This window comes from Kiritimatiellales bacterium, assembly GCA_041656295.1.
GTDB lineage: Bacteria > Verrucomicrobiota > Kiritimatiellia > Kiritimatiellales > Tichowtungiaceae > Tichowtungia.
The window spans coordinates 1-52,500 of record JBBADV010000004.1 but is presented as its reverse complement, the minus strand read 5'-3'; the positions used below and the strand labels follow the sequence as shown (position 1 = coordinate 52,500).

At 50.2% G+C, this 52,500-nt stretch carries 40 protein-coding genes, 2 rRNA genes and 1 pseudogene (1 of these 43 only partly in view); 32 read left to right on the top strand and 11 right to left on the bottom strand.

Translation table 11 applies throughout. The annotated features are described in order from the left end of the window. The 5 genes and pseudogenes from WC959_03560 to rpmB form a co-directional block, all read left to right on the top strand. Nucleotides 1-1,625: ribosomal RNA gene (locus tag WC959_03560) — 23S ribosomal RNA — on the top strand; it begins 1,313 nt to the left of the window's first position. 142 nt (nt 1,626-1,767) lie between these two features. Then, a 5S ribosomal RNA gene (rrf, locus tag WC959_03555) occupies nt 1,768-1,882 on the top strand. 96 nt (nt 1,883-1,978) lie between these two features. Beyond that, nucleotides 1,979-2,137 (top strand): annotated as a pseudogene (locus WC959_03550) (transposase). A 127-nt stretch (nt 2,138-2,264) separates the two neighbouring features. Continuing rightward, on the top strand, nt 2,265-2,960 hold the full coding sequence (gene lipB / locus WC959_03545) for a lipoyl(octanoyl) transferase LipB (GenBank protein MFA5688212.1): 696 nt from the start codon (nt 2,265-2,267) through the stop codon (nt 2,958-2,960). 100 nt (nt 2,961-3,060) lie between these two features. Beyond that, the gene (gene rpmB / locus WC959_03540; protein ID MFA5688211.1) at nt 3,061-3,288 is read left to right on the top strand and encodes a 50S ribosomal protein L28; all 228 of its coding nucleotides are present in this window, start codon (nt 3,061-3,063) and stop codon (nt 3,286-3,288) included. 51 nt (nt 3,289-3,339) lie between these two features. On the opposite strand, the gene bamA is transcribed toward rpmB, so the two are convergent. Continuing rightward, nucleotides 3,340-5,736: an outer membrane protein assembly factor BamA gene (bamA, locus tag WC959_03535; GenBank protein MFA5688210.1), complete on the bottom strand. Its 2,397-nt coding sequence runs from the start codon at nt 5,734-5,736 to the stop codon at nt 3,340-3,342. A 125-nt stretch (nt 5,737-5,861) separates the two neighbouring features. Here bamA and WC959_03530 point away from each other — a divergent pair, with 125 nt between their 5' ends. Together WC959_03530 and WC959_03525 are read left to right on the top strand one after the other, a co-directional pair. Then, nucleotides 5,862-7,220 carry a phosphatidylserine/phosphatidylglycerophosphate/cardiolipin synthase family protein gene (locus tag WC959_03530; GenBank protein MFA5688209.1) on the top strand — a complete coding sequence of 453 codons (1,359 nt, stop codon included), beginning with the start codon at nt 5,862-5,864 and terminating at the stop codon, nt 7,218-7,220. 72 nt (nt 7,221-7,292) lie between these two features. After that, the gene (locus tag WC959_03525; protein MFA5688208.1) at nt 7,293-8,363 is read left to right on the top strand and encodes a LacI family DNA-binding transcriptional regulator; all 1,071 of its coding nucleotides are present in this window, start codon (nt 7,293-7,295) and stop codon (nt 8,361-8,363) included. Between the two features lie 13 nt (nt 8,364-8,376). On the opposite strand, the gene WC959_03520 is transcribed toward WC959_03525, so the two are convergent. Continuing rightward, complete coding sequence (locus WC959_03520) at nt 8,377-9,156, bottom strand: AraC family transcriptional regulator (GenBank protein ID MFA5688207.1); 780 nt, start codon at nt 9,154-9,156, stop codon at nt 8,377-8,379. Nucleotides 9,157-9,248: 92 nt separating this feature from the next. Between WC959_03520 and WC959_03515 the strand changes: the two genes are divergently transcribed. The 18 genes from WC959_03515 (at nt 9,249) to WC959_03430 (ending at nt 31,019) form a co-directional block, all read left to right on the top strand. Beyond that, nucleotides 9,249-10,565: a Gfo/Idh/MocA family oxidoreductase gene (locus WC959_03515; GenBank protein ID MFA5688206.1), complete on the top strand. Its 1,317-nt coding sequence runs from the start codon at nt 9,249-9,251 to the stop codon at nt 10,563-10,565. Nucleotides 10,566-10,836: 271 nt separating this feature from the next. After that, on the top strand, nt 10,837-11,904 hold the full coding sequence (locus WC959_03510) for a metallophosphoesterase (protein ID MFA5688205.1): 1,068 nt from the start codon (nt 10,837-10,839) through the stop codon (nt 11,902-11,904). Then, entirely contained in the window at nt 11,901-12,683 is a 783-nt protein-coding gene (locus WC959_03505) for a hypothetical protein (GenBank protein MFA5688204.1), read from the top strand. Before WC959_03510 ends, WC959_03505 begins: the two co-directional genes overlap by 4 nt. A 141-nt stretch (nt 12,684-12,824) precedes the next feature. Next, a complete protein-coding gene (locus WC959_03500; protein ID MFA5688203.1) occupies nt 12,825-13,574 on the top strand; it encodes a PEP-CTERM sorting domain-containing protein in 750 nt (249 codons plus the stop codon). Between the two features lie 83 nt (nt 13,575-13,657). Beyond that, nucleotides 13,658-14,995 (top strand): FN3 domain-containing metallophosphoesterase family protein, encoded by a 1,338-nt coding sequence (locus tag WC959_03495; protein ID MFA5688202.1) that lies wholly within the window; start codon nt 13,658-13,660, stop codon nt 14,993-14,995. 128 nt (nt 14,996-15,123) lie between these two features. Then, the gene (locus WC959_03490) at nt 15,124-15,879 is read left to right on the top strand and encodes a hypothetical protein (protein MFA5688201.1); all 756 of its coding nucleotides are present in this window, start codon (nt 15,124-15,126) and stop codon (nt 15,877-15,879) included. Between the two features lie 139 nt (nt 15,880-16,018). Further along, the gene (locus WC959_03485) at nt 16,019-16,207 is read left to right on the top strand and encodes a hypothetical protein (protein MFA5688200.1); all 189 of its coding nucleotides are present in this window, start codon (nt 16,019-16,021) and stop codon (nt 16,205-16,207) included. Continuing rightward, nucleotides 16,197-16,577 (top strand): metallophosphoesterase, encoded by a 381-nt coding sequence (locus tag WC959_03480; protein MFA5688199.1) that lies wholly within the window; start codon nt 16,197-16,199, stop codon nt 16,575-16,577. The genes WC959_03485 and WC959_03480 overlap by 11 nt, the downstream gene beginning before the upstream one ends. A 130-nt stretch (nt 16,578-16,707) precedes the next feature. Continuing rightward, complete coding sequence (locus WC959_03475) at nt 16,708-17,511, top strand: PEP-CTERM sorting domain-containing protein (GenBank protein MFA5688198.1); 804 nt, start codon at nt 16,708-16,710, stop codon at nt 17,509-17,511. A 250-nt stretch (nt 17,512-17,761) separates the two neighbouring features. Next, complete coding sequence (locus WC959_03470) at nt 17,762-18,784, top strand: metallophosphoesterase (GenBank protein ID MFA5688197.1); 1,023 nt, start codon at nt 17,762-17,764, stop codon at nt 18,782-18,784. A gap of 18 nt (nt 18,785-18,802) precedes the next feature. Continuing rightward, a complete protein-coding gene (locus tag WC959_03465) occupies nt 18,803-19,513 on the top strand; it encodes a hypothetical protein (GenBank protein MFA5688196.1) in 711 nt (236 codons plus the stop codon). A gap of 27 nt (nt 19,514-19,540) precedes the next feature. After that, nucleotides 19,541-20,248 (top strand): hypothetical protein, encoded by a 708-nt coding sequence (locus tag WC959_03460; GenBank protein ID MFA5688195.1) that lies wholly within the window; start codon nt 19,541-19,543, stop codon nt 20,246-20,248. Between the two features lie 9 nt (nt 20,249-20,257). Further along, nucleotides 20,258-21,970, top strand: a complete 1,713-nt coding sequence (locus tag WC959_03455) for a right-handed parallel beta-helix repeat-containing protein (protein ID MFA5688194.1) — start codon at nt 20,258-20,260, stop codon at nt 21,968-21,970. Then, nucleotides 21,967-23,397: an MFS transporter gene (locus WC959_03450; protein ID MFA5688193.1), complete on the top strand. Its 1,431-nt coding sequence runs from the start codon at nt 21,967-21,969 to the stop codon at nt 23,395-23,397. Before WC959_03455 ends, WC959_03450 begins: the two co-directional genes overlap by 4 nt. Further along, nucleotides 23,390-24,979, top strand: coding sequence for a right-handed parallel beta-helix repeat-containing protein (locus WC959_03445; protein MFA5688192.1), 1,590 nt, complete (start codon nt 23,390-23,392; stop codon nt 24,977-24,979). The genes WC959_03450 and WC959_03445 overlap by 8 nt, the downstream gene beginning before the upstream one ends. Before the next feature lie 72 nt (nt 24,980-25,051). Continuing rightward, a complete protein-coding gene (locus tag WC959_03440) occupies nt 25,052-27,277 on the top strand; it encodes a hypothetical protein (GenBank protein ID MFA5688191.1) in 2,226 nt (741 codons plus the stop codon). 16 nt (nt 27,278-27,293) lie between these two features. Next, nucleotides 27,294-28,478, top strand: coding sequence for a hypothetical protein (locus tag WC959_03435; protein ID MFA5688190.1), 1,185 nt, complete (start codon nt 27,294-27,296; stop codon nt 28,476-28,478). A 6-nt stretch (nt 28,479-28,484) separates the two neighbouring features. After that, nucleotides 28,485-31,019 carry a PQQ-binding-like beta-propeller repeat protein gene (locus WC959_03430; GenBank protein MFA5688189.1) on the top strand — a complete coding sequence of 845 codons (2,535 nt, stop codon included), beginning with the start codon at nt 28,485-28,487 and terminating at the stop codon, nt 31,017-31,019. Nucleotides 31,020-31,050: 31 nt separating this feature from the next. Here WC959_03430 and tgt read toward each other — a convergent pair whose 3' ends face one another. Together tgt and queA are read right to left on the bottom strand one after the other, a co-directional pair. Next, nucleotides 31,051-32,175 carry a tRNA guanosine(34) transglycosylase Tgt gene (gene tgt, locus WC959_03425; protein ID MFA5688188.1) on the bottom strand — a complete coding sequence of 375 codons (1,125 nt, stop codon included), beginning with the start codon at nt 32,173-32,175 and terminating at the stop codon, nt 31,051-31,053. 51 nt (nt 32,176-32,226) lie between these two features. Continuing rightward, entirely contained in the window at nt 32,227-33,267 is a 1,041-nt protein-coding gene (gene queA / locus WC959_03420) for a tRNA preQ1(34) S-adenosylmethionine ribosyltransferase-isomerase QueA (GenBank protein ID MFA5688187.1), read from the bottom strand. A gap of 106 nt (nt 33,268-33,373) precedes the next feature. Here queA and WC959_03415 point away from each other — a divergent pair, with 106 nt between their 5' ends. The 5 genes from WC959_03415 to WC959_03395 all read left to right on the top strand — a co-directional run bounded on the left by WC959_03415 (nt 33,374) and on the right by WC959_03395 (nt 38,630). Then, nucleotides 33,374-34,129: an NAD(P)H-dependent oxidoreductase gene (locus tag WC959_03415; protein ID MFA5688186.1), complete on the top strand. Its 756-nt coding sequence runs from the start codon at nt 33,374-33,376 to the stop codon at nt 34,127-34,129. Nucleotides 34,130-34,211: 82 nt separating this feature from the next. Further along, a complete protein-coding gene (locus tag WC959_03410) occupies nt 34,212-34,844 on the top strand; it encodes a phosphoribosylanthranilate isomerase (GenBank protein ID MFA5688185.1) in 633 nt (210 codons plus the stop codon). Continuing rightward, nucleotides 34,841-36,037, top strand: a complete 1,197-nt coding sequence (gene trpB / locus WC959_03405) for a tryptophan synthase subunit beta (GenBank protein ID MFA5688184.1) — start codon at nt 34,841-34,843, stop codon at nt 36,035-36,037. The genes WC959_03410 and trpB overlap by 4 nt, the downstream gene beginning before the upstream one ends. A 308-nt stretch (nt 36,038-36,345) precedes the next feature. Further along, nucleotides 36,346-36,627 carry a metal-sensitive transcriptional regulator gene (locus WC959_03400; protein MFA5688183.1) on the top strand — a complete coding sequence of 94 codons (282 nt, stop codon included), beginning with the start codon at nt 36,346-36,348 and terminating at the stop codon, nt 36,625-36,627. An 8-nt stretch (nt 36,628-36,635) separates the two neighbouring features. Beyond that, nucleotides 36,636-38,630, top strand: coding sequence for a cation-translocating P-type ATPase (locus WC959_03395; GenBank protein MFA5688182.1), 1,995 nt, complete (start codon nt 36,636-36,638; stop codon nt 38,628-38,630). Between the two features lie 48 nt (nt 38,631-38,678). Here the strand turns inward: WC959_03395 and WC959_03390 are convergent, their stop codons facing one another. From WC959_03390 to WC959_03360, 7 genes are all read right to left on the bottom strand, one after another. Beyond that, nucleotides 38,679-40,211, bottom strand: coding sequence for a YifB family Mg chelatase-like AAA ATPase (locus WC959_03390; GenBank protein ID MFA5688181.1), 1,533 nt, complete (start codon nt 40,209-40,211; stop codon nt 38,679-38,681). A gap of 115 nt (nt 40,212-40,326) precedes the next feature. Then, on the bottom strand, nt 40,327-41,433 hold the full coding sequence (locus tag WC959_03385; GenBank protein MFA5688180.1) for a serpin family protein: 1,107 nt from the start codon (nt 41,431-41,433) through the stop codon (nt 40,327-40,329). Next, nucleotides 41,430-42,605: a M20/M25/M40 family metallo-hydrolase gene (locus WC959_03380; GenBank protein ID MFA5688179.1), complete on the bottom strand. Its 1,176-nt coding sequence runs from the start codon at nt 42,603-42,605 to the stop codon at nt 41,430-41,432. Before WC959_03380 ends, WC959_03385 begins: the two co-directional genes overlap by 4 nt. Nucleotides 42,606-42,844: 239 nt before the next feature. Then, on the bottom strand, nt 42,845-43,879 hold the full coding sequence (locus WC959_03375; protein MFA5688178.1) for a LacI family DNA-binding transcriptional regulator: 1,035 nt from the start codon (nt 43,877-43,879) through the stop codon (nt 42,845-42,847). 292 nt (nt 43,880-44,171) lie between these two features. Further along, nucleotides 44,172-45,455, bottom strand: coding sequence for a Gfo/Idh/MocA family oxidoreductase (locus tag WC959_03370; protein MFA5688177.1), 1,284 nt, complete (start codon nt 45,453-45,455; stop codon nt 44,172-44,174). A 47-nt stretch (nt 45,456-45,502) separates the two neighbouring features. Continuing rightward, nucleotides 45,503-46,498, bottom strand: a complete 996-nt coding sequence (locus tag WC959_03365) for a Gfo/Idh/MocA family oxidoreductase (GenBank protein ID MFA5688176.1) — start codon at nt 46,496-46,498, stop codon at nt 45,503-45,505. Nucleotides 46,499-46,510: 12 nt separating this feature from the next. Further along, nucleotides 46,511-48,973, bottom strand: coding sequence for an alkaline phosphatase (locus WC959_03360; GenBank protein MFA5688175.1), 2,463 nt, complete (start codon nt 48,971-48,973; stop codon nt 46,511-46,513). 335 nt (nt 48,974-49,308) lie between these two features. Between WC959_03360 and WC959_03355 the strand changes: the two genes are divergently transcribed. Both WC959_03355 and WC959_03350 read left to right on the top strand, forming a co-directional pair. Beyond that, complete coding sequence (locus WC959_03355; GenBank protein ID MFA5688174.1) at nt 49,309-50,496, top strand: MFS transporter; 1,188 nt, start codon at nt 49,309-49,311, stop codon at nt 50,494-50,496. Nucleotides 50,497-50,877: 381 nt separating this feature from the next. Next, complete coding sequence (locus WC959_03350; GenBank protein MFA5688173.1) at nt 50,878-52,377, top strand: DUF4080 domain-containing protein; 1,500 nt, start codon at nt 50,878-50,880, stop codon at nt 52,375-52,377. The last annotated feature ends 123 nt before the right edge of the window (nt 52,378-52,500 follow it).

Genomic DNA, 52,500 nt, shown 5'->3' with positions numbered 1-52,500 from the left:
ACAGGTGAGAGTCCTGTCCGCCGAAATCCTAAGGTTTCCTGGGGAAGGTTCGTCCGCCCAGGGTTAGTCGGCCCCTAAGTCCAGGCTGAAAAGCGTAGACGATGGGAAACGGGTTTAATATTCCCGTACTGCCGGTTGAACATTTGAGTGATGGAGGGACGCAGGAAGCTAAGCTGGCTGCCGATTGGAAATGGCAGTCCAAACTTGTAGGAGGTTCCGATAGGCAAATCCGTTGGGACAACTCTGAGAAGTGACGGGACGCTGCGGCTACGGCCAAAGTGGATCAGCCGATGCTCTGCTGCCAAGAAAAGCTCCTAGCGAGTTCAACAGGTGACCGTACCAAAACCGACACAGGTAGGATGGAAGAATATTCCAAGGCGCGCGAGAGAAAGATTGTTAAGGAACTCGGCAAATTAACCCCGTATCTTCGGAAGAAGGGGTCCTCTTTTGAGTGAATGATTTACTCTGTAAGCTCGAGAGAGGTGCAATGAAAGGGTGGCTGCGACTGTTTATCAAAAACATAGCACTATGCTAACTCGTAAGAGGATGTATATGGTGTGACACGTGACCAATGCCGAAAGGTTAAGGCAAGGGGTGCAAGCTCCGACCCGAAGCCCCGGTGAATGTCGGCCGTAACTATAACGGTCCTAAGGTAGCGAAATTCCTTGTCGGGTAAGTTCCGACCTGCACGAATCGTGTAACGATGGCCACACTGTCTCGACAATCATCTCGGTGAAGTTGTAGTTCCGGTGAAAATGCCGGATACCCGCGGTAGGACGGAAAGACCCCGTGAACCTTTACTGTAATCTGATATTGGGTTTTGGCTGCTTATGTGTAGGATAGCTGGGAGGCTTTGAAGCTGAGTCGTAAGGCACAGTGGAGCCATTGGTGAAATACCAGTCTTGAGTAGACGGAATTCTAACCTTGACCCGTGAAACCGGGCAGGGAACAGTGTCAGAGGGTCAGTTTGACTGGGGCGGTTTCCTCCTAAAGAGTAACGGAGGAGCGCGAAGGTTCCCTCAGCATGGTCAGCAATCATGCGTAGAGCGTATAGGTAGAAGGGAGCTTAACTGCGAGACCCACAAGTCGAGCAGGTGCGAAAGCAGGTCTAAGTGATCCGGCGGTTGCTAGTGGTAGCGCCGTCGCTCAACGGATAAAAGGTACTCCGGGGATAACAGGCTGATGACTGCCAAGAGTCCATATCGACGCAGTCGTTTGGCACCTCGATGTCGGCTCACCGCATCCTGGGGCTGAAGAAGGTCCCAAGGGTTTGGCTGTTCGCCAATTAAAGCGGTACGCGAGCTGGGTTCAGAACGTCGTGAGACAGTTTGGTCTTTATCCACCGTGGGCGCAGGAAGTTTGAAGAGATTAATCCTTAGTACGAGAGGACCAGGATTAACGTACCTCTGGTGTTCCAGTTGTTCCGCCAGGAGCATCGCTGGGTAGCTATGTACGGAAAGGATAAGCGCTGAAAGCATCTAAGCGCCAAGCCCCCTCTGAGATAATACTTCCCTGACCGTAAGGTCCTGAAGACTCGTTCTAGACCAGGACGTTGATAGGCTGGGTGTGTAAGCGCGGTGACGCGTTGAGCTGACCAGTACTAATTAGTCGTGCGGCTTAACCTTTACTTTTTTAACGGCACACATGCTGTGCAGTTCCCTAATCTATGCAATTCATTTTTAATGATGTTCAGAGTTTTGTGTTCCGGGTTCAGAGTTATACAGCTTGGAACTGTAAACCGAAAACTGTGAACTGAAAACCGCTTTTTTCGGTGGCTATAGCGAGAGGGATCCACCCGTTCCCATTCCGAACACGGAAGTTAAGCCTCTCTGCGGCGATGGTACTGTAGAATCGACTACGGGAGAGTAGCACGCTGCCGAATCTTTTTAAACCGTTCTGATTACTCAGAACGGTTTTTTTATAATCATATCCTTTACATCGGCGAGCATGATATTTTAGATAAAAACTCGGGGGCTGCTTGGATCCTCTGCTTCCCGGCAAAGCCGGTAGCCGGGGCGATTAAGGTCATGTCAATGCTGTTTTCTGGATCTTGTGCACCGATACGCCGTGGCGGGATCTGCTGCTCCGGGGACTGGAAGAACACGCATCGCAGATTCAGTGTTGGCGTGATAAAGGGCCATGAGAAAAACTGCCGGAGATGCTGGTGTTGAGCTGAATGAATCACATATCTTATGTTTAGCGTCTCTGATTGATTTTCCCGTCCAATCATCCATCATTCCCGTATTCTATTATTCCCTGAAAAGATGAAGTCTTTTGCGATACAATTTGAAAAACCGGTGCCGTATCAATACGGACTTAATTTACAGCACTGTCTGCTGACTGCGCGTCAGAACGGCGAAATTCCCGATACTATTCTGATTCTGCAGCACACGCCGACGATAACGCTCGGCACGCGCGGCCGTGATAATTTTCTGCTGCTGCCGCGCGAGGAGTATAAAAAACGCGGCATCGAACTTTTTCACGCCGAACGCGGGGGCGATGTCACCTATCATGCTCCGGGGCAGTGGGTGCTGTATCCGATTCTGTATCTCGGCGGACGCGGAGCGGATTCGCACGGCTATCTCGGGAATCTCGAGGAAGTTGCGCTTCGTACACTCGCTGATTTCGGCATCGACGGATTCCGTGTTGAGGGTAAAAACGGTGCCTGGACAGAGCAGGGTAAAGTTGCCGCCATCGGATTCCGTTTAAAACGGTGGGTTTCATTTCACGGTATGAGCTTTAATGTAAATCTTGATCTCACCGGATTCCAAACCATCGTGCCGTGCGGACTTATCGGCCAGCCGGTAGCGTCTATGCAGACTGTACTCGGTGAAAAGTGTCCGGCGCTGAATGAGGTGCGTGACCGTCTGCTGCAAAATTTTTCTACTGTCTGCGAACGGGAACTTAAAATTTTTCCGGCGCTCGAGAATTCGCCGCTGGCAAATTTTGCCGGATCGTAATCCGTCTGAGTTTTTTGTGATATTGCGCTTGCTATCGAGGCAGAGTGCCCGTAAGTTAAGCGCTCTTTTGAAATAATTTTGAGATTGTGAGGAAATTGTCATGGCTAAGTGTGCAGTAACAGGAAAAGGAACCCTTTCAGGCCGCCGGATCGTCCGTAAGGGGTTGAGAAAAAGCAAGGGCGGGATCGGTTTGCACATCACCAGCGCCACAAAACGCACGTTTAAAGCGAATCTGCAGCGTATTCGCGTGCGCGATGAAAACGGAACTGTTAAACGTGTTTGGGTCTCTGCCAAAGCAATCCGTTCAGGGCAGGTCACCAAGGCATAAATCTGCTTTTCGGACAAATTGCATAACCCGCTCTTTTGAGCGGGTTTTTTGTTAGAATGTATGGCCGATCAGGAAGTTAAAGCGGCCGCTGCTGCTGTTGTTATCATCGTCCCGCAAATGCGGAATAGCGTAATCCAGCCGGATCGGGAACATCGGCAGATCGAGACGGATGCCGATACCGTAACCGGAATTAATATCGCCCCGGTTGCCAAAATCAAACGTATCGTCTGTTACAGTACCGATATCATAGAACACGGCGCCGCGAATTTTATTCCATAGCGGCATGGTATATTCCGCGGTCATATACCAGCTGCTGTAACCGCCAATCGGTTCGTCAGCATCCGGCCCTCGAGAACGCGGGCTGACGCGACGGTATTTGAAAGCGCGGACGGTGCGCGGACCGCCAAGGTAGAGACGGTCGAAGACGGAAACGTCACTGCTGTTATAACCGTCTACCGTAGAGATTGCACCCTTTAGATTAAAGACGTGATCGCCGATGCTCCAGAACTGCGACGAGCGAAGTTCGAGCAGATAAATATCGGTATCTGCGCCGAGCGGTCCGCCGGAAATTTCGGCTTTGGCGGCAGAATAGTTGCCGCGTGTCGGAATATAAAACTGGTCGCGTGTATCGCGGGACAAGGTGAACCCGACTGTGGATTTCAACCGTGCGCCGTCTGCTTCTTCTCTCACAACTTCAACCGGCGCGTCACGGTGCAGGTCGTCAATTTCAAACCGTTCGAATGCATAACTGAGTGTGCCGCGTGTGAAAGTGCCCAGCGGCTTGGTTAATGAAAGGCGCGCGCCGGTGGTGATCAAATCATATTTATCGCTATAATAACCAGCTTCGCGGTGATAGAGATCGATGCCGAATGCAAGCTGGCGATCCAGAAACCACGGTTCAATAAATGAAATTTCAACGTCGTTCCGTTTCGTTCCCGCCTGCACACGCAGTTTCATTTTTTGTCCGCCGCCGACCGGCGGCCAGTTGAAAATATCAAAATTACCCTGCGAGAGTTCGGCGAAACCAACGAGATTATCTACACTTGAAAAACCGGCACCGATCAGAAAACTGCCGGTCGGTTTTTCTTTTACCTTGAATGTCAGGTCATAAGCATTTGTCACACTGCCGTCTGTTTCATCATACGAGCTGCTGACGATTTCAAAAAACCCGAGATTCCGCAGCCGGTTCTCACTGGTCTCAACGCGCTGCTGATGAAACTGCTCGCCGGGATATACTGCCAGCTCGCGCCGCAGAACTTCATCTTTTGTTTTTTCGTTGCCGCGAATGAGGATTTCATTAATTGTTGCCAGCTCGCCTTCGTGAACATTGAAACGGATATCGGCTGTTTTTGTTTCAGGATCGGTGGTGATCTGCGGCGTCACATAATTCTTAATATAACCGCGGTTACCGTAATAATGATTCACCGCATCGGCGGCGGAATGAATGGCGGCGCGCGAAGCAATATCGCCGGTACGCAAACGAATCTGGCGCTCAACCTCAACCTCGTCAAACAGTGTTATGCCATCGAGCTCAATTGTGCCGATCCGGTACTGGATGCCTTCGGCAACGGTATAGCTCAGTTTCAGTGCACCGCGGCCCAGGCTTGTTAAATCCGGCTGTTCCACCTCTACATCCAGATAGCCGCGATTCAAATAAAACTGACGGATTGCTGCCACGTCTGCTTCGGTGTATTCTGGGTGATATGCTCCAAACCACGGCGTAATCCACCACGTCTTTTTTTGTTTCAGCTCCCGGCGTAATTCACTGCGAACCACATCCGCCGCCGGATCTTTGCTGGTTTTGCCGCGCGGAACAAGCTGAGCAAAGAAGCGTCCGGTTTTAGCTGTACGGCTGTCACTCGCGAAATGATCGCCGGAAAAATCAATTTTCTTTACGCGCATGCGCGCGCCTTCGTGCACCGTAATGATGACATCCACCGTGCCGAGTATTTCATCCGGCGTCAGCTCCCATTTTACTTCAGCTCCCGGATATTTATTTTTCCGGCAGTACGCTTCTGCCTTGCGGGCCTTTTCGCCAACGACAGCTTCATCGATATAATCGCCGGGCTTCAGTTCGAGCTGCTGCCGGACTTTCCGGCTGCTTATACGCCCGTCAGTCATCACATTCAACGTTCTCAGCCGCGACCGGCCCGCCACGCTGTATACTAAATTATACGTGCCGTCCTCGCGTTCTACGAATGCACGTACATATGAAAACCGGCCGGAGCGGCGCAGATTATCCACATCGCGCGCCACCGCTGCATTCAGTTCTTCTTCATTTTCAACTTCCTGACCGGCGCGCAGTGAGGTGTAGGCCCGCACAAATGTCGCATCCAGCGGCGTTTTTTCAATATTCTCAATGCGCACGTCATTCAGCGTCAGTGCAAAAACCGGCATAGCAATTCCGGCAGCAGCTGTAAGACCCAAAAACCGAATAAAACTTTTCATACAGAACAGGGAGAATAAACGGAATTTCCAATGAGTGGAAGAATGAATAATTTAATAATTAAATTTCGCCGGCTAAATTAACAGTTCAGTTTGTGGTGTATCCCGTGCTAGGTTCCTGCTGACTCATGAAATTTTTTTTACATGATATTCTTGTCCTCATCCTGCTTTCTGCCACCGGATGCAGCACGCTTGGGCGGCAGATTGCCTATGATAATACGGTGGAAATTGCCAAGTATCCGATGAGTGATACCGCGGAAATCGGCTGGCGGATAAAAACATTCTGGACAGAGGTGCTTTTGTCGTCGTGGCGGCGTTACGTATCTTTCCCGGTTTTGAAAATTCGCAATGTTCCGGCAATCTGTTCCACCGGCGAAGAAATGAAACCCGAAATTATGACAAGATGGCTGCACCGGAGAAGCGGCGATCCAGTGGCCGGTGAAATTAAAATGCTGTTAAACGGCGATGCTTTTTTTCCTGAATTCAAAAATTCCATTCTCAGTGCAACCCGCCGGATCGATCTGAAAACCTATATTTTCGATAATGATGACGTTGCTAAAAAAATCGCCGATCTGCTGATTGAAAAGGCGCAGGAAATTCCGGTGCGGGTTCTTTACGACTCTGCCGGTACGCGCATGGCGTGGAATGTGCATGCGCCGTCGCTGCCGAAAAACTATATATATGAAGTCCGCGACATGGTCCATTATCTTGCCGCCGGTGGAATCGCTCTGCAACGCGCGTGCCACACTCTGATGACCTCAGAACATTCTAAATATTTTCTGATCGATGACCTTGCTTATTTCGGCGGCATGAATATCGGGCGTGAATACCGCTATGACTGGCGCGATGCCATGTTTGAAATCACCGGTCCGGCAGTAAATTTATTAAAAAACTATTTCAATGAATCCTGGGAATACGCCGGCGGTACCCGTCAAAAACCGGAACAGACCATTGAAAATCCTGCGCATCTGCCGGAACACATTTTTTTTGCTGTCACCACACCATTCCGCGCTCACATTTATAAAGGTCAGCTGCGCGCAATTAAAAATGCGAAACAGCGTATCTATATTGAAAATCCATATCTGTGGAATATGCCCATTGTATATCAGCTTTGTGCCGCGCGCAAACGCGGTGTGGATGTACGTGTTACTGTTCCGCGTGACGTTAATCACGGGATTGGAATCAGCGCGAATAAAAAAACGGTCAAACTGCTGCTCGACCACGGTGTGCGTGTTTTCATCTATCCCGGCATGACTCACGTCAAAGCCGCCGTTTACGATCAATGGGCGTGCTTCGGATCAGCCAATTTCGATGATTTAAGCCTGCACAAAAATTATGAACTCAATATTTTCACGTCCGACAAAGATACTGTCGAAATGATTGCCGCCGGTTTACTTAAACAAGGGCAGGGGCTTTCTACAGAAACATTCGAAATCGACATCACTCTTAAAGAGCTGTTTTTTGCCCGTTTTGCGCAGTATCTTTAAATTTTAGAGATATAAAAATGACGCAACATTGAGATTTATGTACGGCACGGTTCTGTTTATAGTCAATACGAGATGAAGAAGAACGCCGTTTGTTTAAGAGATATTGCGGAAAAAGCGGGTGTGTCACGTATGACGGTTTCGCTGGCGCTGCGCGATGATTCACGGATTGCTAAAGACACCCGCGCCCGTATTCAGAAAATCGCGAAAGAGTTGAAGTACCGTCCGAATCCGAAAGTGGCGAAAGCGATGGCGACCCTGGCGCGCGTGCCGTATATTCAGGCTGGCGAACGGCTGGCGTTTTTAACGAGTGATACAACTGAAAACGGCTGGAAAAAGTGGAGCCATCACCGCGAAAATTTTGAAGGAGCAAAAGCGCGTGCGCTGGAATACGGGTATGAATTGGAGCCATTCTGGTTGCGTCAGCCGGGAATGACATCGGAGAAAATGAGCAAGATGCTGTGGACGCGCGGAATTGACGGCGTGATGATTGCGCCGTTGAGCGAAGATGTTCTGCAGACCGGCAAAAAACTGTTTGCGTTTAACTGGGACCATTTCAGCGTCGTTGAGCTTTCCGAAACGATGGACGCACCGCGTTTTGACTGCGTCCGGCATGATCATCTGGACGGCATGTTTTCGGCACTGCATGAGCTGGAAAATCTCGGTTACCGGCGAATTGGTTTTCTACTGGGACGAACATTAGATGTCCGGACACGGCACCGTTGGACGTCAGCGTATTTGTTTTGGGGAAATGCACGGAAGCTTCATCTGCCGGTTTTGTTTTATGATCAGCTCAATCTTTTGCACGCGGTTCAGTGGATTCAGAAGAATAAGCTTGAAGCAGTAATTACGCTGGAAACATCGCTTTATCTGAAACTGCCGGCCGCCGGAATTAAAGTTCCTGATGATATCGGCGTGGCGGTGCTGGATCATCCGTCGGAAGATCACGGGATTATTTCCGGCATTCATCAGAATGCGGCGGCGATTGGTGCGGCGGCTACAGATATGCTGGTGAATCTGGTGCGGCGCGGTGAAAAAGGCATTCCAAAAATGCCGGGGCAACAGGTTTGTTCAGGTTTCTGGGTCGCAGGAAAAACAACACGCCGGATTGGGTCATCGCTGGAACCCTGTCCATTATATATGTAGCTGCTTATAAACATTATTTTCGCCAGTAAACCGGAGCGTACCCGAAAAATGTTTTGAAGGCGCGGGAGAATGCGCTGGCGCTTTGGAACCCGCAGCGTTCAGCAACTTCTATCAGTTTAATGCCCGGGGTACTCATTAACTGAATTGCGCGGTCAAATTTTATCTGCGCAATAACATCGCGCGGTGAACGTTCAAAAACTTCATGAAAGAGCCGGCGGAGATGGGCGACAGAAACTCCGGCGGCTTTTGCAATATCCAGCTGCCCTGGGTTGTCTTCCATGTGATCGTTATACCATTGGAGCGCCTTTTGCACACATTGCTGAGAATGCGATCGGATATGTTCGCCATGCTGTTTAACGCACGCCGTATAAGCTAGAAAGCAGAGCTCAAAAAGAATATGCTGATGGCAGATAAATGCGCCCTGTCCGAAATCAGTCTGATACGACTTTGCATCTTCTGTTAACTGTCGCAATTGGCTGCATTGCGCTGCAGTCAGGCTGATGATTAAATATCCCGAAGCGGATGTTTCACAGTAATGCTCAATTGCCGGCGGAATTGAACGGAATTGAAAAACGGCGACTTCCGCCGGTTTAGATGAATTTCCGGTCCATCCGTGTTGATATTTGGGAGGAAATATCCATAGCGTCCGGGAGTGCAGAAAATCCGGACCTTCCGGGAAAAGTATTCCGATTTCACCGTTAATAACAGCCTGAAATTCCCAGTAATTCCGGATAACGGGAGCAAAAGGTTTTTGGCCGTACTGTCGCAATCCATAACCAAGGTATGTAAGCATAACGGCACGATAGATTTTTATGAGCGAAAATGTCAAGTAATTGAGCGATGCAGATATTTACAAGATTACTTAGCCGCGAATACAGTATGCGTATGAAAATTAAAACAAACACCGCACCTTTGTCCCGTCGCCGGTACGTTATTGTCGGTACCGGCGGCCGTTCCGAAATGTTCAGTATCCCGTTGTTAACAACATACAAAGACACATCCAAGCTGTGCGGTCTTTGCGATACAAACGAAGTCCGCATGGGTTTTTACAACAATTTATTTAAAGAAAAATTTAATGCGCCGCCGGTGCCGGTTTATCACGCATCGGAATTTGACCGGATGCTGGCGGATCAGAAACCTGATTGCGTGATAGTGACCTGCATCGATCGTATGCATCACGAATATATTATCCGTGCGCTTGACGCCGGGTGCGATGCGGTAACAGAAAAACCGATGACGACTGACATTCAAAAATGCAAAGCGATTCTGGATGCGGTGGAACGCAGCGGGAAAGCACTGCGCGTCACATTCAACTACCGTTATTCTCCGGTACGCAGCAAAGTGAAAGAACTGCTGATGTCAGGTGTAATCGGCGATGTAAAATCGATTCATTTCGAATGGCTGCTCGATACAGTCCACGGCGCCGATTATTTCCGGCGGTGGCATCGGGATAAACGTAATTCCGGCGGTTTAATGGTGCATAAGGCAACGCACCATTTCGATTTGGTAAGCTGGTGGATTAACAGTTCACCGGAAACCGTTTTCGGTTTCGGTCATCTGTTTTTTTATGGGAAAGCAAATGCCGAAGCGCGCGGTGAAACGCATAATTATCTGCGCGGTACATCACCGGAAGCGGCAGGTGATCCGTTTGCGTTGAGCCTGAAAGACGGCGAACGGCTGGAAGGGCTGTATTATAACGCGGAAAGATGCGATCATTATCTGCGCGACCAAAATGTATTCGGCGACGGAATCAGTATTGAAGATACAATGAACGTTCTCGTGCGTTATCGTAACGGTGTGCAGATGTCATATTCGCTCACAGCATACTCTCCGTGGGAAGGATACCGGATTGCATTGAATGGAACAAAAGGACGGATTGAGTTGGATGAATTTGAAAAATCCTATATCAGCGCCGCCAGCGGACAGATCGGTGAGTCGCGCAGTAATACACAGAAAATTACAGTATTCCCGCACTGGGAGAAGCCTTATACGGTGGAACCGCCGGAGGCAGTTGGCGGACATGGCGGCGGCGATATTCTTCTGCAGCGCGATATTTTTGCGTCCGGTACAGAGCCTGATCCGCTCGGGCGCGCCGCCGGGCATCTGGACGGTGCGCGGTCAATTTTAACCGGGATTGCGGCGAATCGTTCGTTTGAAACCGGGGCGCCGGTGAATGTGGACGATCTGCTTTATCTGCCATAATGTAATGTTTAGAGGAACTGCGCTGAGAGGCTGAATAATAATTATATAGGTCACGGATATACCGGGTTTCGGCGTCGCATTATACAGGTGCTAAATGCCAGCAACAATGTAAATGATTGGATTCTGTTGCTTGGACGAACGTTCAGCTTTGATGCTTGAGCGCAATTTTGTTGCTATTTTTACGTAAACCTGATGATGACTTGATTTATATTTGTTAATTTTTCAAGGTGGAATCATATATGCAATCAGTATGACAAATCAAGAACGACAAATGAGCATACATCATATAAGCCGTCGCAACTTTTTAGGAAACACTGTTGCGGCATCGGCACTGATGTGCGCCGGAAAATTGGACGCATTTTCTTTTGCGCTGGAAGCGGCGCGGAATGACTGGACACTGATCGTGCTGCCGGACATTCAGTATTATACAGATGTTTACGATCCGGTAAGTTCCGGTTATACAGAGGTATTTAACAGTCAGGCGCGCTGGATTGTGGCAAATAAAGATGCGCTGAATATTAAATATGTCATTCAGCTCGGTGATATTACTAACCATAATCATGAGGACGAATGGCAGAATGCGCAAGCCGGATTTTCGATTCTGGACGGACATATTCCTTATGCGATCGTGTCAGGGAATCATGATTATTCCGGCGGCGGACGGTCAACGTTGATGAACACCTATTTTCCGTATGCGAAATATTCTGCATGGCCGACGTTCGGCGGTGCAATGGTTTCCGGTGAAATGGAAAATACATATCACATTTTTGAAGCTGCCGGAAAAAAATGGCTGCTGCTGGCATTAGAGTGGGGACCGCGCAATGAAACGGTGGAGTGGGCGGATACTGTTCTTTCAGAACATTCCGACTGCAACACCATCATGTTCACGCACGCCTATCTTTATTATGACAGTACGCGCTACGACTGGACCAGTAAAGGCGAAGCGCAGCAATGGAATCCGCACAGCTATTCTGCTGTTAAAGCGGATGCCAACGACGGTGAGGAACTCTGGCAGAAGCTGCTGAAAAAACATCCGCAGGTGCAAATGGCGATTAACGGACACGTGATGGGCAGTGGTCTTGGATTTTTACAAAGCGCCGGTGACGCCGGAAATATGGTGCACCAGATGCTGGTGAATTATCAGCGCGGAACGCGCCCGATGCCGCGCACCGGATTCGCTGCCGGAAATGGCACAATTTATGACGACGGTTCACTGCGCATTCTCCGGTTTCTCGCAGATGGGAAAACGGTGCAGGTTCGCGATTATTCGCCGTACCGTGATTATTTTGCAGTCGGACTCGGTTCGCAGTTCAGTTTCCAACTCAGTGGATTAGTATGAAACACATGGTTTTGATCACAATTTGTCTGTTGTGCGCTGCCGCCGGTTTTTCTGAAGAGGCAATTGTACAGTTCAGCTGGCAGGATATTACAACAACCGTGAATGCTTCCGGCGCGGCGAATACAAACAGCGGCTACAGCTGTATGTGGGTGTTTTCAGAAGAGCATGCGCTGCTCACGGATACTTTGCAGCGCGGAACCAATTCGACGATTTACGGCGGAGTTACTAGCACGTGGACTTTTGGCGCGACCAATACGTATATTCCATCTCTCCGGTTTTATAAAGCCAGTGCTGATACCCCCGGATATTTTAATTTGATGGTCGACCCGCGTTTTGGAGAAGGTAATGAAAATACGAATATGGTGACTGGTATCATTCTTTGGGCGAAACAGGATTTCCTGAGCGGCGCGAACTCCAGTGCTGCGCGGTTCAGCACGAACAGTACGCTGAGTATGGCATTTACTGGCGGATCAACCGTTGTAAACTGGGATGTTCGCTATGTAGTTAAACAGGGCGGTGTATTTTATGTCTCCTGGCCGAACTGCGTTTCAGCGCCAGACGGTGCATTCGTTATTCATCCGGCAACAGCATCATGGACAGTGCTTACGCCGGAAAATTATTTGCTGGGCGAAATGGTTTCTCTGGTCGACTTTAATGATGTTGAAGCCGTCGGATTTTATATGCGCGGCGCGCGTTCCGGTTCAGGTTCCAACCAGCAAATTAATTTTAAGCTGAACAGTTTTACCGCGACAGCGGAAATTTTATCCGATATGGAATAGTTGAGGTTTGCAGATGTTTTTACGTAAAATTTAAACTTGATAATTTAACATTTTTTTGATCGATCGGCGGTGTATTATAAAATTCGTTCATGTTAGATGAATCATAACAAGTACACATAAATAAACAACAAGGAGGTAGAGATGAAGAAGTTGACAACAGGGATAGTTGTATTATTCATGGCGGCACTCAGTTTTTCTGCGGTGTTAATTGATTGGACGCCGACCAGCGGTGCAGGCCGGACAGAGGATGAGTATGTTGGAACTGGCAGTAAGGTTTGGAATTTTTCAGAGAATGCTTTGTTTGCTAATAATCAAATTTACGGCGGATTTAAATATTCCTGGTCGTCGGCTTCTGATTTTAGTCCGGCATTGCAAGTTCAGGCATCTCAGATGTTATTACGAATCTACTGCCAGGATATAAACTCCACTAATGCTATGACTGGTATGCTTTGTTGGGAGCCAAGCAGTAACGTAAGTGTGGCTAATGTTGGCGACTCCTTATTATCTGCTGCTGTTTCGGCATCTGGCGGGGGTCAGACAACAATTGATTATCGATTTATTATAAATCAAGGTGGAATATGGTATGTGTCGGACACAATAAAAGACAACGCCTCTGCTAGTACTACGATAACGGTTGATCCGCTGGATACTGCGTGGCGCGTAATTAGTACAACTGATTATTTTTTTGATGCGAATTCCCAAGACGCCGTTGTGTTTGATGACATACAGGCTGTTGGCCTTTACATTGACGGATATCGTGTTGCAGCAGATATGAATGTTAAAGTTACAGAATTTAAATTTACGGCTGTTCCCGAACCGGCGACGGTTGGAATTCTTGGACTGGGCGGACTGATTGCATATTTCATGCGCAAGAAAAAAATTGTGCGGTAAACTGAATTAAACACCTGATTAAAAATGCGCGGAAATTTTTCCGCGCATTTTTTGTCTGACAGGCGGCATGTGAAGGAGTGGCTATGTTTACAATTAAATCCAATGTCTGGTTATTCTGGTTATGTGCCGGATTAATTTCCAACGCGAGTCCGCGTCTTACGCATGGTCCGTGGCTGACCTATCCGGATACCGGTGCGATGACAATCGGTTTTACCACGGATTGTAATACAGGTGCCGGTGTTGAATACCGGTTGAAAAATTCCGCTGATGAATGGATGTGCGCGTGGGATGCCGTGGCGGGACAGCTGCTCGATACAGTGAGTTATCATCCAGTCCGATTGACCGGCTTACAATCCGGTGCGGAATATGAATACCGGATTGTACTGTTGAATCCGTCTGAAAAGCGGTTGACGGACCGCGAATACTGGGAGGATGAAAGATCCCGCAAACCGCAGCTTACAATCATAGAAAACGGTGCGTTTACGTTTCACTCGTTTTCACCGGATGCGGAACCGTATTCGTTTTTTGTTACCGCCGATCTGCAGTTTTCCACGCTGCGCCGCCATTCGATTTTACAGAATTATTATGACGGCGGCATGAAAGATGCCCGTTTTACGGTGCTGCTCGGCGATCTGTATTATCATGTGGATAATATTGAGCAGGATATACTCGCCGGGATTGTTGATAAGACGACGGCGCTCGGCGGCTGCAGCCGGCCGTTTCTGTTTGTACGCGGAAATCATGAATGGCGCGGTATGGAAGCGAGCCGGTGGTGTTCTTATTTTCCAGCGCTGAACGGCAGCACCTATTTCAGTTTCCGGTGCGGCGATGTGTTTTATATTGTGCTTGATACCGGCGAAGACCGCGCCGCGCATGCGCTGACGCATCATTTCAGCGGCATTAATGCAGTGGAAAAAGAGTTTATCCAGGAACAGAAGGAGTGGCTGGACGGTGTGGTTGAAATGCCTGAATTCCGGCAGGCGAAGTTCCGGATTGTGCTGGCGCATGCGGCGCCGTATTCGCATCCCGGAAAATATATTACAGAAGTGACGGGCCGCTTGGCCGACGGCGCGTTAACCGGACGCAATCCGGAAAACCGTATTCATCTGTGGATCAGCGGCCATACGCATTTTTATACACGTTCTGTTCCGCAAACCAACCGTGTGTATGCTTTGTCTGCACCGCAGAAAAAACTGTACAGCGGTGAGCCGTATGTGTTTCCGGTGGTGACGGTGGACGGGCCCGGCGGTGACCTTGATACATCCGGCGTGCAGGTCTTGGTACTGAATGACCGGCTGCAGCTTGAAATGAAATATGAAAACGGAGAAGTTTTTGACCGGTGCGAAATTTTTCCGGACGGTTCTGTTGAAAATTTTAAAACCGGAACAGTCGTTGAATTGTTTGACTATGATATTCCATAGCAAAAACAGTGCGTATATATTTGGTTTTTACGTAAAATAACTATTCGGTGCCCTTTGAACTTTTTCTATCAAATATATCTCTTTTATGCAATATAATTGGCATTCAATAATGAAAATACAGTGGAATTATGAATAAATTAATATGTTTTGTTTCTACGCTGGCAGTCAGTATATCGGCAGTGACAGTTGTTGATTATGACCGGAGTGAAGAGGCCGGAACTCCGAATACAGTCGGTAATTCGGCAAGAAATCCTGATGTGTCAACCCCGACCGCGCGGATGTGGAATTTTTCGACCACAGAGGAACTTCTCAAAGACGATGTAAAAGGGACAAATAACACGGTTTACGGCGGCATGAATTACAGCTGGACAGCCGTTGAAACGAATGTTCTGTTCCGGTATTACAATGATGCGATCCAGTTATCGGTTGGAGGCGCCGGTACAGATGCTGATTTAACCGGAATCATTTTCTGGGATAAATCTGATTTTTTAAATAATGCCGATACGCAACTAGTCGGATTTTCCGGCACCGATTCTCTTTCGGCGAGCTTCGAGACAAGATCCGGCGGTACAACCTGGGATATACGGTTTGTAATTAATCAGGGCGGAACCTGGTATGTTTCAGATCAAAATATAACTGCCACCGGCAGTGGTGTTTTTTCCTCTGTTCCGGCAACCGGGACGTGGCATGCCATTTCTACGAATGGAAATTATACCATCAGCGTCACAGCTGAACCTATTACATTTGATAATGTTCTGGCGGTCGGCCTTTATATAAACGGTGCGCGGAAAAACGGTCAGGTCACTGTCCGGATTAATGATTTTATTGCCGATGCCACCGTTGGTTCAGGACGTACATTACGGCTGGTGATAATGCATCAATGAAACCGTAAAAGGCGGCTGGATGAATCCGGCATAGTTCGTTGCTTTTACGTAAAACAACCGGTGCGGAGTTTCTCGTTTTATCTCCCGTCTGCGGAGGTATTCTGATCATGGTTTACGATTTTAAAAACGGAGCATCGTTATGCTTAAGAGACGACAGTGTTTTAAAGGCATGCTGGCGATGTCAGTTGCACTTTCTTTGGCCGGAAAAGTGAAAGTGTCCGGTACGAGTGAACAGTGGCCGCTGATTATTCTGCCGGACGCACCAGTATTATGCGAAGTCATATTGGGAAGTGTTTACGGCGCAGACGCAGTGGATTGTGGCGAATAAAAATCTGCTGAACATTAAATATGTGCTGCATCTTGGCGACATCACCAATAATAACTATGATGAGCAGTGGGAACATGCGCGGGCGAGTTTTAAGATTCTTGACGATGCGAATATGCCTTATGCGTTTGTGCCCGGTAATCATGATTACCGTCCACGTGCAAGCCGTACAACCGGCATAAACACCTGTCTGCCGTATGCAAAATATGCGGTCTGGCTGACCTTCGGCAGCGCAATGATTTCGCCGGTCGACTTTAATGATGTTGAAGCCGTCGGATTTTATATGTGCGGCACACGTTCCGGTTCCAACCGGCAAATTAATTTTAAGCTGAACAGTTTTTCCGCGACAGCAGAAATTTTATCCGGCAATTAATAGACGATATTTATTGCTATTTTTACGTAAAATTTAAACTTAATAAATTAACATTTTCATAATTTGCTGAAGGCGTATTTTAAAACCGTTCAGTTTTGGTGGAGTCACAAGTAACAATAAGGAGGTAGAGGTGAAGAAGGCGATTGTAGGAATAGGTATGGCATTGATTATGGCGGTTAATGTGTTTTCTTCTGTGGACATTATCACCCTTGATCGTACAGGGTTGAGTACCGTCAATGCGCCAACTGAAGATACGAAGATCGGTAATGCCCGTATATGGAATTTTTCTACGAATGCGGTGCTTTCAACAACCACTGGTACAAACGGAATTCTGCGCGGAGGGGCAATAATTGATACAGGAAGCGCCGAATCTGCAGTTATTTTTCGACTGTACGGCAGTACTTATGGCGGGTTGCAAATTTCAACATCTGTTCCTTCGACGACAGGTGCTGGTATATTGGGGATGATATATTGGGATAGAAGTGATTTTTTAAATGTGAGCGGCACAGACATAGTCGGCTTTAGAGCCGGAGATCACCTGGATGTTACTTTTGCTACGCTTTCCAATGGTGCTCTATGGGACACCCGGTTTGCGATCAATGAAAACGGCAATTGGTATGTGTCTTCCGCCGCAGATAGCATGACTTCAGGTGGGACCTATTCGCTCGATCCGACGACCACATCGTGGCATGAACTCACCATTTCGGATGGAACAAATTACAACATTGCAACGACTGCATCAACTGGATTGACGCTTGATAATGTCCAAGGCGTTGGACTTTATTTTGACGGAACTCGGAATGGACAGGTTAATCTAAGAATTGATGGCGGTGGATTTTCAGTCACGGCCTCTGTTATTCCCGAACCGGCGACGGTTGGAATTCTTGGACTGGGCGGATTATTTGCGTATTTGATGCGCAAGAAAATTTGGTAATTTGAATTAAACATCTGATTAAAAATGCGCGGAATTCTTTCCGCGCATTTTTTGTTTAATTTGTTCGGTGCTGGCTGTGGGCCGAGTGACCTCGCCCGGCATCGCTTGGGGTCATGCGACCTACATCTGGCGGTGAAGATTTATTGTCTATCGCACTTAATTTTACGTAAAATTATTGATCTGCGCTTTCTCGTTTTATCTTTTCTGACGGCGAGGGTATCTTTAATTCAGTAAACGAGAGAAAATAAATATGAATAGACGGGCGTTTATTAATAATTCATTGTGGACCGTAGCGGCGTTGAGTGGCAGCAGAGCATGGAGCTCCGTAGCGCAGCTCACCGGAAATAAAGATTCGTGGAGTCTGATTCTTCTGCCGGATACGCAGTATTATTCTCAGGAGTTTCCGGAAGTGTTTTTGAGCCAGACGCGCTGGATTGCTGAAAAACGCGACGAATTGAATATCCAATATGTTCTGCAGCTCGGCGATATTACGAACATGAATTCTGAGCCTGAGTGGGAGAATGCGCGCAACTGTTTTGCGGTGCTGGACGATGCAAAAATTCCGTATGCGTTCGTGACCGGCAATCATGATTATCGTCCGGTTGCCACCCGCGAAACGAAACTGAATGAATATCTGCCGTATAAAAAATATGCGGCGTGGCCGACGTTTGGCGGAGCGTTGAAAACCGGTGATATGCAGAATACCTATCATTTATTTGAAGCCGGCGGCGAGAAGTGGCTGCTGCTGGCGCTGGAATGGGGTCCGCGCAATGAAGTTGTTAAATGGGGGAATAAAATTGTTGCCGCGAATTCTGATCGAAACGTAATTGTTTTTACACACGCATATCTTTACAGCGACAGCACGCGTTATAACTGGGCCGAAAAAGGCAAAGATCAGACGTGGAATCCGCACAGTTATCCAATGCCGGAATCCAATGACGGCGAGGAACTTTGGCAGAAGCTGGTGAAAAAACATCCGAATGTAAAAATGACGTTCAACGGGCATGTGCTGAACAACGGCACCGGTTTTCTTGAAAGCACCGGTGATGCCGGAAATAAAGTCTGTCAGATGTTGATTAATTTTCAGGGCGGCGTACGTCCGCTGCCGCGTGATGGAACCGCACCGGAACGGCAGACGATCCGTGATGACGGCTCGCTGCGGATTTTACAATTCACGCCCGGGAGTAAAACAGTGAAGGTAACGGATTACTCGCCGTACCGGAATTATTATGCAGTCGGCGAAGCACATCAGTTCAGATTCGATTTAGGATAAAAACAGAAGGAGTATACGATGAAGAAGTCAGTTATAATTACAATCGCATTAACCGCCGGTTTTTTTGTTCAGGCTGTTGAAATTGTCCATTTTTCCCGTCCGGAAAGTGCGCCGACGGTAGTGTCACGCAAAGTGGATTCCCGCTCTGCGAACGGAGTTGTCTGGGCATTTTCAGAATCTAAAATACTGCTGACTCATCCGACCGGAACGAATGGCACGGTGTACGGCGGTATGATTGCCACATGGTCAATACCCGACCCAGTTTATCTTCCGGCACTGAAATGGTATACGCACCAGTTTTTAATGCAGGTGAATCTCGGCGCTGGTCCGGACACGGCTTTCAAAGGTATTCTCTTGTGGAATAAAAAAGATTTCCTGAACGGTGCGAATACTAAGAGCGTTTCACTTTCTGCTAACGACACGATGTCGTGTAATTTTATGGCGGTATCCGCTAGCACGCGCGATTTTCGTTTTGCGGTGAAGCAGGGTGATGCATGGTATGTTTCCGGCGTGGTCAAAAACGATCCGTCTACTGGAATATTTTCCGTAAAACCAGCGAGTATTTCCTGGAATAAAATTTCAATGGATGATTACAGCATCGAGAAATCGGCGGCTCCGGTTGAGTTCGACGATGTGCAGGCCGTTGGACTTTATATGAACGTAACGCGCAAAGGAAATCAGTCGCTTCTTCGCTTTAATGATTTTCAGGCGAATGCCACAATAAAATAAATCCGGCGATATTTTGGAGGGGATTGAATGAAAAAAATAATACTGTTTTTAATAGCAATTCCCGCTGCCGGGATTTTATCAGCGGTGGAAATTGTAAATTTTAATCGCGCCGGACTGGGCAGTGTCGGTTCGCGCAAAGCGGACGTGATGAAGAACAGCGGTTATATTTGGAATTTTTCGGATATCCGTCCGTTGATTGCCGACGCGGGTGGAACGAATTCAGCCGTACACGGTGGATTCATCACATCATGGTCTCCGGATGCAAAATATGATTCAAAACTCAGATGGTATGACGAGGGCTTTCAGCTTTTTGTTTATCCGCCGTTGCAGGATGGTTATGAAACTGCCGGCAAGGGAATTCTCGTGTGGAATAAAACTGATTTTCTTGCCGGTGCCGGAAAAACAGCGACGTTTTCGGCAGACGATAAACTGTCGGCGATTTTCACCGGAATTTCCGCGAGCACGATGGACATCCGCTTCGTTGTAAGACAAGGCGGTGTCTATTATGTATCGGACGCTAAAAAGAAAGGCTCCGGCGCAGAACTGTTTTCAATAAAACCGGCGGCGGTGCAGTGGCGTACAATTTCAACTGAAGATTATTCTATCGGGAATTCGCCGGTGAACGTTGAATTTACCGATGTACAAGGCGTTGGACTTTATATGAACGTGTCCCGCAAAGGAAACCAGACAAATATAAAACTCAAAACGTTCAGTGCAACTGCAACGGTGAAGTAGTTTATTATCATGAAAGAAATTATTATAAAAGCGGGATACGAAGACACCACCCTGCAGATAATTGAAGTGTTGCAGAATTGCAGTGACGGAGCGGTGATTAAGTTTTCGTCCGGTGAATATCACTTCTGGCCTGAGTTTGCGTTTGAGAAATATTATTATATTTCCAACAATCGCCACAGTTTAAAACGCGTTGCATTTCCGGTGATTGGAAAGAAAAATGTTGTCATTGACGGCGGTGGGTCGAAATTCATCTTTCACGGTGAAATCATTCCGTTTGTTGTCGAGCAGTCTTCAAATATTACCTTAAAGAATTTTTCGATTGACTGGCAGCGTATGTTCTATTCCGAAGGTATGGTGCTTGATGCAGACGCATCCGGTGTGACGGTAGAAATTGATCCTGCACGCTATCCGTACCGCATTGAAAACAGCGCGCTGATGTTTGAAGGCGAGGGCTGGGAAAGTCCGCTGACGGAAGGTATTTTTGAAATGGATTCGGTTACGCGCGGGCCGGCATATATGAGCGGCGATTCGCTGGGACTCGGTTTCCCTGAAACGTTGAAAGTGGAATATGCTGGCGCCGGAAGAATCCGTTTAGTTGAATCATTTCCGCATCTGCCGAAATCCGGCAATATCCTGATTTTCCGGCATTTTCACCGCTGGTGTCCCGGAATTCACTTGAAGCTGAGCAAAGATACGCTGCTTGAAAATGTGACGGTGTTTCACGCCGGCGGCATGGGCGTGATCGGACAGTTTTGCGAAAACGTCACAATGCGAGACTGTCAGATTAAACCGGCGGACGGGCGGATTCTTTCGGTGACGGTGGACGCAACGCATTTTGTAAACTGCCGGGGGCAAATTATCGTAGACAACTGTCAGTTTGAAGGTCAGCTTGACGATCCGTGCAACGTGCACGGAATTAATACACGGATTAAAAAGGTGGTTGATTGCCGCACGCTGCTGGTTGAACTGGTGCATTGCGAACAGCACGGCGTTGAAATCGGATTTTCCGGCGACCGCGTGCATCTGGTGGATAACCAAACGCTGTTGAGTTATGCTGAAAACAGAATTCGAAATGTAACGTGGATTAATTCGCAATATTCACTCATCACGTTCGAAAATGACCTGCCGGATTTTGTTCAACCGAAACACGCAGTAGAAAATATGAGCTGGACGCCGGATCTGCTGATTCAAAACAGCATCTGCCGCAATAACCGCGCCCGCGGCTATCTGATTTCAACACCGGGCAAAGTTATTATCGAAAACAACCGGATTGAATCATCCGGCGCCGGAATAAAAATCAGCGGCGATGCAAACTACTGGTTCGAATCCGGCGCGGTGCGCGATGTGCTGATTCGCAACAATGAATTTGGCGACTGCTGCTACGGCATACCGGAATGGGGTCGTGCGGTGATTGATATTAACCCGGAAATCGCGGTACCGGAAAAAAATCCGGAGTGTTTTCACCGGAATATTCGCATCGAAAACAATCAGTTTTTTTCATTTGACACCGGAATACTCTTTGCGCGATCGGTCGACGGAATCCGTTTTGCCGGCAATACAATCCGGCGCACAGAATCCTATCCGCCGCTCGGGCGTATGCGTGCGATGCTGACGTTTGAAGCGTGCCGGAATATTGATGTGGCGGATAATAATGTAAACGGTTCTTTGCGCGGCGAATGGATGCAGGAACTCAACTGCGTGGAGGAAGAAGCGTTGGTATGAGTCATCACACAACAGCGCCGGTAGACAGAGTTCCGTTTTTCAGAAAAACGGGTTACGGCTGCGGCATGCTCGGCTATGCATTGCTGATTCAGGCATACATGCAGTTCACTTATCCGGTATTTAACGACACGCTCGGTTTGAGTCCGGTTGCCATCAGCTGGATTTTTCTGATTAGCAGGTTGTGGGATGCCATCACCGATCCGATCATGGGACATATTTCCGACAACACCCGTTCAAAATGGGGACGCCGGCGCCCGTGGCTGGCACTCAGCGCACCGCTGTGCGCCCTTGGATTTCTCGCCGTCTGGTGGTTTCCGGCTGGACAGAGCAGCACATTTTATTTTTGGTGGCTGCTGGTTTCGTCACTGTTTTTCTATCTGACATTCACAATTTTATCGGTGCCGTATTCCGCGCTCGGCATGGAACTGTCGCCGGATTATCACGAACGCACGAGCGTCATTTCAATTCGTTCCGTACTCGAACAGGTCGGTGTGATCGCAGTGTCGAGTCTGTATGTTCTCACCAGCATGAGCTGTTTTGCCGACCGCGCCGACGGCATGCGCTGGAACAGTCTTTGGATTGCGGCGCTGATTTTTATTATGATTTTAATCACCGCGATTTTTTCGCGTGAGCACCCGTCAGTGCACGTTGCACTGGATCATCAGGACGCGCGCAAGGATCGCGGAAAAATCCCGGTATTGACCAGTATAAAAGAAACATTGTCGTGCTGGCCGTTTTTAAATCTCGGGTTGATTACTGTCGTTAGCTATCTCGGCGTCGTCACCGTCGGATCGCTCGGTTATTATGTGACGATCTATCATCTGTTCGACGGTGATAAAAGCACTGTCTCCGGACAGCTGATGACACTCGTCGGTTACATCATGCCGTTTGCAACCATGCTCGCCATTCCGGTGATGGACCGGCTGTCGAAAAAAACCGGCAAGAAAACCGCGCTCATCGTGGCGTTTTCATTCTGTGTTGTCGGCGCATTTCTGCGCTGGTGGTTTTACACGCCGGCCAATCCATATCTTTCAATTATTCCAACCGTGCTGTTCGGTATCGGCTGTGCCGCCGGTTATATGTTCATTAACGCAATGATTCCCGAAGCGGTGGATGCCGATGAATTAAAAACCGGCGAGCGCCGCGAAGGCATGTTCAGTGCAATGTACGGCTGGGTGTATAAATTCGGTGGTGCGCTGGCCATGTGGCTCTCCGGTTATGTATTGCAGTGGACCGGCTTTGATGCCACGCTCGAAACGCAGTCGTCGAAAACTGTCTACTGGCTCCATTTCAGCTTCACCTGGGTCGCCGGAGTTTCATTGCTGCTGACGGTGCTGCTGGCGCTGACCTATCCGATCACTGAAAAGAAAGCCTATGAAACCCGCCAAAAACTTATTGAACTGCGGAAAGCCAGAAACAATGCGTAAACTGATTTTTAATATTTTTTGCATTGCGCTGATCTCCACCGCGCCGGCGGAAACAGCGTTTAATCTGCCGCAATTCATCGCCGGTGAACTCGCCGCCGGAAAAAAAGAAATCGTCATTCCGCCGGGACGTTACACCGTAACGCCGGTGCGCAAACAGCATCTGCTGTTTGCAAATCTGTCCGATGTCACCGTCATCGCCGCCGGCGTTGAAATGGTCTGCACCGAAACCACGCGCGCGATCACCGTGCAGAACTGCACCAACGTCACCATTCGCGGCATGACGATTGATTACGACCCGCTGCCATTTACGCAGGGGAAAATCACCGCGATTTCCGCCGATAAACTGACGTATGATATTGAGCTGTTCGACGGATTTCCGCCGGTGGAAAAAATTGTTGCTGTAAAATATGAAATGTTTGAAGCGGACGGAACAACGTACCGCTGCGATGAATACGCGCCGTTCCGCATTGAACCGCTCGGCGGCAAAAAACTGCGACTCATAAAATCGCGCGACAAAAAAGCCGGCGAGCAGGTTGGCGACATTATTCTGCTCGACACCGAAGACACACTCGGCGGGCGCAATCCGCACGCAGTTTACACCGAAAATTCCAAAAACATTCGCTTCGAAAAAATGATACTGTACGCCTCCAACTGCTTCGGTTTCCTGGAAGTCGGCTGCGACCGTACGGTTTATCAAGATTGCGTGATCGACCGGCGCGCGCCGGAATCCGATCCAGTGCAGCGCGGACATTTTCGTGTGCGTTCGCTGAATGCCGACGGCTATCACAGTAAAGCCGCAATTCACGGCCCGCAGATTTTAAATTGTACTGCGCATTTTCAGGGTGACGATGCAATTAATATTACCGGTTCCTATCATTTCATTGCCGGCACTGAACGCGGCGAACTGATTGTACTTGCGCACCGCTCAATGGATATTCAAGCCGGCGACTGTGTGGAAGTGATTGATTTCAACGGCAGACCACTGCCCGATGCAAAAGTTGTTTCAATTCGCCTTACCGACGCGGCACTGCCGGAAGAAGTTAAATTGACGCAAAGCCTGTCGCTTGTCGGAATGCTGTTACGACAGCGTTATATTGTTAAACTTGATCAGCAGTTTCCAGTTAATCCGGGTGCGATCATCTGTTCGCGCGAACGCGTTGGCGACCAGTTTAAAGTGATCGGCTGCCATTTTACGCGTAACCGTTCGCGCGGAATTCTGGTAAAAGCGTCCTACGGTGAAATTCGCGATACAACCATTGAACACTGCGGCATGGCGGCGTTTTTAATTGCACCGAGTTATGAGTGGCTCGAAGGCGGATTCGTCCGGAATTTGACGGTACAGAACTGCACAGTGAATCAAAGCCGCCGCGCGGCGGTGGAAATTCACGGGCTTGGTGAATTTCCGGGACACAAAAAACTGCTTTTTTCTGGTAATACATTTAACACCGCGAACCTTCCGGCGCTTTCTATTGAGTGCGTTGAAGATGCGCGCTTCGAAAACAATACGCTGAACGGTCGGCTATTGACAAACCGTCTGCCGGAAGTGCAGGTCAAATTTTCAAAAAACATCACTTTCCGTTAACTTATGCGCAGAATCATACAAACTGTTTTGCTTTTGCTGCTGCCGGTATTCCAAAACGCTGGAGCCGGAATTATGTATTCAAACAGTTTCACCGGTCCCGCCGGTGCTGATGTTTCTGAATCAAGCTGGTTTACAACGCTGACAAATTTTTATCACTACACCAACAGCATTGTGCTGGACGGTACCGGCAAAGCGTATTTCAAGCGCGGAGCCAGTGCAAATTACCGGGTTCGCGTAACGAACGGAACATCGTCGCCGCAAACTGAATATCCGGACATGACCGCGCTGAAAATTTCGGCGGTGGTTCGCACGCCGGTGGCCAATTATATCGCAATCGGTTTCGGTGGAAATAATAACGGCGTAGTTACCGGTGGAAGTTCCGGTCCGTACATTTATCTGGCACCGGGATTCGCTCAGTTTTTCGGCGGCGTACTGGATCAAAACGCCGGTGAAAAATTCACCGGCGTTTATGCCGCCGGCGATGTAATTCGCGTTGAACTGACGTACAACTTCGCCGCCGGTGCTGCGCTGGCGGTTGTTAACGGAACAACGGTTCACAGCGGAACGTTCACTCATACCAAAGATGATGCACCGGCGGCGGTGACGCTTTCACACGCGCAGGTTCATTTTAATAATCAGGATACCAATGCAGCCACCAGCGCATATCTTGATGAGCTGATCATTGAAACCATCATGCCGGAGTTTGGTTTCATGTTTTCACTTCAGACGTTTGATATGGTGAAGTTTATTAATGCTGAACTCGCTGCCGGAAATACAAACATTGTCATTCCGCCGGGGCGATATTATGTATCACCGAAAAGCCGGCAGCATCTCCTGTTGCAGAATCTTACCAATATCACAATTGATGCCACCGGCGTTGAAATGGTTTGCACCGAAACCACGCGTGCTATCACTGTTCAAAACTGCACTAATGTCACCATCCGCGGCATGACGATTGATTATGATCCGCTGCCGTTTACGCAGGGGCGCGTCACTGCAGTTTCCGGCGATGGTATGGAACTGGACGTAGAATTATTTGATGGATTTCCGGCGGCGGATAAAGCGGTTCCCGGTCCGTGTGAAATTTTTAAGGCCGATGGTGCGGAACTGCGTTACGGTGAATATCATCTCGTCGCGCCGGAAATGATTCATGCGCGCAAATTGAAAGTGATCAAAGATTCGTCGCAGCGGAATAAACTGGGCGGCGAGCAGATTGGTGATATTTTAGTGCTTAAGGCTGAACATGCGCCCGGCGGATCAATTCCGCATGCAGTTTATGCCAGCAGATCGCAAAACGTCCGGTTTGAAAACATCACGCTTTATGCCGCAAACAGTTTCGGTTTTTTTGAAAGCGATTGTGATAACACAACCTATCTGCGATGTGTGATTGACCGCCGGCCGTTGGAATCTGATCCGGTCCGTCGCGAACATTTTCGCGTCCGTTCACTTAACGCCGACGGTTATCACAGCACCAGCGCTGTGCGCGGCGCGCAACTGCTGGAAAGTTCTGCATATTTTCAGGGCGATGACGCGGTGAATTTTTCCGGCCTTTATCATCTGATCGCCGGCGCAACCAATAACACGCTCACCGTAATCGCGCGGCGCTCAATGGATATTCAGGCCGGCGATTGGCTTGAGATTATTAATAAAAACGGCGTGCCGTTTAACGACGCGCAGGTGGTTTCAATTCAAGCGGACGGAACGGTGAACGCCGAGGAACTTGCCTGGATTGAAACACAAGCCGGTGTTCTGAAACAGGTACGTGAACTTTTAACAAGCAAATACACAATTGTGCTGGCAGATGCTCCGGAGTGGATTTCCGGCGGACAGAATATGGCGATTGGCGGTGCAGTCGGCGCGCGCGACCGCATGGGCAACGGGTTTAAAATTGCCAACTGCCGGTTCGGTTACAACCGGTCGCGCGGCATTCTGGTGCGTGCCGCCGGCGAAATTTACAGCAATGTAATTGAGCGTTCCGGAATGGATGCAATTCTGGTTGAGTCAAGTTATGCGTGGCTCGAATCCGGTTTTGTGCGCGGGCTGGATATCGCCGGTAATCAGGTGATCAATAGCGGCGGACCGGCGATCAATGTGATTGGAATGGAAAATAAAACCGGTATCGGACACCGCGAGATCACCATTCAGAATAATCAGCTGACAACTGCAAATTCGCCGGCGGTTTCCATTCAGTGCGCGGACGGCGTTCTGCTTGAAAATAATTTATTAAACGGTGCGCCGGTGATTTCCGGTATGCAGGGAGTTATCATAAAGAATTGCAATAATGTAATCATACGATAATAAAAGGAGCATGACCATGAAAGCAACACGCAGAAGCTGTTTGAAATCGGGACTGACCGCCACCGCCGGAATACTGGCGTTCTCCGGTTTGCAGCGTACGTTCGGTCAGAAGAAAAATTTAAAGTTCACGGTGGATGATAGCATGACCATTGAAGAGCTTGAGCAGACGTTGCAGGCCTATCCGCCGGCGCCGGAAAATCTGGCGAAACGCGCGTATGCGGCATTGTCGATGGATAAACTCGTTCATCTCGCCGTTAAAAAAGATATTTCGGATAAAGACCTCAAGGAACTGATTCCGCTGCGCGATTTTTATCTGCGGCAGGTTGAGCGCGGCTTAACCGAACTCGAAAACTGCACCGTCACGTCCGGCGTTCGTATTTTTAAATTCTATTCCTCATCGCTCGTCATCAAAAGCAAAGAGGGCGCGATGGCAGTTGATTTTCAGCAAGGCCCGCGCCTGACCTATTGCGGCAATCCCGATCAGCCCGACCCGGTTGCGAAACGCACCGGCTTTCACTGGTCCGGCGAACAGTTAGATCGACTGGCAAAAATTGTTGATGTCAGTTTTGCATCACATCCGCACGGCGATCATGCCGATTATGATCTTTCTAAACGCCTGTCAAAACTCGGCAAACCGACCGTTGTGCCGCAGCAGTTGAAAGAGCTTTGGAACAGCATGGATCATCTGATCGTGCCGGAATATGAAACCGTTCAGAAAATCGGTCCGGTGGAAATGTACACCATGCTCGGTTCGCAATACATGGAAAACTGGAATGCGACCAAAGACGAAAAAGGGCAGGACGTCGGGCACCCGACCACCAATCCGGATAAAACGCCGGACGCTGAAACCGTTGTATTGCTCGCACGTCTCGGCGATCTCGTATTTCTGAACGCCGCCGAAAGTAATCCGCCGGCGGACGAATGGCTGAGAAAAGGAATCAAACTTGGTTTCCGTCCGGATGTTCTGATTATGGCCGGTATGCGGCAGGGTGCGCGCTCCATTCGCGAAGTACTGAAAGAATACCCGTATTTTAATCTTCCGGTGCATGAATATGAAATGGGCCATCCGCGTGGCGGCAACCGTATCGCGCATCTGTACGGCGGCGCCAACGCCGCCGCCATTCGCACCGGATTGGCGATGCCGCTTTTCTGGGGCGAAAATTATGCGCTGACGGCTAAACAGCTTCCGTGGCGAAAATAAGTAAGAATGAAAGCAACGCGCAGAAATTGTCTGAAAGCAGGTATTGCCGCTGCCGGTGTACTGTCGGCTGGTCGTGCCTTCGGACAGTCCGCCGGTGCTGTGACAATTACCGGCACTGTGCGCAATGATAATAATCAGCCGATGTCCGGTGTTATCGTTTCCGATTCAATCAGTACGGTTCTCACCGATGCTTCCGGCAATTATCAGTTGATCACCGATCGCGATAAAACACGGTTTGTGCATGTTGTTCCACCGCGCGGAACTCGCGGCGCCGTAAAATATTCCACTGTTTTTCCATACGAGCCGATTCCGAAAACCGGCATTACGGCGGTTTTGGATTTTGAATTGCGTCCATGGGCGGCGGCGGACAAGACCGAATTCACAGTCGCGCATTTCACTGATATTCATCTGACAAACAGTACCGTGAATGCATTTAAACAGGTGCTGGCAGATATTGCCGGTGCGCCGGTACGGCCGGATTTTGTTCTCGATACCGGCGACTGCTTTGTCAACAATCCGTGGACGATGGCGCCGGTTTATGCCGAAGCGCTGCAACAGCTCGGTGATGTTCCATATTTCAGCACGATCGGCAATCACGACATTCCCGGCGACAGCGATGCCGGTACGCCGGTGCAGGGATACGATAATTATCCGCAGGGCGGCTATGAATGTCATCTCGGCCCATCGCAGTACGCATTCCATTTCGGCGGCTTTCTTTTTATTATCACACCGTACCTCAATCAAGCCGGCAGCCGTTACAACACAGCGTATGTAAAAACCTGGTTCAGCAATCTGCTGCCGCTCATCAATACAGGCACTAAACTTGTTTTGTGTACGCACGCACCGGTGCGCCCGTGGCTTATTAATGAAGCGCAACAGTTCGGACACACCGTTGAAGCATCGTTCACTGGACATTTGCATTCGCGCCAGATTTATTATATTGATGAGACGGTTAATATTAATTCACCGCGCATTCTGCACGGCGGCGATGACGGCTCGCCGAACGCGCTTGCGTGGATCACCGCGCGCGCCGGTAAAATTGAAAATGTCGAATACCGGCTCAGCGCCGTAAAAAAATCCGCTGGAATCATTTCGCCTGAAAACGGCGCGCAGTATCGCACCGGTACGTTGCAATTCACCGCCGGAATTTATGATGCGTTCGATCCGCCGGCGCAGGTGCGCGGACGGATTGATTCCGGTGCATGGTTCCCGTTAACGCATCAGGGCGGCTGGATTTGGACTGCACCTGATATTTTACCGGCAAAAGGAACACATACCGCAGAAATTGAAGTTGAATGGACTTCCGGTTCACCGGCAACGACTGTTATAAGTTCGTTTCAGATTGCCGGCAATGCGCCGGAAATTCCGGCGGTGCAATCCGCCGGCGCATGGCCGCAGTTTCAAAGTAATGCGCAGCATACCGGTGCCGGCGATCTTTCGATAGCGGGTGATTTTCGTTTGGCATGGAGTGCGCCGTTGAACCGGTGCGTAAATATTGCGTCGCCGGTGGTTGGAGCCGGCATGCTGTTTATGACGGTGGATGCGGACGGACGTACCGGCGAGTCCGGTGTGATCGCGCTGAACGCAGCGACCGGCGAAATTCTCTGGCATTATAAAACTCGCTCCGCCGTAAAATGCAGTGCTGCTGTAAAAGGCGGTACAGTTTATATTTCGACATTGCTGGGGTCGCTGATCGCTGTAAATGCATTGACCGGTGTAAAAATCTGGGAATACGATTTCGGGATTAACGGAACCGATCGTACCGTATGGAATTTTGCGGCGCCGGCGGTGGCAGACGATGTGATTTATGCCGGTCCCGGTGATAGATTTACAGCATTGAACCGGCATACCGGCACAAAAATCTGGGAGACCTCCGTTGCTGTCGGCGGCATGCCGAGTTATATGCATCCGGCAGTCGGCAGCGATTTGGTCTATCTTTCCATTCCGTACAATTATGGGCTTGTGGCATTTGATCGGAATTCCGGTGAAAAAATTTGGGAAAATAAACAGAGCCGCACGTCAGGTGCGCCGGTGGTTGACGGCATTTCGTTGTATTATCCCTACGAACGGAATCTCGCATGTTTGAATGCCGTTACCGGTGAAACGCAATGGACAAAAGCGCTCAGCAGTTCCGGCGCGCTGTGGGGATTTTCTTCGCCGGCGGTTTCCGCCGGAAAATTAGTTGCCGGCACACCGGACGGAAAAATTCTCTGTCTCGATAAAAACTCCGGCGAAACGCTGTGGACATTTTCCGGCACCGGAACAACGCCGGTTTCTATCGGCGGACGCGGGAAGGGCGCAATCATGAGTTCGCCGGTTGTCGCAGGCGAGACGGTTTATTTTGGCGCGCCGTCCGGACGGTTTTGTGCGCTCGATTTCAGCACCGGCGCCGAACAGTGGAGCTATGATGTAAGAACGCCGATTACGTCCTCAGTCGCAGTTTCCGGCAATGCAGTTTTTGTCGCCGGAATCGACGGAACCGTGCATGCGTTCGCCGCGCCGGTTCCATCCGGTTTCATGTTTTCATTAATCGGCGCGTAAATTCTGCAGATGATTTGCGGTGTGTTTTTCGTCAATACACCTCAATGTCGCCGGAATTGTATTGCGCCGTAAATTCGGCGGCAAAAACAGTTAACCGGTTTTGCTCAATCGCGGTGCGCAGACCGGCCATGAGTTCCTGATAATAATGCAGGTTGTGGCGTGTTAACAGCATAGGCCCAAGCATTTCCTGACATTTGAGCAGATGGTAAATGTAAGCGCGGCTGGTTTTCCGGCAGGTATAGCAGTGGCAGTCAGGATCAATCGGACGCGGATCGTCGGCATGCCGCGCGTTCATCATGTTGACAGTACCGCGGCGCGTAAAGGCTTGCGCAGTGCGTCCCGAACGCGTCGGCAGTACACAGTCGAACATATCCACGCCGCGCAGTACGGCGCCGACAAGATCCGGCGGTTTGCCGACACCCATCAGATAACGCGGGCGGTCTTCCGGCAGATGCGGTATCGTTTTTTCGAGCATTTCAAACATGAGGTCCTGCCCTTCGCCGACGGCGAGTCCGCCGATTGCATACCCGTCGAAACCGATCTCTTTTAATGCAGCGGCGGATTCCTGCCGGAGTTCGGAATAGACGCTGCCCTGTACAATGCCGAAAATCCCGTACCCCTCGCGCGGCAGAAATGCGGCGCGTGAGCGTCTGGCCCAGCGCATAGAAAGGCGCATAGATTCCGCCGCCGTTGTTTCATCTGCCGGAAACGGTGTACATTCATCAAATGCCATGGTGATGTTTGAGTTGAGCAGATGCTGAATTTTGACGGAACGCTCCGGCGTGAGTTCGTGCCGGCTGCCGTCGATGTGTGACTGAAATGTTACGCCCTCTTCCGTGATTTTGCGTAGCTTTGCCAGCGACATAACTTGAAAACCGCCGGAGTCAGTGAGAATGGGTTTATCCCAATTCATGAAGCGGTGCAGTCCGCCGAGCCGCGTAACGCGTTCGGCACCGGGACGCAGCATAAGATGATAGGTGTTGCCTAACAGAATCTGCGCGCCGGTTTCGGCGACCTGCTCCGGCAGCATACCTTTTACAGTGGCGGCAGTCCCGACGGGCATAAATGCCGGCGTATCAACCTCGCCGTGCGCTGTAAACAATTTTCCGCGCCTTGCTGCGCCGTCCTGTGTCAGTTTTTGATATCTGAATTGCACTGATTCTCCATTTATAACAGGTTGAGTAAAATGTTGCAATACGATGCGTTGTCAGGTTTGCAACTTTAACAGGCAGGCATCGCCGTATGAGTAAAACCGGTAGCCGGTTTGTTTGGCATGTTCGTAAGCGGCGTGTATACGGTCGAGCCCTGCAAACGCAGCAACGAGCATAAAGAGCGTTGAACGCGGCAGATGAAAGTTGGTCAGCAGCAGATCAACAATTTTAAACTGATATCCCGGTGTGATAAAAATATCAGTTTCGCCGGTGAACGGCTGGATTTTTTTTTGCGCCGGTGTAGCACTTTCAAGCAGCCGCAGTGAAGTGGTTCCGATAGCGACGATCCGCCCGCCGGCAGCGCGTGCAGCATGAATTTTTTCAACCACCGCCGGTGAAACTGTTCCCCACTCCGCATGCATTTTATGGTCGTCTGTGTCATCCGCTTTCACTGGCAGAAATGTGCCGGCGCCGACGTGCAGTGTGACGGTTTCAAATTGAATGCCGCGTGCGTTCAGCGCAGCAAACAATTCCGGCGTAAAATGCAGGCCGGCGGTCGGCGCAGCAACCGCACCTTCGTGTTCTGCGAAAACCGTCTGATAATTTTTGCGGTCGGCAGCCGTTTGCGCATCATTTTTTTTGCGGCGGATATACGGCGGCAGCGGCATGCGTCCGTATGTTTCAAGCTGCCGGAAAAATTCTGCGCCGCCGGCATTGAATTTCAGCCGGATTGAACCGTCTGCACATTTTCCGGTCACTTCTGCCGAAAAATCACCGGCGAACTCGATACGCTGTCCTTCTTTTAAGCGCTTACCCGGTTTTGCAAAAGCAAACCATTCGTCGTCTGCCGCACGCATATGAAGCGTCGCTTCAATACAAACAGCACCGCGCCGCCCGTCGAGCCGCGCCGGAATGACTTTGGTATTGTTGCCGATGAGCAGATCGCCGGGCTGCAGCAGTTCCGGCAGGTTGTGTACGATACGATCAGAAAAACCGGTACCGGTTAAGTCGAGCAGGCGCGCGGAATCACGCGGATCCGCCGGGCGATCGGCAATCAGCTCGCGGGACAGTTCAAAATCAAACAGATCAACGTTCATTGTAAAAATTTATTCCGGCGGAGTCCGCCGAATCAGCAATTAAATCCAGTAAAACACAAGTTAAACGATAGCACGCAGCTCTGGTGAAAAGAAAGGTATTTACATCGTGTTGAGCACATTCGCGATCGAAAAATCGGCAGCTGTTATTGTATTAACGCTTGTGCGAAAGGCTGCACCGCTGTACGGTAATCCCTTCATTTTAACCGAACAGGAGATTCAACAGATGAATATTTTACATGTGTGCGCCAATCCAAAGCCGGTCGAGCAATCCACTTCTAAACAGCTTGCAGCGCGGTTTTTCGGCAAGCTGCTGGAACTCAGTCCCGATGTGGAACTGAATAATGTTGATCTTTATCAGGACAAACCGCCGTATTATTCAAACGATCTGTTCCGTCGCATGTGGATGCCGGTGGACGATCCCGCTTATGAACCGAGCCGCGCCGAAGAAGCCGCCGCCAATTACACCCAGAAACAGACCGACGAGCTGAAAAAAACGGACGTGCTCGTGCTGACGATGCCGATGTGGAACTTTTCCGCGCCGGGCGTGATGAAAGCCTGGATGGATCAGATCCTGGCGCCGGGGTTTCTCTTTGAAATTACTGACGAAGGCAATCAGCCGCTGCATAACATTAAAACGCTGATTCTGCTCGTCGCTTCCGGCGGCATATATAAAGAGGGCGACCGCCGTGACGCGCTGAGCCCGCAAATTGAAACCGCATTTGGGTTTATCGGCATTCACGATATCCGTGTTGCGTGGGCTGACGGACAGCGTACGCACGAAGCCGCCGCGCGCCGCGAGCTGGCTTTTGACGCCGCCGAAGAACTGGCGGAAGAACTCGCGGAAGAGATTGCAGAAGGATAAAAAGGTTGCCGGTCCGAAAGGTAAAAGTCGAACGTCAACAACCGGCCTTGGGGTTTGAGACCTTCGACGTTCGACAAGTCTCATGAGTGTTTTTATTAAAATCTGCGGAATCTGCTCCCGAAAAGACCTGGAGCAGATCTGTGCTTTAGAGCCGGATGCTGTCGGCTTCGTCTTCTATCCGGATTCCAAACGTTATGTTCGTCCTGAGCAGGTCGCCGGCTGGTTCGGCAATGTGCCGGAAAAAATCCGGCGCGTCGGCGTTTTCGTTGAGCCGGCCGCCGAAGAAGCGGAAGAAATCGCACGCATCTGCCATCTGGATGTCATTCAGATTCATATGCGCTCGAACGACTGGAAACTCGACCGTCCATTGTTTGAAGGGCTTGAGGTCTGGCTCGCGCCGCGCATCGGGGCAGCCCCCGGTAAAGAGGTTTTGCGCGCTGTTTCACCGGCGCCGGAGATTCTGTTGGTTGATTCATTCGATCCGGAAAAAATCGGCGGCACCGGAAAACCTGTCGACTTCGAGACCGCACTCGCCGCCCGGAAACAGTTTAATATACCGGTTATGCTTGCCGGAGGGTTGACTCCCGGAAATGTGTGCGATGCCATTGAGGTTGTGCAACCCTGGGGCGTGGATGTGAGTTCGGGCGTTGAAATTGAACCCGGCGTGAAAGATATACGCGCCGTAAAACAGTTTATCTGGAATGTCAGAAAATGAAACCGACACAACCGGACAGGCTTGGACACTTTGGACAGTACGGAGGAATCTTCGTTCCTGAAACGCTCATTGAACCGCTGCGTGAGCTCACTGAAGTTTATAAAGCGGCACAAAAAGATCCGGCATTTAAAAAAGAACTCGAATTCTATCTGCGCGGATACGTCGGGCGTCCGTCGCCGCTCTGGTTCGCCAGGCGAATGACGGAAGCGCTCGGCCCCAAAATTTATTTGAAACGCGAAGATCTCAATCACACCGGCGCACACAAAATTAATAATGTTATCGGACAAACACTGCTCGCGCGGCGGCTCGGTAAAACACGGCTGATCGCAGAAACCGGCGCCGGACAGCACGGCGTCGCCACTGCCACCGCCGCCGCACTGTTCGGGATGCGGTGCACCGTTTATATGGGCAAAGTCGACATGGAACGGCAGGCACTTAACGTATTCCGCATGCAAAGCCTCGGCACGGAAGTGATTGCCGTTACCGCCGGACAGCAGACCTTGAAAGAAGCTATCAATGATGCGATGCGCGACTGGGTCAGCAATCTGCCGGACTCGCATTATGTTCTTGGCACGGTGTTCGGACCGCATCCGTATCCGCTTATTGTACGCAATTTTCAAAGCGTTATCGGCAAAGAAGCGCGCCGGCAGATTTTAACAGCAGAAGGGCGGCTGCCGGATGCCATCGTTGCATGTGTTGGCGGCGGTAGTAACGCCATTGGAATTTTTCATCCCTTCATCAAAGATCAAGCTGTGCGCCTGATCGGCGTGGAAGCCGGCGGACTCGGAATTATACCGGGCAAACACGCCGCGCGCTTCGCCGGCGGCAGCATCGGCATACTGCAAGGTTCAAAAAGTTATGTACTGCAGGACGATGAGGGACAGATTCTGCCGACGCACTCCGTCAGCGCCGGGCTCGATTATGCATCTGTCGGTCCTGAACACGCGCTGCTGAACGATATAAAACGTGCTGAATACACATACGTCGAAGATGTCGACGCCATTAACGGCTTTGACCGGCTCACGCAGTGGGAAGGAATCTTGCCGGCGCTTGAAAGTGCGCACGCTGTCGCGTGGGTCATTCAAAACGCCGGGCAATTTACCAAAGATAACATCATCGTTATCAATATTTCCGGTCGCGGCGACAAAGACGTTCAGCAAATCGCCGATTGGAAAAAAAGCAACCGCGAGTAAACGCTAATTGACGCGAATGAAAGGTGGAATGTGACCTCCGGGCGCATTTCATAATTTAAAACGAATGTTTTAACCGCGGATATCACGGATATAAACGGATCAAGACATTACATAGAAAGTAATGATGGTCCTATTCTCCATTTAAAACCAAATCCTGCCGATCTTATTAATCCCGCCTAAAATTTAATTCGTGTTTAGAATCCGTTTATATCCGTGATATCCGCGGTTAAAAAACACATCACAATAGTTGACATGCCTTAAAAATAAAATAGGGTATACCTCTATCTACTATATGCAAGGAGTCTGTGATGAGTCCGGGACCGGTTTGTCGGAGTGATGCGGAGAAGAAAAAAATTATCAGCCGTTTGCGGCGTATTGAAGGCCAGACGCGCGGCTTGCAGAAGATGATCGAAGAGGATCGTGAATGCATTGATGTGCTCCGGCAGATTTCGTCCGTTTCCGGTGCGCTGCACGGCGTCTGGGTGAATGTGCTGAACGATCATCTAAAAGGCTGTATCCGCGAAGCGCTGGTGGATAAAAATGACAAGCTTGTTGACGATCTGATTGAGCATCTGAAAAAGGTAAAATAAAGGACGCCGTGAAACATCAAAAAAAAGAAACTTGCGGCGCCTGCTGTTCAACAAAAACTCCGGCGGCGGACTCTGAAAAAAATACAATGCTGCGCGACGGCATCATTCTGATTATTGCGCTGGTGTCATTGGTGTTGAGTTTTTTAATTTCTCATTTTCACATTCATGTTCCGTTCTTCCCATTAATAACCGATCCGTCGTGGTTTTCCGTTATTTTCTGCGGCTGGCCGATTGCCCGGTCAGCCTGGCGCGCGGCGAAGGCGCGCCGGATTACATCGCCAATGCTTATCACGCTTGCCATGTTTGCATCCATCGCGCTGCAGGTGATGACGATGTTTAATGAATCGCTCGGCGGGCACGCGCACAGCTATATTTTTGCCGCCGGTGAAATTGCATTTTTAATGGCGCTCGGCGAACTGATCGAAGCGCGGACGCTTTCCAAAACGCGCGCCGGCGTGCGCAGTTTAATAACGCTGACGCCGAAGCAGGCATTGAAAAAAAACGGCGCCGAATTTGAATCTGTCAATGTCGATTCGCTGCAGATCGGCGACATCGTGCTCGTACGCCCGAACGATATGATTCCGGTGGACGGTGAGATTATTGAGGGCGGCGGCGCGGTTGATCAATCGAGTATGACCGGCGAATCAGTTCCGGCGGAAAAAAACACCGGCGATACAGTGCTCGCCGGAACGTGGAATAAATCCGGATCCATGATTGTGCGCGTACAGAAAAAATCCGGTGACACCGCGATTGCCAGACTTATCCAGCTCGTCGAGGAAGCCAACAGCAAAAAAGCGCCGGTGGTTCGCATCGCCAACAAATGGGCGGCAGCAATTGTTCCGTCCGCTATCATCATTTCCGTGCTCGTATTTTTCTTTGCCTGGCTGGCGCTTGGCGTGCCGGCGCTCGATGCGGTCATTCGCGGCGTAACCATTCTGGTTGTTTTCTGTCCGTGCGCATTCGGGCTGGCAACACCGACGGCGATTGCTGCCGGAATCGGTAATGCCTCGCATCGCGGCATCATGATTAAAAGCGGCGCAGCACTCGAAGAAATGTCGCATATCGACACCGTTGTTTTCGACAAAACCGGCACGCTTACTGCGGCACGGCTTACCGTCAAAGCCGTTAAGGCATTCGGCATGGATGACGATGAACTGCTGAAACTGTGCGCCGGCGCTGAATTGTACTCCGAGCATCCGATTGCCAAAGCCATTCTCGGCTATGCCAAAGAGCGAATTGAAATCCCGGTGCCGGAAGATACAAAGTCGCTTGCCGGAATCGGCATCGAGTGTACCGTGAACGGAATTCATGTGCTCGTCTGCTCATTTGATGCTTTGCAAAAATCCGGTACCGATTACTCCGCCGGCGCCGCATTTGCTGCCGAACGGCTGGAGCAGGGGGAAACGCTCGTTTGCGCAGTTGCTGCCGGAAAATTCGCCGGAATTATTTCACTGTCCGACACCATAAAGCCCGGCGCCGCCGGAGCAGTTGAGACATTGAAACGCGCCGGTTGCAAAACTGTCATGCTCACCGGCGATAACGAACGTGCCGCACACCGTGTCGCCGCTGCCGTCGGCATCGACGACTTCTATCATTCACTGCTGCCCGCTGATAAAGCCGCCAAAGTTGAAGCATTGCGGGATTCCGGCGCACGGATTTGTATGCTCGGCGACGGCGTAAACGATGCACCGGCACTGGCGCTCGCCAACTGTTCTGTTGCCATGGGCGCGCTCGGCTCTGATCTTGCTGTTGAAACTGCTGACATTGCATTTTTGAACGACAATGTTTCACTCATCAGCGGACTCGTAAAATTTTCACGCGTCGTCATGTTTAAAATCCGCGCCAATATGGCGCTGTCGCTCACCATCAGTTTTGCGGCGATCATTCTCAGCGCATTTGGAATTCTGGATCCGGTTTCCGGCGCACTGCTGCACAATCTGTCCTCCGTTACTGTTGTGCTCAACTCCGCCGCACTGCTGCCCCGCACGAAAGAATACAAATAGTAGAAGCGGCATCCTGCCGCTGGCCAGAGGCTGGAAGCCTCTTCCACTTTACTTTCCGGTCATCCGGTCAAGTGTGCGGTACTGAATGGCTTCGGCGATGTGTTCGGTGCCGATGTCTTCCGCGCCGACAAGATCGGCGATGGTGCGCGCAACTTTTAGAATCCGGTCGTAGGCGCGCGCGCTGAAGTTCATATCGGTGACAGCCGTTTTTAAAAGCTGTGCGGCGCCGGAATCGGGCCGGCAGAATTTCCTTAAATGTTTTGGCTGCATGCCGGCATTGCAATGCACGGTTTTTTCGTGCGCATAACGCTCCTGCTGAATTTTTCGTGCGGCAATCACGCGTTCGCGGATTGCGGCGGACGGTTCGCCCTTTTCAAGTCCGGCGAGCTTTTGATAATCCACCGGCGGCACCTCGATGTGAATATCAATGCGGTCAAGCAGCGGACCGGAAATCCGGTTTTGATAGCGCTGAATTTGCAGCGGTGAAGATGTTGAGCGCGGGTCGTCCGGAAAGTATCCGTCCGGTGTTGGATTCATGGCGGCAACGAGCATAAACCGGCACGGGAAGGTAACACTTGCCGCTGCGCGTGCAATGGTGACAACTCCGTCTTCGAGCGGCTGCCGCAATACTTCGAGCGCATTGCGGTGAAATTCCGGCAGTTCGTCAAGGAACAGAACGCCGTTATGCGCCAGACTCACTGCACCGGGCACCGGATGGGTGCCGCCGCCGAGCAGTCCGGCGTCGGAAACCGTATGATGCGGTGCGTGAAACGGGCGCGTCGCGATCAGCGATTCATGTGCGCCGAGTTTACCGGCGATGCTGTGAATCTTCGTGGTTTCGAGTGCTTCGGTGAGCGTCATCGGCGGCAGAATCGAGGGAATCCGTTTTGCCAGCATCGTTTTCCCGGTGCCCGGCGAGCCAATCATCAGCAGATTATGTCCGCCGGAAACTCCGATTTCAATCGCGCGCTTGGCGTATTCCTGACCTTTCACATCTTCAAAATCGGCCGCGTACTGATTATGCGTCGCGAATGTTGCTGTCAAATCAACTTCGTGCGGTTTGAGTGTGAGTTCCATATTTAAAAAATCCGCCGCTTCGCGCAGGTTTTTTACAGCGAACACCTTAATGCCGTCAACCACCGCCGCTTCTTCGGCATTTTCCTCCGGCACAAGAATCGCTTTGCGGCCGGCATCACGTGCTGCAAGCGTGATCGGCAGAACACCGCGCACGCGCCGTACTGCGCCGGAAAGAGCGAGTTCACCAATAATACACGCGCGGTTGAGCGGATCAGGCTTGATATCATTTTCCGCCGCGAGAATTCCGAGCGCAATCGGCAGGTCAAAACTCGGGCCTTCTTTTTTAATACTCGCCGGCGCAAGGTTAATAGTTGTTACGCCTTGCGGCAGGGCGAAGCCGGAATTAATCAGCGCGGTATAAACACGAAACGTGCTTTCTTTTACCGCTGTATCCGGCAGCCCGACCAAATATGTTTTCGGCTCACCGTGACCGCTGTTTACTTCAATTTCAACAGTATAGGCATCTACACCGTACACCGCGCCGGAAAAAACTTTTGCAAGCATAATTTAAATCCTTCGCGTTACTTTAAAAGAATGATGAGTGTAAAGCAAAGTAAGAAACGCAATGAAAAAGGGCAGACTGGAAAGTCTGCCCCACATTCAATACAACCAAAATGTGTTAAGCCGGATTAAATACGCGCCCCATGAAGAGGAGGGCGCCGGTTTCGTTGTGACGGATAATGAAGATAAACGGACGGTCAGCGCGGAATTCTACCGGCTGATGAAATGCCATGGCACGCACAATAACTCCGGTTGCGGCGGCGGCTTCGGTGCCTTCTTCGTCGACCTGTACGAAGGCTTTATGAACGACGTCGGAGAGAAACAGGTTTTCGGTGCTGATGTTTGAAAAATCGGCAGTGTGCGGATCAAATGCATCGATCAAGCCTAATACTAACAATGTTTTTTTCAGACTGGAAAGTTCTGTTTCAATTTTAAATTTTGGCAGAAACACACTGATCTCTTTCGACTGCATACTTTGAATCCAGTTTTGCAGCGCGGCATCGGAAAATCCCGCTTCAACTTTTTCAAGTCCGGCGGCATGTTTCGGCAGGACAATCAGCATGGAGAGTTCTTCGCCTTTATATGGCAGTTCAATCAACTGAAACGTTTCATTCTCCATATAATTAAACTGCGCCGGCTTCATCGCCATCATCAGCACATTGGTAACGGCGCCGGACGCGGTATGAAACGGCGCCGGTTCAGTGCACTCTTTATCGAACGCGTGCAGCCAGTCGCCCTTAAAATAAATTGCATTTACCAGGATCAGCCGTGTCAGCGGCGCTACCGAGCCGGCAGCGAGCAGCTCTTTAATTTTTTCATTTGTTTTTTCTTCAACCCAGAAATTGATTTTTTGCCGTTCACCGTTCGCATTATTGGCAAAGTCGGCAGTGCGGATTTCAGCATCATATTTTTCAATAACAGTGTTTTTAAAGCTCTCTTTTACTGTCAGCAAATTGCCAATCCACAGCGCGTTGGCGCTGTTCAGCGTGATATCATTGCCGGTTTGCGGGAACGGTGTAAATTCCGGCAGCAGCAGACTCATCTGTTGCAATGTATTTCCGTCAGCGCCTTCGCGTGTCATTGACAGTGCGGTTTCAATACTTGCCGGCGAAAAGGAGAAACTGCCGGCGCCGGATTTAAACTGAGCATAGAGTTTAAATGCAAAGTCACCGCCAAAGGTGAGCGATGAGAAGAATGTCGCATATAAACAGATCAGTTTTTTCACATTGTCTCCGTCATCAGAATTTCCGTTAACCGGCACGCTTCCAGGTAGCGCGGGATATTCACATATTCATTCAATGAATGCGCATGATAATTTCCGGCGTCGTATGTGACGGTGGGAATTCCCTTTTCGTTCAGAATATTTGCATCCAGACCGGCACTGATCACTTCAGTATACGCTTTGCGCCCGGCCTGCGGAGCAGCGCGCAAGAAGCGTTTTACTACCGCCGCGCCGGTTTTCAGGCGGAAGCTGCGGTAATCACTCATCACTGAGAACATCACCGAACCGCGCTTGCCGGAGCTGTTTTTCTGCGCATACGCCGCCTGCTCAAATGCTTTTTGCCACGCCGTATAGATCTTTTTCAGCGACGCCGATGAATGGCTCCGGCACTCGCCGGTGACCACCATAAAATCCATTACCTGGTTATCCGCTTCACCGCCGTTCATCGTGCCGACATTCGCCGTACCGGAAATACCGCTTTTATTAATCCTCCCGAACCAGCCGTCCGCTTTCAGTTTTGAAACGGCATTTGCCGCAATCACGGCAGCCGAAATTCCGCCCTCCGGATTTACCGCGGCGTGCACGCTCCTGCCGTGAATTTCTGCCGTCCAGCGTACCGCGCCGAGTGCGCCGATAATTCCGCCGTGCTCGCCACTGCCGTCAATATTAAAACACATCGCCGGATTTCCGCCGTCCGCCGGACGAAATGCTTTGGCGCCGTGCAATCCGTTTTCCTCGCCGACAGTGAAGAGCAGGGTGAGCGGCGGACGCGGCAGATCATTTTTCAATACAGTTTGCACCGCCGAAACGATGGCGGCGACCGACGCACGGTTGTCGCCGCCCAGCCCGGTTTTTTCTTTTGGAATAATATGATTTCCTTTAAGCACCGGAACTGCGCCGCGGCACAGCGGGACTGTGTCAAGATGCGCCGAAAACATAATACGCGGCGCTTTCACCGTGCCGGGAATTTTTACTATCAGATTACCGATTTCAAAGTGTTTCGGCAGACGTGCTTTGCCGGCGTTTTCGCGGATCCATGCCTGTTTAACGCCGGAATTTAACAGCAGGTTTTTAACCGCATTTGCCACCGGGCCTTCACGGCCGCTTGGTCCGTCAGCTGCCAGCAGTTCCATTAAATTTTCAACTGCTGTTTTTTCATTAAGCAAATTATTCATACCGGAAATATAACCGCCGGTAACGCAGATATAAATGGATTTTTTTAATAATCCCCTCAAAGCCTTGTTTATCTGAGCAGGATATCCGGTTTTTAAAAATCACTTTCACCTAGAAAAAGGATAATGCAGCGAATAAGATACGGAGCAATTCAGTTTTTATGACTGATGACATTTGAATAACAAAATTTGCGTTAACGCGCAGTAGCGGAGTTTTACCGCTATTCTATACACAAAACTGTTCAATTTTCCCGGATCAGTGTCGTGCCCTCATTCCATACCGATGGTATTTGAATGCAATACGGCTGCGCAGGCGGACCGAGTTCATTACGCCGCAACATTCCGTGCAGGATATCTACCAGGATGCGATACGCCTCTTCCCGCAACTGATGGAGTCCGGACAAATGCCGGACGCTATCCCATGAATCAACGCTTAAATACCCTACATCATCCGGCATGCGAATATTTTCTTCCGCGAAAATTTCGGGGATTAATTTGTTGCATCCGGAGACGATGACGTCCGGCGTATATTTTTTAAACCAGTTCAAAAATTTTTTCTTCCACTGAGAACGCTCCAGCGTCCCGTCCATAATCAATTTCGGTATCTGCTGGAATTTCACATTATCCACGGCATAGGCATACCCTGCCGCCCAGGGCTGAAAAAACGGCAGATTCATGACATATCCGGGACGCAGATATCCCCGTTCGCGCAGAGTAAGCATCGCTGAAAACACATCCTGATAGGAACTGCTCATTACATTATGAATAAAACGTTCCGTAACAGAACTGGCATAGGCAACCGCGGCAAAATTCTCCCAGCCGATTCCCCATGTGTGTAAATCGGAATGGAACCCGTAAATCAATAATCCATGAATTCCTCTGGAAAGCAGTGTGCGTCCCAGCGCACGCTGCGCCGGCGCTGTTTCGCCAACAACAAAATGATCCATCCGGTAGCCCATCCGCCGGCAGGCCTCAGTAAACTGCCGGCGTTCATTTTGGGTATCACTGCTGGGACGAATAATTTTTGCAAGCTGTTCACTTTCAAGCAGCGCCAGTGTACCAATATACACCGGTTGATTATTCTCTGCAGGATTTCTGTATCCGGCCAGCGCCCGGGCGGCGGAGTTAATCTGATAACCTCTTTTTTCACAAATACGTAAAATACGTTTTTTTGTTTCCGCTGAAACACGGGCATGATTATTAAGCGCCAGTGAAACCGCTGCGATAGAGACGCCCGCTTCACGGGCGATATCCGCCATTTTTACTGTCTTATTCATTCAAAAACTGTACTGTAAAACAGATATTACAAAAGTAAAATTTTCCTATGCAGCAGTTGCAGGCCTCCCGGCTTCAACCGGACCGCAGGATAGTGGTTTAAAAAAGCCGCAAAACAAATACTCAATTCGATTAACTGACCGGCAAGTGGTATGAAGAACTGCGTTGCGCAAGGTCGCTTCGAGCGGCGATATGTATGCCGCAATACAGCCGGTATAATACCTTGCCGCCAAATCTCCCTGCAAAATTTCCGGTGCGCAGATAAAACCACAAATGTCCGGCGATACGGATTTTTTATGAATCTTTTTCCGGCCCACGCCGGGACGCCGGCATTTTTCCCAATTCGATCAACCCGTAATTGAGCGAAGGGAAGTGCGTATAATTCCGCATGTCTACGAGCTGCCCGGGGCTGGCCCACGGAATTCCGGCCTCGGAGAACATAAGACCTTCACCGGCCATTTTTCTGACATGGCCGGCAATGTCTTTTATACACCGGAATGTGCTTTGACCCCGCTGTTCAATCGTCATAAACTCCGCGCCGATCGCCGACGGAATGCCGGCTGATTCAAACGCACCGTTCCACGCCAGCATAAACGGACGGCACTCTTCAACTGTGATCAACGGAGGCTCGCCGTTGATGCTGCGGATCATTGAGCTCAGCATCGCTGTTCGACTGAACACCCCGTCATCTTTTTCTGTAAAATCATGGTACTCTTTCCGTCCATCGTTAAATTCAATATCGACCAGCCGGTATTCCGTCAGTGTAATTTTCGCATTTTCGGTATAGATTTCACAGACTGTCGTACCAAACTCTCCAGTCGCCAGGCTGGCACTAAAAAACAGTTTCACTCCGTTGTCCGCCTGAATTCGAACGGCGCTCGTATCTTCGCTTTCAATTGTGTTTGCGTGATACAACTCCGCCTGAATCCTTGCCGGCACGAGCATACCGGCGCCGGAATTCCCCAGATACTGCGCCTCCGCCATCAAATGTGCCAGCGGATTCCCAACGGTTCCGTCCAGCACCCAGCCGCCGTTTATACGCAGTCTCCCGCTCCACACATTGCGCCGGAAATATTCTTCCGGACGCCGCCAGAGCGCGTGCGCATGCACACTTTTAACAGGGCCGAACTCACCGGACATCACCCGGTTTTTTATCTCAGCAGTAGACGAGGTGAACAGATGCTGGAAATTAACAAAAATCCACTTACCGGTATGCCGCTGCAGTTCGATCAGCTTATCCAGTTCCTGAACCGTTGCGACGGGCGGTTTTTCCAGCATCACATGGAAGCCGTTTTCAACCGCTCTTTTGGTATATTCAAAATGGCTGTCGATGCCGGTCGGGATGACAATCGCAGAACAGGTCTGCGGCGTAATGTGTTTGAACAGATCATCAACATCCTTGTATATCGCAACCCCGGCAGCAGTACACTCCTGCGCGGCATCGTTTTCCGCATTTCGGGTGGTCACGGCGATCAGACGCCCGAGTTCCGGAATTTTACTGATCGCAGAACGCAGCGTGCCGGAATATCCGCCGCAACCGATCATGGCTATATTCAATGGTAAATTTTTAATGTTCAATGTTCATTGCTCCATTATTAATTTTTAAAAATGTTCTGAAAATCCAGTCATTGTTTATTGATATTAATAATTTTCTGCTCATCCGCCGATTGCCGCGCGCATAATCCGGCGCGAGTCAGTTCAAGTGCATCGGCCGTATTCGTCAGCGCATTTTTGTTTTCGATAAAAGGCAGATACAGCGGCGCCGGAATATCCAGTTCAACCGGTTCCGGAGTTTTTCCGTCTTTCAAAAGAGTAACGCTGGTTTCATTTGAGCGCGCTTCAATAATTCCGCCGGTGCCGACAATCCGTACCCAGTCGTCGCCATGCGTTCCGGCAGACGCCGGACGGAAATAATCTATGCTTACCGTTGCCGGTGCGCCGTTACTCAGCATAAAAAGCCCGGCACATGAATCTTCGCATGCCGGCAGTGCCGGATGTATAAAATTATTCTGCAGCGCCGCGACCTGTGTCATTTTCAAACCGGTCGTAAAACGGATGATATCCAGCGCATGAATGCCGACCCATGGAAATGTTCCGCCGTAAACAGCACGTTCACCGAACCAGTCCGGACGTTTTGTTTCATCGCCGAATTTATACGACTTGCGCGCATTCACCAGCACCGGCATTCCAATGGCGCCTTCGTTCACCAGCCGTTTCGCGGTTTGAAAAACCGGATCGGCGCGCATTGAAAACATCGCCATCAAACGCACGTTATTTTTTTTAAGCGCCGTCTCCACCGCATCCACTTCATCGAACGTGATCCCGACCGGTTTTTCGGCGATCACATCACACCCGGCATCCGCCGCACAAATCACTGTCGCCGCAATATTTCCGGGGCGCGTGCTGATCACTGCAATATCCGCCGCCACGTTTTTAAACAACTCATCGGCACTGTTAAACACCGGAATTCCGGCAAGCGCCGGATGGTTCACCACACCGGAAAGTTCTTCACCGGCATACGCCGGCGCGGCGCCGGAAAAACAGACATCGCTGCACACGCTGAATTCATTCGCCGCCTCAAACCAGTGCCCCCATCCGCCGATAAACACAACATTTTTCATAACTGCTAAAAATTAATTTTTCGGCCACGGAACGAACCGGTTCCAGACCGTAAATGAATTTGCATCGCGGAACGGTGTCTCCGTCCGCTGACTCGAAGAATCCAGCCGCCGCGAATATTCTTCGCGGTACGGATCCGTACCCGGAACAAACCACTGCTGGATTCCTGATTCATAAATTTCGGCAGCCAGGTAGCCGTTCGGAAACTGAGTGGTTTGCGGACAGTTAAACTGCGGTGCGTTGCCGAGCATGGCAATACTCGCAATGTTTTTGTGGCCGACATAAATGATCGATCTGCTGCGTGCGATTTTTTTGAGCATTGAACGGCACCGGAAATTTTTTGCGTCATGGATTCCGGCATCGGCATCGCGCGGCGCAATCGCTTTGTCCGGCACTAACTGATAATGCGAAATAATGACGGCCGGTTTGGTTTCGTCGAGCTGCTTGATCACACCGGCGTTCCACGGTTTGTTCAGTCTGCCGTCATTCGTATCCAGCCATACAAACTGTATGCCGGAAATGGTTTTTATTCCGGCGGGCGCGCCGAACAGCTGTTCCCATTTTTCGGCAAATCCGCCCTCGGCCTGATCGTGATTTCCTTTCGTCGCAATCAACGGCATTCGGGCGCCGGACAGCACGTTTTCAACCGCTTCGAGTTCCTCCTCCCGGCTTTTATCGGTCAGATCGCCGGGCAGCAGCAGCAGTTCACAACCGGACTGGTTAAGGTCGTTTACAATACCGGTCAGAATATCGACGCTGAGCGAGTGCATACGACTTGCCGGATTATCCGGAAAAAGTGAAACGTGCGGGTCGCTGATAATCGCAAGGCTCATCAGTTTTTTTCCGGCAGGCTGTTTTAAAGTGCGCGCGGTCAGTTTTTGTACTTTTCCGGCGCCGGATTCGCAGCGAACTGTATAGTCTGTATCCGGCGTTAAATCCGAAAATATGATCCGGCCGGATGCGCCGTAAAATTCTTTCTGCTCAACAACGTTTTCTCCCGCCGACAGCGTGAATCTCAGATTCTGCTCGCTCATCAGTCCGGCACGGAGCATGAGCGATTCCGGCGTTGCGCTTTGCAATGCAATATAATCCATCGCTTCGTTCGGCGGAAACGGTATTGTTTTTGCGCCGGAAATTAATTCGTCGTTACGGCCGAGCATTGCGGTTGCAATCCGGTGCGGAATATCACTGTTTTCCAGCGGTTCAGTAAACAATCCGGCGCCGGAGCCTTTGGCGTTCGTAATTATTTTCCGGCTGGTGTGGCCGAACGTTGTAAAGCGGAAACCGTTGCGCGTATCGCGCACGCGCATTACTTCCACCGCCAGCGGATTATACCGGCCGTAGCCGGTCATTTTATCTTCAGCAGTCAGTCCGCCATGCACGTAATAATTCGCCGCCTGCATGATGCGCGCCGTTTCGTCAGCGGTCAGGTCTTCAAGTCCGGTGTTTTTCACGCACCACTCAACCAGCGCATCGAGTCCGGCGCCGGAGTTTTTCATCTGCTCCATCACCGGCTCCATATCCAGCAGCTTCATCGTCTGGCTTGTCCAAAATCCCGGCGCGGCGGATTTATCCTCTTCAAAAATAATTCCGCCGGTATCGTGATCTGCGGTAACCACAACGAGCGTTTCAGCCGGATACTGATTATAAAATTCAACCGCCGCGGCTACTGCCAGGTCAAACTCCGCCATTTCACGGATAATTCCGGCGGAATCATTATTGTGCGCACGATGGTCGATTGCACCGCCTTCAACCATCATAAAAAAGCCGATATCGTTTTTCAGCAGCTTCGCCGCTTCGCGCGTATACTCCGCCAGCGACGGCCCGTTACGTGTCTGCGCCGGCCAGTCCGGATCCATCGACGACATCACCGCGTTCTTTTTCGCCGGATCTAAGTTGAATAATTCGGCTCCGCGACAAAACTCATAGCCGCTGCGCCGCATCCGCGCCTCAAACATCGCTTCCGTATAACCTTTTGGATAAAGTACCGAACTGATGCCGAAAAAATCAAAGTTACTCGCCGCCATGTCGGAAAGCAGCCCGGCGTGCAGCGAGCGGTGTTCGCGGTTGCCGTAGTGCGCCGCCGGCGTTGCATCATTAATACCCACCGATGAAATGATGCCGATTTTATAGCCGCGATTTTGCAGAATTTTCGCCAGACCCGTCACCGGAACCTTATCCGCATTCATCCCAATCGCACCATTGCAGGTCTTAATACCGCAAGCCAGTGCTGTACCGGATGCTGCCGAATCCGTTGTCTTTCCCTGCACGTTATCCGTGCCGGTTAGAATTGATTTTTCAAACGTGCCCAGCGTCATCGGCCCAAACTGATCGTGAAACAGTCTCCGGTGTGAACCGCTCATCCCGTCGCCGATCATCAGAAATACATATTTCGGGGTCTGACCGAACCCAAAGCCGGCGAACAGAAATATCAGTAAAAATTTTTTAAAAATTCCTGTTTTGGTTTTAAATCGCATTCTCTTTCTCCTGTATCAGTTTTACGGCACTTATTTTTCAAGAAAAATGCCGGTTAATGCAAAAATATAAACTGTCTAATTTATCTCCTTTTTTTTGGACACGCGGATGGGTTGCAAACGCCGGATAAAAGGTTAATTGCATATTTTCCGGCATCGTGAAGATTGAAAATCAATAATCATGACCAGCTGACGCCCGGCATCGGCAGCATTTTTAATGCGGAAAAACAGATCCATCAGTTCAACCTGGACCCGGACGATCAATTTCGCAGGTATACTGTTAAACTAATTATAGAAATTATTCCTGCTTCCCGGGAAAAAGGAAGTATCGTAGCTTGATGCGTATGAAACAATTGAAATCCGGCGACCTGAAGTTTGCCACAGCAGCAGCCCTGTTATCCCTGTTCGTATTTGCATTTGCATCAAATGCACTGCCGGTTGTACTGCTGCGGGCGGCGGATGCGCTGCAGGTTCACGCCGGAACACTGGCACAGGTCGCGGCGTTTCAATTCTGCGGTTATCTGCTGGCGGCGGTTGTCTGCGGGATTCTGGCGGATTACATCGGGAAAAAAGCCGTTTTGTCGGCCGCCGGCATCCTGCTGCTCGCCGGCGCCGGTTCATGGACTGCCTCAGTGAACTTGAATATGGCAATCACCGGCGGAATTCTGATGGGCATGGGCGGCGGCGTAATTGAAAGCATGAGTACTACGGTACTCTCCGATCTGTACCCGGAACGCCGGCGCTTTTTTATGAATCTCTCACAGATCGTTTTCTGTGCCGGCGCCATTGCGGGACCGGCGCTGATGAGCTGGCTGCTGCCGCTCGGCATGAGCTGGCGGATTTATTTTATCGGCGTGGCGATAATATCTGCTCTGCTGACGGTGCTTTTCACGTGCACAAAACTGCCGGCGCCGGCACAGGATGAACGGATCCATCCCGCCGCGCTCGGCATCATTGCAAAACGAAAATCATTCCTGCTGCCCTGCTGTGCGCTGTTTTTTTCTGTGCTGACGGAAGCTTGCATTATTATTTACGCCAATGCGTATCTGCAGACCGTCCATCACGCGCCGGAACACCGGGCCATCTCGTTTTTATCCATTTTCTGGCTCAGTATGCTGCTCGGACGGTGGGCCTGCGCCGCCATTCCTGAGCGCATCCCGCATATTCCGCTGACCATCACATTGCTGCTGCTGGCGGCGGTTACACTCGGTCTGCAACCGGCGGCACACAGCTGGCTTATCAGTATGGTTATGTTTACATTCACCGGTATCGCCATTTCTGGAACCTGGCCGATGATTGTAAGCATTTCCGCAGCGGAAAACACCGGTTATTCCGGTACAGTACTCGGTACAACCATTGCGGCGGGAGCCGTCGGTTATGTGGCGGCGCCAAGTATCATGAATCTGCTGTTCGCCCGTGTTCCGGCACATACAGTTTTCTTATTCGCAGCAATTCCCCTGCTCATTTCCGCCGGCGCACTGCTGCTCATCCGTCCAAAATTCCGCTGCCGAACATTTTTTAATTAATTCCGCGATCGCGGATATAAGCTGTGCTCATGATCAGCGTATACAAACTGATCGTACTGGCCAACCCGGTGTTCGCAGTCCCCGGACTTCAGTTTTCATAACTTTATTCAAATTGTCTAAATGGCCTTGATATGAAACGTCGAGAAAAAATTTGGATTTTAAGAAAAACGCTTTTTTTAATAAAAAAACTGGAAAAATAAGGATATTTTGAAAGGATTGAACCCAATAAAAATAAGAATTTAACTATCATCTAACTGCTCTATGGCGATGCACTCCCATCCTTATGAATGCCCCTGTATTCTCATTCTGCCGGTCGAATCCGGCCATCCGGATTTTCTCGAATGGATTCAGAAAAACTGTCAAAGGCCTTAAGATCAAACCATGGATATCCTTTTCACAACATTCAACGCGCGCTATTCCCACACATCACTCTCCCTGCGCTGTCTGCGTGCAAACCTCGGCGCACTGCACGATTCGTCTGCAATCATCGAATTTGACAACCGCATTTCACCGCACATCGCCGCCGAAAAACTGCTGGCAGAAAAACCGAGACTCATTCTCTTCAGCGTCTATATCTGGAACCGCATCATCGTTTACGAAACCGCTGCCATCATCCGGCGCGTTCATCCCGAAATAAAAATTGCCATCGGCGGACCTGAAGTCTGCTATGATAATTCCGATTCGCTGCTCATTGCTCTCACCGACCATCTGTTGCGCGGTGAAGGTGAGCCCTACATTGAAACATTCTGCCGCGATATTCTGAACTGTGGAGCAGACATTCCTGTCTGCTCCGGGCAGACAGGAATGTCTGCCCCGCGCCGTCCGCCGAAGATAATTTCCGGTGCGCCGGCGGACTTGAAAAAAACTGCTCTGCCGTACGATGAATACACGGATGATGATATTGCGCACCGCCGGATCTATGTTGAAACCTCACGCGGCTGTCCGTTCGGCTGTGAATACTGTCTATCCGCACTCGACCAGACTGTCCGTTTTTTCCCGCCGGCGCGTATTTTCCCGGCGTTTGAAAAACTGATCGCACGCGGCGCGCGTATTTTTAAGTTCATCGACCGCAGTTTTAATATCAACACTGCGCATGCCGCCGCTGTATTGAATTTCTTTCTTGAACGCCAGCAGGCCGGCATGATGCTGCACCTTGAATGGGAACCGGAAATTCTGCCGCCGGCGCTTGAAAAAATTCTCTCCGGTGCGCCGGCGGGATTCTTTCAACTTGAAACCGGTGTGCAAACCTTTAACGCTGAAGTTGCCGAACGGATTCACCGGCGCTTCAACGCCGGGAAAATTGAACAGAATATCCGCAAACTCGCGGCCATGAACTCCGTGCATCTGCACGCCGATTTAATCGCCGGACTGCCCGGCGAAACATTCGCAAGCATCGCCGGCGGTTTTGACCGCCTGCATGCCTGCGGACCGCAGGAAATTCAACTCGGCATTCTTAAAAAACTGCACGGGGCACCGATTGCACGGCACGATGTCAAATGGCAGATGGTTTATAATACCGCACCGCCGTACGATGTGCTGCAAACCGCCACACTCAGTTTTGTTGAACTGCAGGAAATCCGGCGCTTCGCGCGCTTCTGGGACATCACGGTGAACAATGGGCGTTTCCCGCATGCCGCGCCGCTGATCTGGAAAAAACAGCCGGCAGTTTTTGCGGCGTTCATGGAATGGAGCGAATGGCTCTATAAACGCACCGGCTCGTCGATGGGCATTGCGCCGGTTAAACTCGCCGGACTGCTTGAAAAATTTTTAACCGGCAGGCGCAAGCTTGACTCCAGCACTGTTCGCCGCGCCATTGACCGCGATCTGAACAATTCCGGTGCGTCACTGAAAGGCATGGAACGGCAAACGAGAAAAACGTAGCAATAGCGTATTGCCTCATATAAAAAAGACACCGAAGGGGTGCTGATTTTTGATCGTTGACGGGCATGGGGTAGTTCTTTCGTTATGGTTTGTCAAGCGGCGGTTTTCCCGGCCTGTTTTTTA

What these genes read in the sequence shown, in the direction of transcription:
- lipB (MFA5688212.1), top strand. Translation starts at nt 2,265, where the DNA reads ATGAAGTCTTTTGCGATACAATTTGAAAAACCGGTGCCGTATCAATAC.
- rpmB (MFA5688211.1), top strand. Translation starts at nt 3,061, where the DNA reads ATGGCTAAGTGTGCAGTAACAGGAAAAGGAACCCTTTCAGGCCGCCGG.
- bamA (MFA5688210.1), bottom strand. Translation starts at nt 5,736, where the DNA reads ATGAAAAGTTTTATTCGGTTTTTGGGTCTTACAGCTGCTGCCGGAATT.
- WC959_03530 (MFA5688209.1), top strand. Translation starts at nt 5,862, where the DNA reads ATGAAATTTTTTTTACATGATATTCTTGTCCTCATCCTGCTTTCTGCC.
- WC959_03525 (MFA5688208.1), top strand. Translation starts at nt 7,293, where the DNA reads ATGAAGAAGAACGCCGTTTGTTTAAGAGATATTGCGGAAAAAGCGGGT.
- WC959_03520 (MFA5688207.1), bottom strand. Translation starts at nt 9,156, where the DNA reads ATGCTTACATACCTTGGTTATGGATTGCGACAGTACGGCCAAAAACCT.
- WC959_03515 (MFA5688206.1), top strand. Translation starts at nt 9,249, where the DNA reads ATGAAAATTAAAACAAACACCGCACCTTTGTCCCGTCGCCGGTACGTT.
- WC959_03510 (MFA5688205.1), top strand. Translation starts at nt 10,837, where the DNA reads ATGAGCATACATCATATAAGCCGTCGCAACTTTTTAGGAAACACTGTT.
- WC959_03505 (MFA5688204.1), top strand. Translation starts at nt 11,901, where the DNA reads ATGAAACACATGGTTTTGATCACAATTTGTCTGTTGTGCGCTGCCGCC.
- WC959_03500 (MFA5688203.1), top strand. Translation starts at nt 12,825, where the DNA reads ATGAAGAAGTTGACAACAGGGATAGTTGTATTATTCATGGCGGCACTC.
- WC959_03495 (MFA5688202.1), top strand. Translation starts at nt 13,658, where the DNA reads ATGTTTACAATTAAATCCAATGTCTGGTTATTCTGGTTATGTGCCGGA.
- WC959_03490 (MFA5688201.1), top strand. Translation starts at nt 15,124, where the DNA reads ATGAATAAATTAATATGTTTTGTTTCTACGCTGGCAGTCAGTATATCG.
- WC959_03485 (MFA5688200.1), top strand. Translation starts at nt 16,019, where the DNA reads ATGCTTAAGAGACGACAGTGTTTTAAAGGCATGCTGGCGATGTCAGTT.
- WC959_03470 (MFA5688197.1), top strand. Translation starts at nt 17,762, where the DNA reads ATGAATAGACGGGCGTTTATTAATAATTCATTGTGGACCGTAGCGGCG.
- WC959_03465 (MFA5688196.1), top strand. Translation starts at nt 18,803, where the DNA reads ATGAAGAAGTCAGTTATAATTACAATCGCATTAACCGCCGGTTTTTTT.
- WC959_03460 (MFA5688195.1), top strand. Translation starts at nt 19,541, where the DNA reads ATGAAAAAAATAATACTGTTTTTAATAGCAATTCCCGCTGCCGGGATT.
- WC959_03455 (MFA5688194.1), top strand. Translation starts at nt 20,258, where the DNA reads ATGAAAGAAATTATTATAAAAGCGGGATACGAAGACACCACCCTGCAG.
- WC959_03450 (MFA5688193.1), top strand. Translation starts at nt 21,967, where the DNA reads ATGAGTCATCACACAACAGCGCCGGTAGACAGAGTTCCGTTTTTCAGA.
- WC959_03445 (MFA5688192.1), top strand. Translation starts at nt 23,390, where the DNA reads ATGCGTAAACTGATTTTTAATATTTTTTGCATTGCGCTGATCTCCACC.
- WC959_03440 (MFA5688191.1), top strand. Translation starts at nt 25,052, where the DNA reads ATGTATTCAAACAGTTTCACCGGTCCCGCCGGTGCTGATGTTTCTGAA.
- WC959_03435 (MFA5688190.1), top strand. Translation starts at nt 27,294, where the DNA reads ATGAAAGCAACACGCAGAAGCTGTTTGAAATCGGGACTGACCGCCACC.
- WC959_03430 (MFA5688189.1), top strand. Translation starts at nt 28,485, where the DNA reads ATGAAAGCAACGCGCAGAAATTGTCTGAAAGCAGGTATTGCCGCTGCC.
- queA (MFA5688187.1), bottom strand. Translation starts at nt 33,267, where the DNA reads ATGAACGTTGATCTGTTTGATTTTGAACTGTCCCGCGAGCTGATTGCC.
- WC959_03410 (MFA5688185.1), top strand. Translation starts at nt 34,212, where the DNA reads ATGAGTGTTTTTATTAAAATCTGCGGAATCTGCTCCCGAAAAGACCTG.
- trpB (MFA5688184.1), top strand. Translation starts at nt 34,841, where the DNA reads ATGAAACCGACACAACCGGACAGGCTTGGACACTTTGGACAGTACGGA.
- WC959_03400 (MFA5688183.1), top strand. Translation starts at nt 36,346, where the DNA reads ATGAGTCCGGGACCGGTTTGTCGGAGTGATGCGGAGAAGAAAAAAATT.
- WC959_03390 (MFA5688181.1), bottom strand. Translation starts at nt 40,211, where the DNA reads ATGCTTGCAAAAGTTTTTTCCGGCGCGGTGTACGGTGTAGATGCCTAT.
- WC959_03380 (MFA5688179.1), bottom strand. Translation starts at nt 42,605, where the DNA reads ATGAATAATTTGCTTAATGAAAAAACAGCAGTTGAAAATTTAATGGAA.
- WC959_03375 (MFA5688178.1), bottom strand. Translation starts at nt 43,879, where the DNA reads ATGAATAAGACAGTAAAAATGGCGGATATCGCCCGTGAAGCGGGCGTC.
- WC959_03365 (MFA5688176.1), bottom strand. Translation starts at nt 46,498, where the DNA reads ATGAAAAATGTTGTGTTTATCGGCGGATGGGGGCACTGGTTTGAGGCG.
- WC959_03360 (MFA5688175.1), bottom strand. Translation starts at nt 48,973, where the DNA reads ATGCGATTTAAAACCAAAACAGGAATTTTTAAAAAATTTTTACTGATA.
- WC959_03355 (MFA5688174.1), top strand. Translation starts at nt 49,309, where the DNA reads ATGCGTATGAAACAATTGAAATCCGGCGACCTGAAGTTTGCCACAGCA.
- WC959_03350 (MFA5688173.1), top strand. Translation starts at nt 50,878, where the DNA reads ATGGATATCCTTTTCACAACATTCAACGCGCGCTATTCCCACACATCA.